The sequence below is a fragment of the Streptomyces sp. NPDC048182 genome (genome assembly GCF_043202555.1).
In the GTDB taxonomy this organism is placed as follows: Bacteria; Actinomycetota; Actinomycetes; order Streptomycetales; family Streptomycetaceae; genus Streptomyces.
The window spans coordinates 196,602-253,053 of record NZ_JBIDAQ010000004.1; the positions used below are offsets into that span (position 1 = coordinate 196,602).

The following is a 56,452-nucleotide window of genomic DNA, read 5'->3' on the forward strand; positions in this document are numbered from 1 at the left end:
GCGGTTCGGCGTCGACCTGCACGAGATCGAGATCGCCCCGGACGTGCTCGACCTGCTGCCCCGGATGACGCACCACCTGGACGAACCGATCGGCGACCCCGCCGCCATCAACACCTTCCTGATCTGCTCGGCCGCCCGCGAGGCCGGGGTCAAGGTGATGCTCTCGGGGATGGGCGCCGACGAGCTGTTCGCCGGTTACCGCAAGCACCTCGCCAACCTGATCGCGCTGCGCTACCAGCGCGTCCCGCGCCCCCTGCGGAGCGGCCTGTCCGCGGCCGTCGACCGGCTGCCGGTCGCCACCGCCCGCCGGGGCCTGCGCTCCGTGCGCTTCGCGAAACGGTTCCTCTCCTTCGCCGGCCTGCCCGAGGAGACCGCGTTCCGGCGCAGCTACACCATGTACGACCGGGCCGAACTGCTCGCCCTGGTCGACCCCGACCTCGCCGGGACGGTCGACGACGTGCTGACCGAGCACGCCGACGTCTACGGGGACAACGACCTGGACGACTTCGTCAACCGCATGTGCCTGGGCGACGCGCGGATGTTCCTGCCCGGCCTCAACCTCGCTTACACGGACCGCTCCAGCATGGCCGCCTCCACCGAGGTGCGGGTGCCCTACGTGGACGTCGAGGTGGTCAAGGCGGCGTTCACCGTGCCGGGCGACCGCAAGATCGTCGGACGGCAGGGCAAGGCCGTCCTCAAGGAGGCGGCCACCTCGATCCTGCCCCGGGAGATCGTCTACCGGCCCAAGGGCCTGTTCAGCGCCCCGCTGCGGGCCTGGATGAGCCGGGACCTCGCGCCGCTGGTGCGCGAGGTGGTGAACGACGGCGCGCTCGTCGGCTCCGGGCTGCTGCGCCGCGACGCGCTGGCCCGCATGGTCGCCGAGGACGCCGCCGGGCAGCGGGACTTCTCCAAGCATCTCTGGCATGTGCTGACCCTCGAGTACTGGTATCGCGGCGCGACCTCCGGCTCCGGCCGGGGCCGGGCGGCCTGACGGCGTGGAATCAAGAGGAGCACGGGTGAAGCAGGTAGTGCAGAACTACAAGAGCGGCGAGCTGGCGGTGCTCGACGTGCCGGCGCCGGGCTGCAGGCCCGGCGGCGTCCTGGTCCGCAGCTCCTACTCCCTGATCTCCACCGGGACCGAGCTGATGAAGGTCTCCGAGGCCGGCATGTCGATGCTGGGCAAGGCCCGCTCCCGGCCCGACCAGGTGGCCAAGGTCATGCAGAGCGTGGCCGTCAACGGGATGCCCGCCACCTACCGCAAGGTGATGGGCAAGCTGGACTCCTGGACACCGCTCGGCTACTCGCTGTGCGGCGTGGTCGAGCAGGTCGGCGCCGGCATCGACGACGTGAAGGCCGGCGACCTGGTGGCCTGCGCCGGCAACGAGCACGCCCTGCACGCCGAACTGAACTGGGTGCCCAAGAACCTCTACGCCCCCGTCCCGGACGGCCTCGCCCCCGCGCACGCGGCCTTCGGCACGGTCGGCTCCATCGCCCTGCAGGGCGTCCGCCGCGGCGAGCCGCAGCTCGGCGACACGGCGCTGGTCATCGGCCTCGGCCTGATCGGGCAGCTGGTCGCGCAGCTGCTCACCGCCTCGGGCGTCCGGGTCGTCGGCGCCGACCCCGACCCGGCGCGCTGCGCGCTGGCCGAGCGCCTGGGCGCCGCGGCCTGCGGCGACCCCGCCTCCACGGCCGTGGAGGCCGCCGTCGCCGAACTCACCGGCGGGCACGGCGTGGACCAGGTGTATCTGGCCGCCGGCGGCGGCAGCAACCAGCCCGTCGAGCTGGCCGCCCGGCTCAGCCGGGACCGCGGCCGGGTGGTCGACATCGGCAAGTGCCGCCTGGACCTGCCGTGGAACGCCTACTACGAGAAGGAGCTGGACGTCCGCTTCTCCCGCTCGTACGGCCCCGGGCGCTACGACCCGGAGTACGAACTGGACGGCCGGGACTACCCGATCGGCTACGTGCGCTGGACCGAGCGCCGCAACCTCGCCTGCTTCCTCGACCTCGCCGCCCGCGGCCGTGTCGACGTGGCGCCGCTGGTCTCCCACACCGCCGCCTTCGACGACGCGGTGGAGACGTACCGGCGCCTGGAGGACGGCGACCTGAAGGCGGTGGCCGTGCTGTTCCGCTACCCCGGGCAGTCGGCGGAGCCCGAGGCGGTCCCCGAAGTGACCGTGCCCGCGGTGCGCCGCAGTGCCGGAGCTCCGGCCCGCACCGCCACGAGGACGCCGGTGCGGCTGGCGTTCGTCGGCGCCGGGAACTACGCCACCTCGATGCTGCTGCCGCACCTGGCGCGGCGCGACGGCGTCACCCTGTCGACGGTCGTCACCACCACGGCGCTGTCCGCGGCCAACGCCCGGCGGAAGTTCGGCTTCGCCGAGGCCACCACCGACCTCGACGCCGTGCTCGGCGACCCTGCCGTCGACGCGGTGTTCGTGGTCACCCGGCACAGCTCGCACGCCGAGCTGACCCGCAAGGCGCTGCTCGCCGGCAAGGCCGTGTTCGTGGAGAAGCCGCTGGCGCTCACCGAGGACGAGCTGGCCGGCGTGCTCGCGGCCGTGGAGGAGTCCCGCAACGACCGGATCCAGGTCGGCTTCAACCGCCGGTTCGCGCCCCTGCTGCGGGAGGCGAGGCAGCGGTTCGGCACCCGGACCGGACCGGCGAGCGTCCGCTACCTGGTCAACGCGGGCCGACTGGGGCAGGGCAGCTGGTACGCCCGGCAGGGCACCGAGGGCTCGCGGTTCGCCGGTGAGGGCGGCCACTTCATCGACACCGTGAGCTGGCTCCTCGACGCCGACCCGGTCTCGGTGTACCCGGTCGCCACCCCGGGCGGCGAGGACCTCCAGGTCGTCCTGGGCTACCCGGACGGGTCCACCGCCACCATCAGCTACGTCACCACCGGCGCGCCCGGCTTCCCCAAGGAGACCCTGGACCTCGTCGCGGACGGCAAGGTGCTGCGCCTGGACGACTTCGTGCGCGCCTCGGTGCACGGCCCCCAGAAGTGGGTCAGCTCGCGCCTGCCGAAGGCCAGGGACAAGGGCCAGTCCGCCGAACTGGCCGCCTTCGTCCGGGCCGTGCGCACCGGCGGGCCGATGCCGGTGCCGCTGGAGTCGCTGGTCGCCACCACCTCCGCCACCCTCGCCGTGCGGGCGGGACTGGCCGCCGGCGCCCCGGTGAGACTGGCGAGCGCGCGATGACGATGAGCGCGGGCTGGTACCTGCGCCGGCTGTCCCGCATGGGGCCGCGGGAGATCGGCGGCCGGGCGGGCGACACCCTGCGCAGACGGCGCTGGCGGACGGTCCGCCCGCCGGACGCCCCGCAGGTCACCGGCGCCCGGTTCACCGCCGTACTGCCCGCCGGGACCGTCGCCGCGCTGCCGCCGGACGCGGTGAAGCGCCTGACCGCCGAGGCCGACCGGCTGCTGGCCGGGCGGGCCGAGTGGTTCGGGGTGGTCCGCGACGACATGGCCGACCCGGACTGGTGCCGCGACCCGAGAACCGGGCGCCGGGCGCCGTGGGGCTACGCCTTCGACGTGCCCTACCGGGACGAGGCGGCGGTCGGGGACATCAAGCAGATCTGGGAGCCGTCCCGGCACCAGTACCTCACCGTCCTCGCCGCCGCCTACGCCGCCACCGGCGACGTGCGGTACGCCGAGCGGGTGGCCGCGCACCTGCGCTCGTGGTGGGCGGCGAACACGCCGCTGCGCGGGGTGCACTGGACCAGCGGCATCGAGCTGGGCATCCGGCTGCTGTCCTGGGTGTGGATCCGCCGGCTGCTCGACGGCTGGCCCGGTGCGGCCGCCCTGTTCGAGGACAACCCGGTGGCGCGCGGCCAGATCTGGCACCACCAGCGCTGGCTGGCCGCCTTCCCCAGCAGGGGCTCCTCCGCCAACAACCACGCCGTCGCGGAGGCCGCCGGGCAGTTCGCCGCGGCCTGCGCCTTCGGCTGGTTCCCCGACTCGGCGCGCCTGCGGGCCGACGCGCTGCGCTCCCTCGACCGGCACCTGCGGGCCAACACCTTCCCCTCCGGGCTCAACCGCGAGCTGGCCACCGAGTACCACGGCCTGGTCCTGGAGCTGGGCCTCGCCGCGCTCGCCGAGGCGGACGCCGCCGGCGTGCCGGTCCCGGCCTCCCTCCCGAGGGTGCTGCTGCGGATGACCGACGCGCTCGCCGCCGTCGTGGACAACCGGCTGCGGCCCCCGCGCCAGGGCGACGCGGACGACGGGCACGGCCTGGTGGTGGACGGCGCCGGCACCGACCGCTGGGCCTCCCTGCTGGCCACCGGGGACGCCGTGTTCGGCCGGCTCGCCTGGTGGCCGACGGTGACCGGCACCGACCTGCGGACCCCACTGCTCGCCGCGCTCATCCGGCCCCGCCCGTCGGAGGGTGCCGCCCGGCCGGCGACCCGGCCGGGTCACTTCGCCGACGCCGGTCTGACCCTCCTGCGCGGGCCCGGCGAGATCTGGTGCCGCTGCGACGGCGGCCCGCACGGCTTCCTCTCCATCGCCGCCCACGCCCACGCCGACGCGCTCTCCGTGGAGGTCCGGCACGACGGGGTCGACGTACTCGCCGACCCGGGGACGTACTGCTACCACGGGCAGCCCGCGTGGCGGCGCTACTTCCGCTCCACCCTCGGCCACAACACCCTGTCCCTGGACGACGCCGACCAGTCCGCCTCCGGCGGCCCCTTCCTGTGGACCCGGCACGCCCGCAGCCGGGTCCTCGTCGCGGAGCCGGCCGGCGAGGGGGTGGCCGGCGAGGGGGTGGCCCGCTGGTGCGCCGAGCACGACGGCTACCCGGGCTCGGTGCACCGCCGCCGGGTCGAACTGACGGGCGTCACCAAAGAGGTGACGATCCACGACGAGGTGCGCGGCCCCCGTCGGACCGTGCGACTCGCCTTCCATCTCGGCCCGGCGATCACCGCGGATCTGGCGGGCGACCGGGCCGTGCTCACCTGGACCCTCGACGGCGAGGACCGCTCCGCGGTGCTCGACCTGCCCGCGGGGCTCGAGTGGCGGGCGCACCGCGGCGAGAGCGACCCGCCGCTGGGCTGGTACTCCGCCGGGTTCGGGCGCAAGGAACCCGCCACGACCCTGGTGGGCACGGGTGCCGGCGGGGGCCCGCGGGGTTTCACCACCGTGCTCACCTTCCGCGACCGGGGGGACGCGTGAGCAGCAGGAGGCGGCATCGGATCCGGGCGGCGGCGGCGACGCTGGTGCTCGCCCTGCCGGCACTGGCCGGCTGCGAGGGCACGCCCGGCGACTCGCCGAAGCCGGCCGCCGCCCCGGCCGCGCCCGTGGCCCGCGTGTGCGCCCACCCGGCGCCCGGCCCCGCGAAGGCACCGGCGGGCGCGGTGACCGTCGACCCCGCGGTGGTCGGCGACCTGGCGGCGAAGACGAAGAGCAGCCCCCCGCACACCACCTTCTGGCTCCGCCCCGGCACGCACCGGCTCGACCCGGACCGCTACGCCCAGGTCATCCCCAAGGAGGGCGACCGCTACCTCGGCGCGCCGGGCGCGGTGCTCGACGGTCGCAAGAAGAACCAGTACGCCTTCGGCGGCACCGCCCGCGACGTCACCGTCAGCCACCTGACCGTCCGGCACTTCGTGGCACCGCCCGACGAGGGCGTGGTCAACCACGACTCGGCCGACGGGTGGGTGATCGAGCACGCGGTGATCCGGGACAACTCCGGCGCCGGACTGATGGCCGGCGCCCGCCAGCAGGTCCGCGCCAGCTGCCTGCGAGACAACGGCCAGTACGGCATGAACGCGTACAAGGCCACCGGCCGCATCACCGGCCTGGTGGTCGAGGGCAACGAGATCACCGGCAACAACACCGACCACTGGGAGCGCCGCCGCAAGGGCTGCGGCTGCACCGGGGGCGTCAAGTTCTGGGCCGTCGACGGCGCCGACGTGCGCGGCAACTGGGTGCACGACAACCGCGGCACCGGGCTGTGGGCGGACACCAACAACAACGACTTCCGCATCGAGGACAACGTCCTGGAGGCCAACGACGGTGCCGCGCTGATCTACGAGACCAGCTACAACGCGGTCATCCGGGGCAACACGATCCGGCGGAACAACTGGGTCGAGGGCCGCCGCGAGGCCGACCGCGGCGACTCCTTCCCCTACGCGACGGTCTACCTGTCCGAGTCCGGCGGCGAACCGCGCGTCCCGGCCCGCACCGACAAGATCGAGATCTACCGGAACCTGCTCCAGGACAACTGGTCCGGCATCACCCTCTGGGAGAACGCCGACCGGTTCTGCAACAGCCCGGCCAACACCTCCTCCGGCGACTGCACCCTCCTGGTGCACGGCACCAGCCGCTGCGCGAGGCCGGCCATCGCCACCGCGCCGCTCTACGCCGACTGCCGGTGGAAGACCCAGCGGGTGGACATCCACGACAACCGCTTCGTACTCGACAAGGCGGTCCTGGAGTGCACGGTCAGGTGCGACCGGATGGCGGTGCTGGCCAACTACGGCACCTACCCGGACTGGTCGCCCTACCAGGGCAGGCGGGTGGCCGACGCGATCACCCAGAAGCAGCACAACCGCTGGCACGACAACGTCTACCAGGGCCCGTGGCGCTTCGTCACCCACGACCCCGACCACGTGGTCGACTTCACGCAGTGGCAGGGCGCGCCCTACCAGCAGGACACGGGCAGCACCCTCGACCCCGGGACCGGTGAGTGAGATGAGCGCGCCGAAGACGGTCGGGGTCGTCTGGGGCCTGCTGGTCCTCAACACCCTCGGCTCCGCCGGGGCGAGGACCATCGTCCCGCTGCCCCGCTCCCTCATCCAGATGGTCACCATGGGCGCCCTGGTCGCCGCCTTCGCGCTGGCGCTCGCGGTCAACCTCCGCCTGCGCGTCCGGCCCAGCGCCTACGTGCTGCTGCTCACCCTGCTCCTGGTGCCCAGCGTGATCTCCAGCGCCAACCTGGAATCCGGCTTCGGCGCGCTGTTCCGCTGCGCCCGCCTCGCCCTCTTCGTCGGCACGCTGTGGCTGCTCAGCCGCTGGTGGGACGGCGAGCTGACGTTCGTCCGGCACCACATCCGGATGTACTTCGCGGTGCTCGGCTCGGTGGCCGCCGGCGCCCTCGTCTCGCCGGGCGCCGCCCTGCCCGACCTGTACGGCGGCCGGCTGGTCGGCGCGCTCTGGCCGCTGACCCCGCCGCAGATCGGGCAGTACGCCGCGGTCATCATCGGGCTCACCGTGCTGCTCCTGGTCGGGCGCCGCACCGACCGGACCGGCGCCGCGGTGATCATCGTGCCCTCGCTCGTCCTGCTCGCGCTGACCCACACCCGGACGGCCACGCTCGGCCTGTTCGCCGGGCTGGCGCTGGCCATCTGCTCGCTCGTCCTGACCAGCGCCGCCGCCCGCCGCTTCTTCGTCGGAGCGGTGCTGGTCGCGGCGGTCGCCGCGGTCGCGTTCGGCTCCTGGCTGCAGGCGTGGTTCCTGCGCGGGCAGAGCCAGGAGAACTTCGCCAGCCTCACCGGCCGCGCCAAGGTCTGGGACGCCCTGCTGGCCGCGCCCCGCACGCCCCTGGAGCAGCTGTTCGGCACCGGCCTGGGCGACAAGTCGTTCGGCGGACTGCCCATCGACAACAGCTGGCTCGCCGTCTACCAGGAACAGGGCCTGACCGGCGTCGTCCTGGTGGCGGCGGTCGTCGTCGTGCTCGGCGGCGTCGCGCTGCTGCGGCCACCGTCGCTGCCCAGGGCCTGCGCCATCTTCCTCATCAGCTACTGCGCCATCGCCTCCTACACCGAGGCCGGCCTCGGCGACGCCTCGCCCTACCTGCTGCACCTGGCCGTGGCCGCCTCGCTGCTCGCGGTGCCCGCCGAGGCGGCCCCGCTCCCACCGCCCGCGCTGCCCCGACGGCGGGCCCCGCGCTGGGCCCGCCAGGCGGAGGTGGGCTGAGCATGCACGTCCTCGTCGTGCACAACCACTACGCCTCGGCGCAGCCGAGCGGCGAGAACAAGGTCGTGGACCAGGAGGTGGCGCTGCTGCGCGCGGCCGGCCACCGGGTCGGGGTGTTCGAGCGGCGCAGCGACGACATCGCCGCGCTCTCGCTGCTCGGCAAGGCCGCGGTGCCGTTGCGCGTGCCGTGGAACCCGGCCGTCCGCGCCGCCCTCGCCGCCCGGCTGCGCGCCGAGCGTCCGGACGTGGTGCACGTCCACAACGTCTTCCCGCTGCTCTCGCCCGCCGTCCTCGCCGCCTGCGCCGACGCCGGCGTGCCCGCCGTCGCCACCCTGCACAACTACGGCCAGGTCTGCCCGCCCGGCACGCTCCAGCGCGACGGGCGGCCGTGCGCCGAGTGCGTCGGTGGGTCGCCGCTGCCCGCCGTCCGGCACGGCTGCTACCGCGGCTCGCGCCTGGCGACGGTGCCGCTGGCGGTCGGCCTGTCGGTCAACCGGCGCCGGTGGTGGACCGGCGTGGAGCGCTTCTTCTGCATCTCCGCGGCGCAGCGCGACGTCCTGGTGCGCTCCGGCATGCCCGCCGAACGGCTGGCGGTCAAGCACAACTTCGTGCCCGACCCGGCCGCCCGCCGCGACGGCCCCGGTGAGCACCTGCTCTACCTCGGCCGGCTGGCCGAGGCCAAGGGCGTGCGGCTGCTCATGGCCGCGTGGGACGAACTGGCAGCCGGGGGCGGCGTCGGCGTTCCGCTGGTGATCGCCGGCGCCGGGCCGCTCGAACCCGAGGTGACCGCCTGGGCGGCGGGCCGGGACGACGTCGACCACGTCGGCCTGTACGACGCCGACCGGAGCCGGGAGGCCGTCGCCCGCGCGGTCGCCGTGGTGGCGCCCTCGACGTGGCAGGAGGCGTTCGGCCTGGTGGTCGTGGAGGCGATGGCGGCGGGCGTCCCGGCCGTCGCCGCCGGCCACGGTGCCTTCGTGGAACTCGTCGAGGACGGGGTGACCGGCCTGCTGCACCGGCCGGGGGAGTCCGCCTCGCTCGCGTCCCGCATCCGGGAGATCACGGCCGGCCGGGACCGCAACGAGGAGATGGGCCGGGCGGCCCGGCGCCGCTACGAGCAGGGGTTCAGCCCCGCCGTCGGCCTGGAGCGCCTGGTGGAGGGGTACCGCACCGCGATCGCGGGACGGTCGGCACTGGCTCGCGGCGGGGACACCCGCACGGGCAGGGGGGAACAGGGGCAGTAGATGACACGATGCCGACTCTGCGGCTCGGCGGCGCTCACGAGCGTCGTCGACCTGGGGGCGACCCCGCCGTGCGAGAGCTTCCTCGCGGCGGACCAGCTGGACGATCCGGAGCCCGCCTACCCGCTGCACCTGCGGGTCTGCACCGACTGCTGGCTGGCGCAGCTCCCGCCGCTGATCACACCGGAGGAGACGTTCACGCAGTACGCGTACTTCTCCTCCTACTCGACCTCCTGGGTGGAGCACGCGCGCACCTTCGTCGCCGACGCCGTGCACCGCCTGGACCTGGGCCCCGACGCCTTCGTGACGGAGGTGGCGAGCAACGACGGGTACCTGCTGCGGCACCTGGTGGACCGGGGGATCCGCTGCCTGGGCATCGAGCCGTCGGTCAACGTCGGCGCCGCCGCCCGGGAGGCGGGCGTGCCCACGCTCACCGCCTTCCTCGACCCGGCCACCGGCGCGGCCGTCCGCGCCGAACACGGACCGGCGGACCTGGTCGTGGCCAACAACGTGTACGCGCACATCCCCGACGTGACCGGCTTCACCGAGGGCCTGCGCGCCCTGGTCGCCGACGACGGCTGGGTCTCCGTCGAGGTGCAGCACCTCCTCACCCTGATCGAGGAGAACCAGTACGACACGATCTACCACGAGCACTTCCAGTACTACACGGTCGCCTCCGCCGCCCGGGCGCTGGCGAGCGGCGGCCTCACCCTCGTCGACGTCGAGCTGCTGCCCACGCACGGTGGCTCCATCCGGCTGTGGGCCCGGCCCGCCGAGGCGGCCGGCGAGCCGTCCGGCCGCGTGGCGGAGGTCCTCGACCGGGAGAAGGCCGCCGGGCTCCAGGAGCTGTCCGGGTACACCCAGTTCTCCGCCCGGGTCGCCAAGGTGCGCCGGGACCTCCTGCGCTTCCTGATCGAGGCGGCCGAGCGCGGCGAGACGGTCGTCGGCTACGGCGCCCCCGGCAAGGGCAACACCCTGCTCAACCACTGCGGCATCCGGCCCGACCTGCTCCCGTACACCGTGGACCGCAACCCCTACAAGCACGGCAGGTACACCCCCGGCACCCGCATCCCGATCCTCTCGCCGGACCGCATCGCCGCCGACCGGCCGGACTACGTCCTCGTACTGCCCTGGAACCTGCGCACCGAGCTGGCCGAGCAGCTGTCCTTCGTGCACGAGTGGGGCGGCCGGCTGGTCTTCCCCATCCCCGAACTGAGCATTGTCGAGGTCAAGTCATGAAGGTCGTCCTGTTCTGCGGCGGTTACGGGCTGCGCATGCGCAACAGCTCCACCGACGACGTGCCGAAGCCGATGGCGATGGTCGGCCCGCGACCCCTGATCTGGCACGTCATGCGCTACTACGCCTACTACGGGCACACGGAGTTCATCCTGTGCCTCGGCTACGGGGCCCACCACATCAAGGACTTCTTCCTCAGCTACGAGGAGACGACCTCCAACGACTTCGTGCTGCGCGGCGGCCGGACCGAGCTGCTGTCCACCGACATCGCCTCCTGGACGATCACCTTCGTGCAGACCGGCATCGAGTCCCCGATCGGGGAGCGGCTGCGCCGGGTGCGCCACCACCTGGACGGCGACGAGATGTTCCTCGCCAACTACGCCGACGTGCTCACCGACGCCCCGCTGCCGGAGATGATCGACAACTTCGCCCGGCGCGACGCGGGCGCCTCGATGATGGTGGTGCCGCCGCAGTCCTCCTTCCACTGCGTGGACCTGGGCGAGGACGGCCTGGTGGGCGGCATCACCGCGGTGAGCGAACTGCCGCTGTGGGAGAACGGCGGCTACTTCGTGCTCCGCCAGGAGGTCTTCGACCACATACCGGAGAACGGCGACCTGGTCGCCGACGGCTGCGCCCAACTCGCCAAGCGGGGCCGCCTGGTGGCCCACCGGCACCGCGGCTTCTGGAAGCCGACCGACACCGTGAAGGAACGGGCCGCGCTGGACGAGGCGTACGCCCGGGGCGAGCGCCCGTGGGCGGTGTGGGAACAGGACGGCGTGCCGACCGGCCTCACGGGCGTCGGAGCGAGGGCGTGATCCGGCTCGGCGCCGGCCGCCTGGACCGGATCGCCGCGGTCGGCGCGCACTGCGACGACATCGCCATCGGCGCCGGCGGCACCCTGCTGACCCTGTGCCGGGCAAGGCCCGGCCTCCGTGTCGACGCGCTGGTCCTCACCGGCGGGGGAGGGGAGCGGGAGCAGGAGGAGACGACCGCACTCGCCGCCTTCTGCCCCGGCGCCGACCTCCGCCTGACCGTCCTCAAGCTGCCCGACGGCCGGATACCGGCCCGCTGGGAGGAGGCCAAGGCCGCCGTCGAGGAGCTGCGCCTGGCGACCGACCCGGACCTGCTGCTCGCCCCGCGCACCGACGACGCCCACCAGGACCACCGCGGCCTCGCCCAGTTGATCACCACCGCCTTCCGCGACCACCTCGTCCTCGGCTACGAGATCGCCAAGTGGGACGGCGACCTCGGCCGCCCGAACGCCTACCAGCCGCTCACGCCGGAGACCGCCGAGGACAAGGTGCGGCTGCTCCAGGAGCACTACCCGTCCCAGCGGCACCGCCCCTGGTACGACCGCGAGACCTTCCTCGGCCTCGCCCGCATCCGCGGCATCGAATGCCACGCCCGCTACGCCGAGGCGTTCGCCGCCACCAAACTCACGCTCGACCTGGGGAGATGAACGTGCGCGTACTGCTGACCGGACACCAGGGATACCTGGGCACCGTGATGGCCCCGGTCCTCAGGGCCGCCGGGCACGAGGTCGTCGGTCTCGACGCGGGCCTGTTCGCCGACTGCGTGCTCGGCCCGGCACCCGCCGACCCCCCGGGGTACCGGGTCGACCTGCGCGACGTCACGGCCGAGCACCTGGCCGGGGTGGACGCCGTGATCCACCTGGCCGCGCTCTCCAACGACCCGCTGGGCTCGCTGGCGCCGGAACTGACCTACGACATCAACCACCACGCCTCCGTGCGCCTGGCCCGGCTGGCCCGCGACGCCGGGGTGCGGCGCTTCCTGTACGCCTCGACCTGCTCCGTCTACGGCGCCGCCGGCGGCGACGACCTGGTGGCCGAGGACGCCCCGCTGCGCCCGGTGACGCCGTACGCGGAGTCCAAGGTGCGGGTCGAGGACGACCTGCACGCCCTGGCCGACGGCGACTTCACTCCCGTGTACATGCGCAACGCCACCGCCTTCGGCTTCTCGCCCCGGCTGCGCGCCGACATCGTGCTGAACAACCTGGTGGGCCACGCGCTGCTCTCCGGCGAGGTGCTGGTGCTCTCCGACGGCACGCCCTGGCGCCCGCTGGTGCACGCCGCCGACATCGCCCGCGCCTTCACGGCCGCGCTGACCGCGCCGCGCGAGGCGGTGCACGACCGGGCGTTCAACATCGGCAGCGAGGTCAACAACGTGACGGTCGCCGAGATCGCCGCGCAGGTCGCCGAGGCGGTGGCCGGCTCCGAGGTGCGGATCACCGGGGAGAACGGCGCCGACCCGCGCTCCTACCGGGTGGACTTCTCCCGGTTCCGCGCCGCCGCGGCCGGCTTCGACTGCGAGTGGACGGTGAAGCAGGGCGCCCTCGAACTCGCCGACGCCTACCGCGAACACGCGCTGTCCCGGGCGGACTTCGAGCAGCGCTTCACCCGGCTCGCCGTGCTGCGCGCCGCCACCGAAGCCGGCACGGTCGACGACACCCTGCGGCGGCGCCCGTGAGCGCCGGCGAGGAGATGCACGCGCTGGTGGAGCGGCTGTACCCGCTGTGCCGGAGCATCACCGGCGACGGGGTGCGCGCCACCTTGGACATCGTCGGCGAGTACCTCCCCCTGACGGTGCACGAGGTGCCGACCGGGACGCAGGTGCTCGACTGGACGGTGCCGCAGGAGTGGAACATCCGGGACGCCTACGTCGCCGACGCCACCGGCCGGCGGGTCGTCGACTTCGCCGCGTCCAGCCTGCACGTGCTCGGCTACAGCGTGCCGGTGTCGGCGACCATGCCGCTCGCCGAACTCCGCCCCCACCTGCACACCCTGCCCGACCATCCGTCCTGGGTGCCGTACCGCACCAGCTACTACACGCCGGAGTGGGGCTTCTGCCTCGCCCAGGAGACCCTGGACGCGCTGCCCGACGGCGACTACGAGGTGCGCGTCGACTCCACGCTCGCCGACGGCCACCTCACCTACGCCGAGCACGTCGTCCCCGGCCGGGTCCCCGACGAGGTGCTCGTCTCCTGCCACGTCTGCCACCCGTCGCTGGCCAACGACAACCTGGCCGGCATCGCGGTGGCGACCTTCCTGGCCCGGGAGCTGGCCGAGCGAACCCCCTACTACACCTACCGGTTCCTCTACGCGCCCGGCACCATCGGGGCGATCACCTGGCTGGCCCGCAACGCGGAGCGGATCGACCGGGTCAAGCACGGCCTGGTGCTGGCCTGCGCCGGCGACCCCGGCCGGCTGACCTACAAGCAGTCCCGGCGCGGCGACGCGGAGATCGACCGGGTGCTGCGGCACGTGCTGACCGCCTCGGAACGGCCGCACGAGATCAAGGAGTTCACTCCCTACGGCTACGACGAGCGGCAGTTCTGCTCGCCCGGGTTCGACCTCGGCGTGGGCTCGCTCAGCCGGACCCCGTACGCCGGCTACCCCGAGTACCACACCTCGGCGGACAACCCGCACTTCGTGACGCCCGCGGCGATGGCGGACACGCTCGCCGTCTGCCGCGAGGCGTTCGCCGTCCTCGACCGCGACCGGCACTACGTCAACCTCAGCCCCCACGGCGAGCCGCAGCTCGGCCGGCGCGGCCTCTACGACTCGCTCGGCGGACGCAGCGACGCCAAGCAGGCCCAGCTGGCGATGTTGTGGGTGCTCAGCCTCTCCGACGGCGAGCACTCCCTGCTGGACGTCGCCGAGCGCTCCGGGCTGCCGTTCGACACCGTCGCCGACGCGGCCGACGCGCTGCACGGCGCCGGGCTGATCAAGGCGTGAGGCCGATGACCACCGAGGGGGCCCCGGCCGAGGGGGCGGTGACCGGCAAGCGGGCCGTCCTGGCCCGGTTGTCCTGGGGCCTTGCCGACCAGGCGGTCTCCAGCATGACCAACTTCGCGGTGGGCATCTACGTGGCCCACTCCCTGGGCCTGACCGCGTTCGGCGTGTTCAGCCTGGCCTGGCTGACCTACGGCGTGGTGCTCAACGTCGCCCGCGGGCTGGCCACCGACCCGCTGGTGGTGCGCTTCAGCGGCGTGCCGGAGGCGTCCTGGCGGGCGGCGGCCGCCCGTTCCTCGGGTGCCGCGCTCGGCGTCGGGGTGGCCCTCGGCGCGGTGTGCCTGCTGGTCGGGCTCGGCCTCGGCGGCCGGGTGGGGCCCGCCTTCGCCTGCCTCGGCGTCGTGCTGCCGGCGCTGCTGCTCCAGGACGCCTGGCGGTTCGTGTTCTTCGCCGGCGGGGCCGGGCGCAAGGCGTTCGTCAACGACCTCGTGTGGGGCGTCGCGCTGGTCCCGGCCATGGTCGTGGCGGCCCGGGTGGGCAGCGTGGCCGCCTTCGTGCTCGCCTGGGGCGCCTCGGCCGCGGTCGCCGCCGGGTACGGTTGCCTCCAGTCCGGCCTGCGGCCCCGGACCACCCGGGCCCGCGGGTGGCTGCGCGAGCAGCGCGACCTCGGCTACCGGTACCTGGTCGAGAACGTCAGCCTCAGCGGCGCCAGCCAGCTGCGGGCGTACGGGCTCGGCGCCCTCGCCGGGGTCGGCGCCGTGGGGGCGGTCCGGGGCGCGGAACTGCTGCTCGGGCCGTTCCTCGCCCTGCTGATGGGCCTCTCGCTGGTCACCGTCGCCGAGGCGGCCCGAGTACTCCGGCGGGCCCCGGACCGCCTCGCCCGGTTCTGCCTCCTGCTCGGCGGCGGGCAGGCCGCCGCCGCGCTGCTCTGGGGCGCGGCGCTGCTGCTGATGCCGGCCCGGGCCGGCGAGCTGGTCCTCGGCGACGTCTGGCACTCAGCCGCCCGGCTCATCGTGCCGGCCACCCTCGGCGTCGCCGGCGCCGGCCTCGGCAGCGGAGCGGCGGCCGGGCTGCGCGCCCTCGCCGCCGCCCGGCGCAGCCTGCGCTGCCAGCTCTTCACCTCCGCCTGCTACGTCGGCGGCGGGCTCGGCGGCGCAGTCGCGGCCGGCACGGTCGGCTCGGCGTGGGGCGTGGCCGCCGCGACCCTCTGCGGCTCGGGCGTGTGGTGGCTCCAGCTGCGGGCCGCGCTGCGCGAGCGCCGCCGCACTCCCGTCCCAGAAGCTCCCGAAGTCCCCGAAGCACCCGAAGTTCCCGAAGCGAGGACCGCATGACCGCCCACCCCCGGCTGAGTATCGGCCTGCCCGTCTACAACGGCGAGGAGTACCTCGCCGAGGCATTCGACGCCCTGCTCGGCCAGACCTACGAGGACTTCGAACTGGTCGTCTCCGACAACGCCTCCACCGACGGCACCCAGGACATCTGCCGCCGCTACGCCGCGCGCGACTCGCGCGTCCGGTACCTCAGGCTGCCCCGGAACATCGGCGCCGCGCCCAACCACAACCACGTCTTCACCGAGTGCCGCGGCGAACTGTTCAAATGGGCCTCGCACGACGACCTGTACGCCCGCGACCTGCTGCGCCGCTGCGTGGAGGCGCTGGACGAGCACCCGGACGTGATCCTCGCCCACAGCGACCAGGCCGTCATCGACGGCACCGGCCGGGTGACCGTCCCCTACGCCTACACCCTCGCCACCGGCTCGCCCAGCGCACCCGAACGCTTCCGCAGCCTCCTCTTCGAACCCGGCGGCGACGACTTCTACGGCGTGATGCGGGCCGACGTGCTGCGCCGGGTCAAGCCGCACGACAGCTACCACCACGCCGACCGCACCTTCGTCGCCGAGATCACCCTGCACGGCCGCTTCCACCAGGTGCCGGAGCTGCTGTACTTCCGCCGCGACCACCCCACCCGCGCCGAGCGGGCCAACCCCTCCAAGCGCTCCCGGTGCGTCAACCTCGACCCGCGCCGGGCCGGCCCGCTGCACCCGACGCCCCGGCTGCTCGCCGAGTACGTCTGGGGCTTCGCCTCGGCGATCCGGCGGGCGCCGCTGTCCCCGGCCGACCGGCGTGCCTGCTACCGCCACCTCGCCACCTGGCTGACCAGCCGGGCCAGGCCCGGCGGCGCCGGCGAGCGGGTCGAGGACCGCGCCCCGGTCGACCCGGCCCTGCTCACGGTCTCCGTCGACGCCCTCGTGGCCGGCCGCGGCGCGAGGCCGGCATGACCCCGCCGCGGGTAGGGGTGTTCGGCCTCCTCGGGTCCGGCAACCTGGGCAACGACGGGTCCCTGGAGGCCCTCCTCGGCCACCTCCGCGCCGAGCACCCCGACGCGGTGGTCGACGCGCTGTGCGGCGGGCCCGAGACCGTCGCCGCCCGGTACGGCATCGCGGCGACGCGGCTGCACTGGTACCGAGGGGAGTACCGGACCGCCTCCCGGGCGGGCGCGATGGCCGGGAAGGGCCTGGGCAAACTGGTCGACGTCTTCCGCACCGCCGCCTGGGTGCGCCGGCACGACGTGGTGATCGTGCCCGGCATGGGCGTCCTGGAGGCCACGCTGCCGCTGCGCCCGTGGGGCTTCCCGTACGCGCTGTTCCTGCTCTGCGCGTCCGGCCGGCTGCTCGGCACCCCGGTCGCGCTGGTCGGCGTCGGCGCCGCCCCGATCGGGCGGCGCTCCACCCGGGCCCTGGTGCGCTGGTCGGCCCGGCTCGCCGCGTACCGGTCGTACCGGGACGAGCTGTCCCGTGACGCGCTGCGGGAGATGGGCGTGGACACCGCGCGCGACCAGGTGCACCCGGACCTCGCCTTCGCCCTTCCGGCGCCTGCCGGGAGCACCGCGCCCGGGTCGGTCTGCGTCGGCGTCATGGCCTTCCACGGCGGCGACGACGACCGGGCCAGGGCCGACGAGATATACCGGCGCTACCTCGACGGGACGACCCGCTTCGTCCGCGCGCTGGCCGAGGAGGGCCGGCCCGTCCGGCTGCTCACCGGCGACGCGTGCGACCGGCCGGTGGTCGCCGAGATCCTCGCCGCGGTGGACTCGCCGCTGGTCACCGCCGCCGAGGCGGCCTCGCTCGCCGACCTGATGAAGGAGACGGCAGCCGCCGAAACGGTGGTGGCGACCCGCTACCACAACCTGGTCTGCGCCCTGAGGACCGGCACGCCCACGCTCGCGCTGAGCTACGCGGCCAAGAGCGACGCGCTCATGGCCCGGATGGGCCTCGGCGCCCACTGCCACCCGGCGCGCGAGGTCGACGCCGACCGGCTCCTGGAGCAGTTCCGGGAGGTGGAGCGGCGGGCGGCGGAGCTGCGGCGGACGCTCGCCGCGCAGAACCTGACAGCGACCCGCCAACTCGAGTCTCGTTTGGCGGCGTTGACCTCGGCCCTGCTCCCGACGGCCGACCGCACCCTGGAGGAGGCCCCATGAAGGCGACCGAAGTCCCGGCCGTCGCCGGCGCGTACCTGTTCGAGCCGACGCCGTACGCCGACGAGCGCGGCTTCTTCTGCCGCACCTTCGACGCGGAGGTGGTCCGCTCGGTGGGCCTCGACCCGGGCGCCTTCGTCCAGGACAGCCTGTCCCGCTCGGCCCGGGGCGTGCTGCGCGGCCTGCACCTGCGCTCCGGCGCCGGCGAGGCCAAGCTGGTGCGGTGCTCGTACGGCAGGGTCTTCGACGTCGTCGTGGATCTGCGCCCCGACTCGCCGACCTACCTGGGCCGGGCCTTCTTCGAGCTGTCCGGCGAGACCCAGGCGACCCTGTACATCCCGGCGGGCTGCGCGCACGGCTTCCAGGCGCTGACGGACACCGCGGACACCTCGTACCGGATCGACCGCCCGCACGACCCGGCCGAGGACGTGACCATCGCCCACGACGACCCGGAACTCGCCATCCCCTGGCCGCTGCCGGTGACGTCGATGTCGGAGCGGGACCGCAAGGCGCCCGGACTCGCCGAGGCCCTGAAGCAGGGGGAGCCGAGGTCGGCATGAACACGGACGAGTTCCCGCTGCCCAGGTCGAGGGCGGCGAACGAGCGGCTGCACGCCATGATCCCCGGCGGCGCGCACACCTACGCCAAGGGCGACGACCAGTACCCCGCGGACCTGGCCCCGGTCATCAGCCACGGCCGGGGCGCCCACGTGTGGGACGTCGACGGCAACCGGTACATCGAGTACGGCTCCGGCCTGCGCTCGGTCAGCCTCGGCCACGCCCACCCGCGGGTGCTGGAGGCGGTGCGCCGGGAACTGGACCGGGGCAGCAACTTCGTCCGCCCCTCCGTCATGGAGGCCGACGCCGCCGAGCGCTTCCTGGCCACGGTGCCCACGGCGGAGATGGTCAAGTTCGCGAAGAACGGCTCCGACGTCACCACGGCCGCGGTGCGCCTCGCCCGCGCCGCCACCGGCCGCGCCCGGGTGGCGATCTGCGCCGACCACCCCTTCTTCTCCACCGACGACTGGTTCATCGGCACCACCCCGATGTCCGCCGGCATCCCGGCGTCGACCACCGAACTGACCCTGGCCTTCCCCTACGGCGACCTGGCCGCCACGGAGGAGCTGCTCGCCCGGTACCCCGACGAGGTCGCCTGCCTCGTCCTCGAACCCGCCGGCCACACCGAGCCCCCGCCTGGCTACCTCGCAGGCCTGCGCGCACTGGCCGACCGGCACGGCTGCGTCCTGGTCTTCGACGAGATGATCACCGGCTTCCGGTGGTCCGAGGCGGGCGCCCAGGGCCTGTACGGCGTCGTGCCCGACCTCTCCGCCTTCGGCAAGGCGCTGGGCAACGGCTTCGCCGTCTCGGCGCTGGCCGGGCGCCGCGAACTGATGGAGCGGGGCGGGCTGCGAGGCTCCCACGACCGGGTCTTCCTCCTCTCCACCACCCACGGCGCGGAGACGCACTCCCTCGCGGCGGCGATGGCCGTGCAGACGACCTACACCGAGGAGGGCGTCACCGCCCGCCTGCACGCCCTCGGCGAGCGGCTGGCCGCGGGGGTCCGCGACGCGGCGACCGGCATGGGCGTCGCCGACCACGTCCTCGTCCGGGGCCGGGCCAGCAACCTGGTCTTCGCCACCCTCGACGCCGACCGCCGGCCCTCACAGCCGTACCGCACCCTGTTCCTGCGCCGCCTCCTCGCGGGCGGCGTCCTCGCCCCCTCCTTCGTGGTGAGCAGCGCGCTCACCGACGCCGACATCGAGCAGACGGTGGAGGTGGTGGCCGAGGCGTGCGCGGTGTACCGCAAGGCGCTGGACGCCGGCGACCCCACCCCTTGGCTGGGCGGACGCCCGGTGAAGCCGGTGTTCCGCCGCCGGGCGTGACGGAAGATCAACGGCCGCCGGCGACCCGGTCCACCACCCACCCGGTCGCCGGCACCACCGCCAACGCGGTGCACCAGCCCCCGAGGACGTCGGTCGGATAGTGCGCCCCGAGGGCGACCTCGGCCCACCCCATCACGGCCCCCGCCACCAGCGCGGCTCCCAGCACGACCGCCGTACCGGCCGCCCCGCCCAGGCGGAGCCGGCCGGCCACGAGCAGCGCCACCGTCAGCGCGAAGGCGGTGGCGAAGGCGGTGTGCCCGCTCGGGTAGGACAGGTTGTCGTCGCCGTGGATGGTGCGCCCCACCAGGTACTTCAGCACCGTCGTGGTCACCACGGCCGCCGCGGTGCCGCCGACGACGAACACCGCCCAGCGGTGACGCCGGAACACCAGGCAGCAGACCGACACGGCGGCCAGCAAGGAGAGCGCCGCCCCGACGGGCTCCCCCCAGAAGTCCGTGGCCAGGGCGACGGTCCGCCACGGCCCCCGCACCCCTTCGACACCCGGCTGCACCCACCCGTCCACGCGACCGGGCCGGCTGTCGCCGGCGTACAGGAATCCGAGTACGACGACCACGAGCGCGGCGGGCACCGCGACCAGCCGACCCGACGCACGGTCATGACCGGTCAGCCGATCCACGCGCCGCCCCCTCGTCGTCCACCCCGCCCTCGTGCCTCTCTTCGCTCACCCTAGCCAACAAGCCGGAGGCGATGGCCTTGTGCGCGGGATCGGCGTCTTCGCGGGCGACCTCGGCGAAGAGCCGGGCCAGCTCCTGCCGGTCCTCGTCGGGCGCTCGGTCGAGCCGTCCCAGCAGGGTCCCCACCCGCGCTTCGGCGATCTGGACGGCGTCCTCGGCATCTTCGACGCCGGCGAGCAGCGCCACGTAGGCGGCGGCCAGCAGTCCAGGCCCCGTCATCGGGGTCCGAGCGGTGCCCGGCGGTGACGTAGATTCCCGGGGCGAGATCGTTGACTTCGGCCGCGTCACGGACGTGGAACCCGGCCAGTGTGAGCACCCTCCTGATCGTGTCATGCATGACCGAACCCACTCGTGCGTGATGCGCCATCACGGGGTTCGGCAGATCGAGCGGTTCACCGTCCATGCCCATGCACACGAAGACGGTCCTGATGAAGGAGTCACTGGTGTGCCAGCCGACGTGGACACCGCCTGACGGCCCATCGACCGTGTCGACGTGCACAGACGCGCCGACCTGCCGGTCCTCCATGGCCCCCGGACGCGTCACATGGGCGGGCAGACCGGCGTACCGCAGTTCCCGGCCCACCTCTTCCGCCAGCGCGTGCCACTCGGCGATGACCTCCTCGGCGGCGTGCGGACAGCCGCTCTCCTCCGCGTACTCGCGCTTCCGGGGATCGATGTACGTCACGTCTGCCTCATGAGAGCAGTGTCAGGGGCAGGCTCACCGCCGGCTGGCCGGCGGATCGCCCGACTCGTCGAAAATCGCCTCACTGACCCCAGCCGCCGCCGGACGGGCGCAGGAGGTTGATCGAGGTCTGCAGGGCGAGCCGCAGCCCGGGGAACGCGGTGTCGAACCGCTCCTCGAACGCCTTGATCGTCTTCTTGTGCGCGCGGCGCTCGTCCCGGCCGAAGAGATGGTGGAGGTCCTGCTCCGCCGCGATCACCGTGAGCGCCAGGCCCTGCGGCGACAGGACAGCCGGGTCCGTGTCCCGCAGGACGGGCTCCCGGGCCTCGTCGCGGACGGCCGTGACATCGGCGGAGCGGAGGACGGTGACCTCGTGCTGCGCGAGCGGTGACAGCCTCTTCAACCCCTTGACCTCCGGAAGCTCGATCTCCCCGCTCTCCGCGAGCTGGGCGCGGACGGAGGACTCCGCGCTGTGCGCCGTCGCGTGCACCAGGTCCAGCCAGCTCTTGGGCTTCTCCGGCGACGTCTGTCCCCACACCTCGGCGAGGAACGCGTCCCCGGGGGGTGCGTCACCGCGCCGGACGGCCTTCGGGTTCTTGCCCGGCTCGACGGCGAGGGCCCCGTCCGCCACCAGCTCCGCGAGCGCCGCGACGCGCAGCCGCTGCCCCCGGAACTGGAGGTTGTGGACCTCGAACTTCTCCTTCTCGACGGTGTAGGCGAGCAGATACAGCTTCTGCGGGAGCGAGGTGGGCACGGTGGCTCTCCAGGGTGGTCGGTTCTCCGGGGGCGGTCGGACCTGGGGGCGCGGTCCGCGCCGTGGGGCTCAGGCGTGGTGCGCCGGGGCCTCGGCGGCCGGACGGCCGGAGCGCGCCCCGGACTCCTCCAGCGCCTCCAGGCGCTTGGCCGAGCGCCGAGCCGCCCATGCCACGACGAGCAGGGCCAGCGCGAGCAGCGGATAACCCATGGCGATCTTCGCGAAGCCGAGCCAGCCGGTCTCGTCCGAGTCGTAGAGCCACTGCTGGACGACGAACCGGGCGCCGAAGACCGCGGCGAGCGCGAGGGTGGCGATGTCGTAGTAGCGCCGGGACGTCGGGTCCTCGCGCCAGGCGCCGCCCTTGCCGGTGATGGAGGTCCACAGGAGCCCGGCCAGCGGGCGGCGGACGAGGACGGAGGCGAGAAGGACGACGGCGCCGGCCAGACTCAGCCAGATTTCCAGCAGGAAGTAGTTCTTGGCATCGCCGGTCCACAGGGAGACGCCCGCGGCGACGGCGACGCCCAGCAGGCCGTTGACGGCGGGCGAGATCGACTCCTTGCGGGCGATCCGCACCGCCGTGACGGCGAGGGCGACCACCACGGCCGCGATGATCGCGGCATAGAGCCCGCCCGCGGAGTTGCCGATGACGAAGGCGACCACCGGGAGGGTCATGTAGATCATTCCCGAGGTGCCGCCCCACTGCTCCAGGACGGTCGGCCGTCCGGAGGGTCCGGCGGCCCGGTCCCGGGTCGAGGAGGAACGAACGGCTTCATTCACGACGGCCATCAACTCATCTCGCTCGGTGTGAAGGTCTCGGTGAAGGTGCGGTGTGGACACCGGCTTCCCCCCACGCCTAGGGCCAATCCTTGTCCCAAGTGACTGGGCCAAAGAGATCGACTCCCTGAACTACCGCCGCGAGCAGTGCAGTTGTCAGACCGCCGGTCCCAGCCGTTTGGCCGTCTGCATGTCGGCGATGACCTCGGTCACCATCCGGACGGACGCGTCGTCGAGGACATTGCCGAACTCGATCACCTTGATCCGGCCCGCCGGACGCCCCTCCAGTCGCGCTTCCAGACGTGCCCTCAACTGCGGCATCTCGCTGGGGATGATGACGAGATCGATGTCCGCGACGTCCGCGTCCGTGAGCTCGGCGGTCTCCGCGTCGCCGAGCACCTTGATGTTGTCGATGCCCGACTGGGCGAGCGAGTCCCGGATGCTGACCGCCTGGTCGTCGGTGGAGTACCAGATGCCCACCGTCCGGTCCTTCGGCACGGACGCGATCTCCACCAGGGTCCGGACATGCGGGGCGACGACGATCGCGACCACCTCCGTGGTCCGCCGGTCCCACATCCCGCGGACGGCGGCCAGATGGAAGAACGTGGTCAGAATGAGGTCGGCCTGCTCCTCGTCCGCCGTGAACTCTCCGAGCACCAGCGGTCTGACCCGCAGTCCGACGCGGTCTTCCAGCTCGTTCGCGAAGTACGTGGCCCGGTCGGCGTTGCACTCGACGAACGAGACCTTGAGGAGCTGATCCTCCGCGCGCATGGCGAGCGCACCGGCGATCGTCTGGATCTCGGCGGCCGACAGCCCGAGCTCCATGCACTCCCGCACCGCCGCGCCCAGGATGTCCCGTGCCCGGTCCCGCGCCGGGGAGCCGTGCGGGTCGTGCCCGGTGTCGGCCACCACCGTGCCGCTGCGGCCCCGGCTCTCCACCAGACCGAGGCGCCGCAGTTCGCCGTAGGCGCGGGCCACCGTGTTGCGGTTGATGTGCAGGTTGTCGGCGAGCAGCCGGGCACTGGGCAGAGTCGCTCCGGCCGCCAGATCCCCGGTCTCGATCATGAAGGTCAGCTGGGTGACGATCTGGCGGTAGAACGGCATGTCGGAATGCGCACTGAGCTGAATGCCGCTGCTCGCCACCATCGGCGGACCTCCCCTTCGCGCGGAGGCCCGACGTCCGCCCCCGTACCGGCGGCCTCGCCCACCGCCGCCGACCCTTGCCTGTGCGCGTCAACCCTAGAGCCTGCCGTGTGGTGCCCTCGGGGGGAGCCCGTCCTCCTTGATCAGAAGCTGGTCAGGAGAAGTTGACGAGCCTGATGTAGCGGGTCCAGTCCCACAGCGGACCGGGGTCCGTGTGGTCGCTGCCCGGCACCTCGTAGTGGCCGATGATGTGCGCGCGGTCCTTCGGGATGCCGTATCTCGTGCAGACCGACGCCGTGAGCCGTGCCGACTGCTCGTAGAGGGCGTTCGTGAAGTACTCCGGGCGGTCCACCCACCCCTCGTGCTCGATGCCGACGCTGCGGGTGTTGTAGTCCCAGTTCCCCGCGTGCCAGGCGATGTCGGCCTCGCGGACGCACTGGGCGACGTGTCCGTCGGCGGACCGCACGACGTAGTGCGCGGAGACCGCCCGCTGCGGGTCGCGGAAGATGGCCAGGGCGTCGGGGTAGGTCTCCTGCGTCACGTGGATGATCACGTGGTCGAGCGGATAGCTCGTGGGGCGGCTGGAGCGGGTGTAGTTCGAGGTGCTCGCCGGCTGCGACTCGGCGGCGGGGTAGTCGACGGCGCTCGGCGCGGCGGCTGCGCGGGTGCCGCCGAGCAGGGCGCCGGGCACCGCGGCGAGGGCGGCGCCTTGCAGGAGTCGGCGCCGGGAGGGGGCGGGTGCCGGGCGTTCCGTGCGGCTGGGGGTTTCCATGGGGGGACGTCCTTTCGTCGATGAGTGCCGGTGCGCGGCGCCGGCAAGGGTGGGGGGCCTCGCGACGTGCCTGCGGTGGAGAGCAGGCGGAGACGTGGGTGGGTGGGGGTGTGGGGCGCGGAGTGCTTGGTGCGCGTGGGACCGTCGACCGTCCGCCGTCGGTGGGGCGCGGCGAGTGGCTGTGCGAATCACCGTACGGCGGGCTCGGGTTGGGCAGAAGAGCGCCACGCGGATCGGTGGACGGGTGGCGGAATGTGGACAACCTCGCCACCCGATGGGGTGAACCGTCTGCGGCGAGCGGACGTACGGCCCCGGTCCGTCAGCGGGCGCCGGCCAACTCCCGGCCCGGGTCGATCCGTCAGCCCGCCCCGCCCTCAGCCCTGCCGGGCCACCGCCCCCGCCACGGCGGCCGGGTCGTCCAGAACGCCCCGCACCACGAAGTGCGCCGCGCCCAGCAGCGGGCCCTGCGGTCCCAGGTCCGACACGGCGACCGGGCAGGCCGGACCGGCCGAGCGCCGGGCCAGCTCGCTCCGCAGCGACGGCAGCAGCCAGGGGGCGAGGGCGGCCAGCGCCCCGCCGAGTACCACGCCCCGCGGGTCGAGCAGGTTGACCGCGCCGGTGAGGGCGATGCCGAGCGCCGTGCCCGCCTCGCTCAACGCCCGCCGCACATCCTCGTCGCCGTCCGCGGCCCGCCGGGCGAGCAGCCCGACGCGGTCCTCACCGGGCTCCACGCCCGCCGCGCGCAGCACCGCCTCCTCGCCGGCGTACTGCTCAAGACACCCGCGCCCCCCGCACGCGCACGCCGGCCCGTCGGGGTGCACCGGCACGTGTCCCAGCTCGCCCGCGAAGCCCCGGGTCCCGCGCAGCAGCCGGCCGTCGACGACCACGGCCGCGCCGATGCCGATCTCCGCCGAGACGTGCAGGAAGTCCCGCGGCGTGCCGTCGCCGAGCCACAGCTCGGCCAGCGCGCCGAAGTTGGCCTCGTTGCCCACGGTGAGCGGGGGGTCGGCCGGCAGCAGCGCGCCCAGGTCGGTGTCGAGCCACCCGAGGTTGGGGGCGCGCACCACGGTCCGGGCGTCGCGCGCCACGAGTCCCGGCACGGCTACGGCGAGCCCGGCCGGCCACAGCCCCTCCGCCGCCGCCTCGGCGACGACCCGGTGCACCAGGTCCGTCAGCCGCTCGGTCACCGGCCCCGGGGCGCGCCCCCGGTTGCTGCCGTGCCGCACGGCACGCGCGCGTACCTGACCGCGCAGGTCGACCGCGCAGACCGCGAGATGGTCGACGCCGATCTCCGCGCCGATGCCCGCGGGGCCCGCCGCGCTGACGGCGAGCGCCGAGCCCGGCCGCCCCACCCGTCCGGGCCGCTCCGGGCCCAGCTCCTCCAGGAGGCCGCCCCGGACGAGTTCGTCCACGAGGGTGGAGACCGCCGCCCGGGTCAGTCCGATGTGCGAGGCGACGGCGGCCCGGGACAACGGCCCCTCGTCGCGCACGGCGTGCATCACGCGCGCGAGATTGCGCCGGCGCATGCCTTGCTGGGTGTCCGGCAGCGCCCGCCCGGCGCGGGCCGGCCGCGCCTGCGGCGGTGTCGGGGCCATGCCTGTGTCCGTCCTCGGTCCGTCAGGTCCCGGTCGGCCGGGCGCCGGTGGGGCGGATCTCCCATCGGCCCCGGCGGTACGGGCGCACACGTGCCGTCAGTCGCTGTCCGCGCCCCGCTCCAGCAGGGGCGCCGCGTCGGAGAGTACCCCGGCGATCCTGGTCAGCGTCGTCTCGTCCCGTTCCACGGCGTCCAGCACGGGCCCCTCGGCCGTGTTCCAGCGCCGGGCGACGGCCGCCGGGTCCTCGCCGGTCAGCAGGCCGGCCGCCTGCGCCGCCGCGCCGAGCGCCACCAGCTCCTTCGCCTCGGGGATCCGCACCGGCCGCCCCGACAGCCGCCGTACCGTCTCCTGCCAGGCACGCCCCCGCGCGCCGCCGCCGATCAGCAGCAGCGGCGCGGCGGGGTCCGCGTCGGCGTCGAGGACCAGGTCCAGGGCGCCGAGCAGGGAGTGCACGGCGCCGTCGTAGGCCGCCTGGAGCAACTGGCCGGCGCTCGTGTCGTGGCGCAGCCCGGTCAGCAGACCGGAGGCGTGCGGCAGGTTCGGGGTGCGCTCGCCGTCCAGGTACGGCAGGAGGGTGACGCCGGTGCCGGGCTCCACGGCCTCCCGGTCCAGGCCGAGCAGGGCCGCGACGCGGTCGACGGCGAGCGTGCAGTTCAGGGTGCAGGCCAGCGGCAGCCAGTCGCCGCGCGCGTCGGCGAAGCCCGCCACGGTGCCGGTCGGGTCGGCGGGGCGGCGCTCGGACACCGCGTACACCGTCCCGGAGGTTCCCAGGCTCAGCACCGGCACGCCGGGGCGCAGGCCGAGGCCGAGCGCGGCGGCCGCGTTGTCGCCGGTACCGGCGGCGACCAGGGTGCCCTTGGCGAACGGCAGGTCATGGCCGTCGCGCACGGTGCCGGCCACCTCGCCGGGTCGGACCACGCGGGGGAGCAGCGCCGGATCGAGCCCCACGCGCGCGAGGACGTCCTCGTCGTAGGACTCCGTGCCGGAGGCCCACCAGCCGGTGCCGGAGGCGTCGCCCCGGTCGGTGGTGCCCTCACCGGTGAGCCGCTCGGTGAGGTAGTCGTGCGGCAGGCGGACCGCCGCGGTCGCCCGGGCCGCGTCCGCCTCGTGCTCCGTCAGCCAGGCCCACTTGGTCACCGTGAACGACGCGCCGGGCACGCTGCCCGTGCGCTCCGCCCAGGCTTTCGCGCCGCCCAGCTCCTCGACCAGGCGGCGGGCCTGCGGCGCGGAGCGCACGTCGTTCCACAGCAGCGCCGGGCGCACCGGCTCGCCCCGCGCGTCCAGCGTGACCAGGCCGTGCTGCTGCCCGCCGACGGACACCGCGGCGGCCTCGCGCGCCGCCTCGCCGCACCCGTCCAGGGCCTGCCGCAGGGCGTCCCACCACTGGCGCGGGTCGCTCTCGCGGCCCGCGCCGGACGAGACCGTGTGCGGTGCCTGACCGCTCGCCACGACCCGGCCGGTGGCCACGTCGACGACCAGTACCTTCGTGGACTGGGTGGACGTGTCCACACCCACGACCAGCGGACCCTCGGCTGCTGACATCGCGCTGCTCCCTCTTCTCGGGCTTCCTCGGGACGTGCGGCTTGCTTCGGGGACACCCGGTCTCTTCCCAGAACCGCGAGTGCATACTAATTTGTAAAGCGCGATGACGAAATACCCGCTCGTCGGTGAGGAGCCGCGAACATGAACTACCAGCCCACCCCTGAGGACAAGTTCACCTTCGGCCTGTGGACGGTCGGCTGGCAGGGCCGCGACCCGTTCGGTGACGCGACCCGCCGCGCCCTGGACCCCGTGGAGACGGTCGAGCGCCTGGCCGAGCTCGGCGCCTACGGCGTCACCTTCCACGACGACGACCTGATCCCGTTCGGGACGGCCGACGGCGAGCGCCAGGAGCAGATCAAGCGGTTCCGCCAGGCGCTGGACACCACCGGCCTGAAGGTGCCGATGGCGACCACCAACCTGTTCACCCACCCGGTGTTCAAGGACGGCGCCTTCACCGCCAACGACCGTGACGTGCGCCGCTACGCCCTGCGCAAGACGATCCGGAACATCGACCTGGCGGCCGAGCTGGGCGCGTCGGTCTACGTGGCCTGGGGCGGCCGCGAGGGCGCCGAGTCCGGTGCCGCCAAGGACGTCCGTGACGCCCTGGACCGGATGAAGGAGGCGTTCGACCTGCTCGGCGAGTACGTCGTCGAGCAGGGCTACGACCTGAGGTTCGCCATCGAGCCCAAGCCGAACGAGCCGCGCGGCGACATCCTGCTGCCCACGGTCGGCCACGCCCTGGCCTTCATCGAGCGCCTGGAGCGGCCCGAGCTGTTCGGCGTCAACCCGGAGGTCGGCCACGAGCAGATGGCCGGGCTCAACTTCTCGCACGGCATCGCGCAGGCGCTGTGGGCGGGCAAGCTGTTCCACATCGACCTCAACGGCCAGACCGGCATCAAGTACGACCAGGACCTGCGCTTCGGCGCCGGCGACCTGCGGGCCGCCTTCTGGCTGGTCGACCTGCTGGAGCGGGCCGGGTACACCGGTCCGCGGCACTTCGACTTCAAGCCGCCGCGGACCGAGGACCTGGACGGCGTCTGGGCGTCGGCCGAGGGCTGCATGCGCAACTACCTGATCCTCAAGGAGCGCGCCGCCGCCTTCCGTGCCGACCCCGAGGTCCAGGAGGCGCTCGCCGCGTCCCGCCTGGACGAGCTGGCCCAGCCCACGGCTGCCGACGGCCTGCGGGGCCTGCTGGACGACCCGGCCGCCTTCGACACCTTCGACGTCGACGCGGCGGCCGCCCGGGGCATGGCCTTCGAGCGGCTCGACCAGCTCGCCATGGACCACCTCCTCGGCGCGCGTTGACCGACCCGGGCGGGGACGGGCCGGTCACGTCACGGCTCGTCCCCGCCCGCGCGTCACGGCTCGTCCCCGCCCGCGAGCGCGGCCGAGGCAAGCGCCGCCGCGGGGTCGCGGTCGCCGCCGCCCGCAGGGAGCCAACGGCCGCCCTCCCGCCGGTAGGGCCACCAGCGTCCCTGCCGGTCCAGGCGGAGCTGATGCGGGGCGCCCTCGACGGTCCACCGGTTGGCCCGCTGCCGCAGCACCGGGCGCCCGTCGCCGTCGTCCTCCCAGGCGGCTTCCAGTGCCGCACGCGCGCGTACCAGCGCCTCGCCGCGCACCTCCCACTCCTCCTCCAGCACCGCGGGCGCCGCCGCGCCCCCGAGCCGCCAGGCGCGCACGGCGTCGGCCAGCGCCGCCCGGTCACGCCCGGACCCCTCACCCAGGCGGTCCAGCACCTCCGGCTCCGGGCCGCCGGCGGCCAGCCGTACGGCGTCCAGGGCCACGGTGGGCTCGGCGTCCACCGGCCGCCCGGCGTGCCCGGGCCGCAGCGCCTCGGCGAGCAGCCGGTGCGCCTCGGCAGCGGCCCCCGACGCCAGGAAGGCCAGGGCGGCCGGGTCGACGCCGGGCGGGGGAGCCGTGCCGGTATCCAGGGACGGCGGCGGGCCCGGCTCGGTCGGCAGCGCGGGCGGTGCCGGCAGGGCGGGCAGGATCAGTCCCGTCGCGTACGCCTCAGCGGCGTCCACCCACTCCGGAGGACCGGTCACCCGGGCCGGCGCGGCGTCGTGCGCCTGGAGGGCCGCCAGCACGGCGGCCCCGTCCCGGCCCCGCATCAGCAGCAGCAGCGACGGGTCCCGGTCGAGCAGCACCGCCACCTGGTAGCAGAGGGCGGTGGTGTGCCCGCAGTGGTCCCAGGTCCCGCAGCCGCACTCCGCCTCCAGGTCGCCCGGACCCGGCAGCAGGTCGGCGCCCGCCGAGGCCGCGTCCTCCACGAGATGCGGCGGCAGTTCGGAGTCCAGCAGGGCGGCGACGTGTCCCGACCGTTCGACCGCCACGTCCAGGAAGCGGTCCCACTGGTCGTCGGAGAGCGGGGCGAGGAGCACGTCGGCCCGGTGTGCCGTGCCGTCCCGGCCCTGGACGACCGCCGTGACGCGTCCCGGCCGCACGGTGACCGCCCCGACCGCGCCCGCGCGGGCCAGCCGGCGCCCCGCCTTCACTGCCGCCGAGTCCAGCGCGGACTCCTCCAGGGCCCGCACCCAGGCCGCACCCCACCAGGTCACCGCGAACGCCCGCCCGCGCGGGGGCGGCGGCGCGGTGAACGTCCGCTCCGGGCCCGCCCCGGCGGCGGGCATCGCGTCGTGACGGCTCATCAGAGGTCTCCTCGCAGCTCGACGAGGTCGGCCAGTTCCGCGTCCGTCAGCTCGGTCAGCCCCGGCTCGCCGGCGCCCAGCACCGCGTCGGCCAGCTCCCGCTTGCGGCCCAGCAGCGCGGCGATGCGGTCCTCGACCGTCCCCTCGGCGATCAGCCGGTGCACCTGCACCGGTCGTGTCTGCCCGATGCGGTGGGCGCGGTCGGTGGCCTGCGCCTCCACGGCCGGGTTCCACCAGCGGTCGTAGTGCACGACGTGCTCCGCGCGCGTGAGGTTCAGTCCCGTGCCGGCCGCCTTGAGCGACAGCAGGAACACCGGGACCTCACCGTCCTGGAAGCGGCGCACCATGGTCTCCCGCGCGGCCACGGACGTCCCGCCGTGCAGCAGCAGACTGGGCACGCCCCGTGCGGCGAGGTGCCGTTCGAGCAGCCGCGCCATCCGCACGTACTGGGTGAAGACCAGCACGGCGGCGCGTTCGGCGAGGAGGGTGTCGAGGAGTTCGTCCAGCAGTTCCAGCTTCCCCGAGCGGCCCGCCGTCCGCGGGCGGTCCTCCTTGAGGAACTGCGCCGGGTGGTTGCAGATCTGCTTGAGGCCGGTCAGCAGCTTCACGATCAGCCCGCGCCGGTCCGCGCCGGCACTGCCGGCGATCTCCGCGAGCGCCTCGCGCACCACGGCCTCGTAGAGACCCGCCTGCTCCGTGGTCAGGGTCACCGGGCGATCGGTCTCGGTCTTCGCGGGCAGCTCGGGCGCGATGCCCGGGTCGGTCTTGCGGCGGCGCAGCAGGAAGGGGCGCACGAGCCGCGCCAGCTGCTCCGCGGCCAAGGGATCCCCGCCGTCCTCCACCGGCTGCGCGTAGCGCCTGCGGAAGGTGCCGAGCCGGCCCAGCAGCCCCGGCGTGGTCCAGTCCAGGATCGCCCACAGTTCGGACAGATTGTTCTCCACCGGCGTGCCGGTGAGCGCCACACGCGCGCGTGCGCCGACGGAGCGCAACTGCCTCGCGGTCCGGGCGTAGGGGTTCTTCACGTGCTGCGCCTCGTCCGCCACCACCAGGCCCCACGGCACGGCGGCGAGCCGCGCGGCGTCCAGCCGCATGGTCCCGTACGTGGTGAGCACGAACGCGCCGTCCTCGATGTCCGCGAGACTGCGGCGGCCGCCGTGGAAGCGCCGCACAGGGGTGCCGGGCGCGAACCGCTCGATCTCCCGCTGCCAGTTGCCCATCAGCGAGGTCGGGCAGACCACCAGGGTGGGCCCGGCGGCCGACACATCGGTCTGCCGGTGCAGATGCAGCGCGATCAGGGTGACGGTCTTGCCGAGTCCCATGTCGTCGGCGAGGCAGCAGCCCAGGCCGAGCGACGTCATCCGGACCAGCCAGTCCAGGCCCCGACGCTGGTAGTCGCGCAGGGTGGCGTCGAGCCCGGCCGGCTGCGCCACGATGTCCCGCGTTCCGTCCGCCTGCTCGGCGAGCCGCTCCCGCAGCGCCGCCAGCCACCCCGTGGGCCGCACTTCGACCTGGCTCCCATCGGCCTCCACCGCACCGGTCAGGGCCGCGGCGAGCGCTTCTACCGGCCTGACCCGATGGTCCTCCCGCGCGCGGGCGCGTCGGGCCTCCTCGGGGTCCACGAGCACCCACCGGTCGCGCAGCCGCACCAGGGGTCGCCGGGCCTCGGCGAGCCGGTCCAGTTCCCCTTCCGTCAGGGCCTCGCCGCCCACTGCGAACGACCACTTGAAGTCGAGCAGGGCGTCGGCCGACAGCAGGGACGTCCCGCCGGCCGCGACGTCACGGACCGCGTCGTCGTCCGGCGGGCCGACCTCCGCGAGGGCGGTCAGGCCGCGGGCCGCCTCCCTGGGCCAGTGCACGTCCACACCGGTGCCCGCGAGGGCCCGCGAACCCGCCCCGAGCAGCTCGGTGACCTCCTCGTCCAGCAGGTCGACGGCGTCCGGTACGGCGGCCGACAGCAGGGGCGTCAGCGCCGGCCAGGCCCCGGCCGCGCGGCGGAGCGCGAGCAGGACGTCCCTGCGCGCGTGCACGCCGAAGGCGTCGCCCGTCGTCCCCGCCCAGACCTCGGCGGCGTCCGCCACGAGCGCCGGTTCGCCGACGCCGTGCACCTGGAGGACGGCGCGGAACGCCGGTCCCCGGTCGTCCCCCGTGGCCTCCTCGGCCGGCGTGTCGCCGCCCGCCCCCGGGTCGTGGGCCGCCGGGCCGGTCAGCTCGACGCGCAGCGACAGCCGTACGCCCGAGTCGTGGCCCGCGGCGACGGCGGCGGCCCACGGGCCCAGTTCGGGGGCCTGTCGCGGCTCCCTCGCGGCGTACAGCGGTCCGCCGGTCACCAGCGGGGCGGAGGGGGAGCGGGGGAGCGTGTCGGCGACGGCGTCCAGGAAGGCCCGCACCAGGCCCTCGGGGGCGGGCAGCCGAAGGGGCGCGGTGTTCCCCGACGCGACGGCGTGCGCCTCCGGGGGCATGGCGGCGGCGAGGTGACGGACGCGTGCCAAATCCTCCGCGTCCAGCGGACCCGCACGCCAGGCGTCGTGGCCGGCCGCCGACAGGCCGGGCAGCAGCCGGCCGCGGGCCAGGAGGTGCAGCGCCTCCACGGCGACCGCGCCCCAGAACACGGCCGACGGGTGACTGCCGGCCCGCGCACGCGCGCGTGTGAGCACCGGCAGGGCCTCGCGCACCGGCAGCATCACGGCGGGGACGGTGACCTGCTCGACGCCCGCACCGCCCGGGACCACGACCACCAGTTCTTCGGTTGTCCGCTCTTCGGTTGTCCGTGCGGGGACGTCCGGAGGTGCCTCGCCGTCCGGACGCCAGAAGGCGATGCTTCCGGTGCGGGCGGGGTCGGCAGGGAGGAAGAGGGTCCGGCACTGGGCGAGTCGTGCGGTGATGACAGCTCCTCAAATTTGACTAGCCGGGCAACGGCCGCCGACTGTACCGGAACGCCGACGGCTCGGGGCGTGGCGGAGGTGTGGCGTGGGTCACTGGGCGAGGTCACCATGCGAGGGAGGGCGAAGACGGACGTAAGGGTCCGGCCTCAGGGATGTCTCAGGGTCGCGGGGCGGAACCGCCCGGCGAGCGGGGCCGTTCTTCAGGACAGAGAGCGGCAGTGGCCGCGGAGGAGGCGCCATCATGTCGAAGAACGCCAAGGTCGCAGTGGGCGGAGTCGCGGTCGGGCTCATCCTGCTCATCTGGCTGCCCTGGTGGGCGGCCCTGCTGATCGTGCTGGGAGTCCCGACCGCCGCCTATCTCACCCTCGACCCGGCGCAGCGGCGCAGGCTCCGGCGCGTCACCCGCAAGGAGCTGGGCCGCTGACCCTGACGAAAGGCGGGCCTCTGAAGGAGACGGGCCCGGCCAAGGAGGCGGATCAGCTCGGCCGTACGGCCACCCTGTCGAGCGCCGCCAGCAGCCCGGGCAGTTCCGGCCCCCGGCCCACCGGCAGCACCTCGCCGGGCGCCTCGTCGAGCAGGACGAACGCGATGTCGTCGGTCCGGGCGACGAGCGACCAGCCGGGTCCGTCGGCGCGCAGCGTCCGCGCGTCACCCGAGGCGAAGGCCGACCGCACCCGGCCGAGCGGCGGCGGGGTGTCCAGGTAGCCGCGCGCCTCCGTCAGCACCCGTCGGACCCCCTGGTGTCCGGGCGCCGCCCGAGGTGCGCTCTCCTCGTCGGCCCGTTCGTCCTCCCCGCCGTCCGGCCGCGCACCGGAGTCGCCGTCCGGAGCCGGGAAATCGGCGTCGTCCACCTGGCTGCGCCACCGCGCCCACTGCTGGGCGATCTCGTCGGCACCCAGCCGGCGCTGCGCCGGTCCCCACACACCGGTGTCGGGCGGCGAGAGGACCGGCTCGTCGGTGGCGTCCTGGGCGGGGTCGTGCGGCGCGGGTACGCCGGGAGCCGCCACCGCGACCGCGAGGGGCCAGCCCGGCAGCGCGGCGACGATCGACCGCTCGTCCGGCGACAGGTCGTACTCCATGCCGCAGTCCCAGGACGCCACGGCGACGGCCACCAGGGAGACGTCGTCCACGACGACGGTCCACCGGGCGCCGACGTCGTCCTGGCCGAGGACCAGTCCGTAGCCGTCTGCCAGCGGCGGCAGCCCGAGTGCAGCGCAGGCCTCGGGGTAGTCGTCGCCCAGCACGCTCGGGTACTTCGCCGGTGTCAGCAGCACCGCCGTGAGCACGTACAGCGCGTCGTCGGTGGTGGCGACGGTGTCCTCGTCCGTCTCTGCCATCCCGGCCTCCCCATTCGTTCGTCCGTCGGCGCACCCTAGTGCGAGTGGCGGCGCCTTGTCACGACTCCCCGAGGCGGCTAGCTGCGGGTTTCCGGCTGGGCGGGGGGAAATCAGATGGGGAGAAGTCAGCGAAAACCGGCTGAAGAACGAGCCGAGTCCGTGCTTGCATGAGGCCCATGGTGTCCACCGACCGCCTGGTCGCCTTCGCGGCCATGTCGTTCCTGCTGATCGTGGTTCCCGGGCCCAGCGTGCTGTTCGTGGTCGGCCGGGCGCTCGCCCAGGGGCGCCGCGCCGCGCTGACCACCGTGCTGGGAAACACGCTCGGTGCCTATGTGCTGGTCGCGGCCGTGGCGCTCGGGGTCGGGTCCGTGGTGGCGCGCTCGGCCGTCGTCTTCACCTGCCTCAAGCTGGCCGGCGCCGCCTACCTGGTCCGGCTCGGCCTCAAGGCGTGGCGGGAGCGCCGCTCGCCGCTGGGCGTGCTCGCCGGGGACGGGGAGGCGCGCGGCGCCCTGCGCACCCTCGGGGAGGGATTCGTGGTCGGGGTGTCGAACCCCAAGACCATCGTCTTCTTCGCGGCCGTGCTCCCGCAGTTCACCGACCGGGGACGGGGTCACCTCACCCTGCAGATGCTCCTGCTCGGTCTGGTCTTCAACGCCATCGCCATCGCCTCGGACTCCGTGTGGGGCCTGGCCGCGGCCTCGGCGCGGGACTGGTTCGCCCGCTCGCCGGGGCGGCTCTCCCTGATCGGCGGGATCGGCGGGCTGACGATGATCGGCCTCGGCGTCACCGTCGCCGCTACCGGCCGCAAGGACTGACCGCCGGGAGCGGCGCCCACCCGGTCCCCGGCCGGGCCTCACCCGCCCAGCGCGGCGATCGTCTCCCGTAGCCAGCCGAGTTCGGCCCGGGACGTGGCCCGGGCGATGGTGAGCACCCCGCGCCGGAAGGGGTCGTCCAGCTCCTCCGCGCGCAGCGGCCGCTCCCCGTCGTAGAAGAAGCTCGCCGGCTCCTCCAAGAACGTCAGCCGACGCTCCAGCACGGCCCGTTGGGCGCCCACGTCCTCCAGGTGCCGCAGGAACGCGAGCAGCGTGAACCAGCGGTTCTCGTCGGTGATGTCCAGCCGCGCGGGCTCGGCGAGCCGTCGGCGCAGCTCCTGTCGGCCCTCGTCGGTGAGCGTCAGGACGTGACGGGGTGCGGCAGCGGAGCCGGGCTGCGTGGTGCGGGCGAGGAGGCCCGCCTTCTCCAGGCGTTTGATCGCCGGGTAGAGCGTCCCCTCGGCCACGGGCCGCACGTGCCCGGTCAGTGCGGTGATGCGTTTGCGCAGTTCGTAGCCGTGCAGCGGTGTGTCGTACAGGAAACCGAGGATGGCGAGTTCGAGCATGCCCGCATTCTCCCGCACGCTCGTTCGTCCAGCGTGGTACATCGGTTGGTTCCTACCTCGACCTTGTTATACATAGATGCCGAGGTATAGTGAGCGAACGGAGTGGCGGCAGGAGCGTGCCGCACGAGGCGAGGGAGGACGGACGTGAAGGAAGCCGTGTTCGACCAGGCGGGCAGCCGGATCCGCTGGACGGAGACGCCGGGGGAGGAGCCCGCGCGGGTGTACGTCCACGGGCTCGGGTCGGTCTCGACCGTCTACCACGCGCACATCGCCGCCCGCCCGGAACTGGCGGGTCGCCGCAGCCTCTTCGTCGACCTGCCCGGACATGGCATCAGCGACCGGCCCCAGAGCTTCGGCTACACCCTCGACGACCATGCGGGCGCGCTCGCCGTGGTGCTCGACGCCGAGCGCCTGGCCGGTGCCGAGCTGGTCGCGCACAGCCTGGGCGGGGCGGTCGCCATAGTTCTCGCCCACCGGCGTCCCGACCTCGTCTCGCGCCTGGTCCTGGCCGAGGCCAACCTCGACGCCCACCCACCGGAGGGAGCGGGCAGCAGCCGTATCGCCGCCCATGACGAGGCCGCATTCCTTGACGGTGGCTACGCGCGCGTGCTGGAGAACGTCGGCCCGCTGTGGGCGGCGACCATGCGGCTCGCCGATCCGCTCGCGCTGCACCGCACCGCCGTCGGCCTGCGCCGGGGCTCGGAGCCGGTGATGCGCGAGCTGCTCGAAGGGCTGCCCGTCGACCGGACGTACCTCCAGGGCGGACTCAGCGGGGAGCTGGCAGGCCGGGCGGCCCTGGTGGCCTCGGGCGTGCGCGTGGTGACCGTGTCCGGGGCCGGACACAACCTCATGTTCGACAACCCCGAGGCGTTCGCGGCGGCGGTCGCGGGAAACGGGTGAGACTCCGGGGGAGACGCCCCGGGCTCTTGTCCGACGGGTGGTCAGCCCTCGCGCTCGGCCAGTGCCAGGAAGCGGGCGGCCTCGTCCGTGTACGAGGTCATGCGCCACCCCGAACCGGCCAGCAGTGGCCTCAGGTTCGGCTCGGCACGCAGGTCCTCCGGCGTGAGCGGGCGGCCGTGGCGGGCGGAGAGGGCCGCGCGCCCGAGGGGGTGGAAGAGCGCCAGTCGGCCGCCGGGACGCACCACTCGCGCCAGCTCCCGCAGATTTCCCGCCGGATCGGGCAGGTGGGCGATGAGCCCCGCGCCGAACACGGCGTCGAGCGACTCGGAGCGCAGCGGCAGTGCGGCGACGTCCGTCAGCAGCAGCCGTCCCGAGCGGCCTCTTCCGGCCCGCGCGGCCTCCTGGAGCATGGCAGGCGTCAGGTCGGCCCCGATCACCAGGCCCGTCGGCCCCACGGCCGCCCGCAGCGGCGGGAGCGCGCGCCCGGTGCCGCAACCCGCGTCCAGCACGCGGTCGCCTTCCCGCAGATCGAGGTCGGCGACCGCGGCCGCGTAGGCCGGGCCGTCGCCGGAGAACTTGCTGTCCCAGCCGGCGGCCCGGGCGGTGAAGAACTCCTGCACGTGGGCGCGGTCGTCACTCATGGGGCCCATGATCCCGCAGCCCTGCCCTGCCCTGCCCTGCCCTGCCCTGCCCCGGCCGCCCCGCCCCGGCCCGATGCGGTGCGGTGCCGAGGCGGGCCGTGTTCCTCAGGCCGCCAGCGCCTTCGTCGCCACCACCTTCTCCACGGCGACCCGCACCAGCAGCTCGCCCGGCACGCCGTTGCGGGCGCCGAACTCCTCGGCCTGGTCCTCGCCCATGTACCGCGCGGCGATACGGGTGGCCCAGTGCCGCATCTCCTCCAGATCCTCCGACAGCCGGGCCCGTCCCTGGAGCACCACGAAGTCGAAGGGCGGCCGGTCGTCGTCCACACACAGGGCCACCCGGCCGTCGCGCGCCAGATTGCGACCCTTCACCGTCTCCTTGCCGGTGTTGAACACCAGATCGTCCCCGTCCAGCAGGAACCAGATCGGCGCCACATGCGGACTGCCGTCCGCGCGCACGGTCGACAACTTGCCCGTCCGGGTGCCCGCCGAGACGAACGCCCGCCATTCCTCATCGGTCATCTTCTCTGCCATGCCCCCATCCTCCTTGCCCGCAGCACGGACGTGGGGAAGGCTGGCGGGCAGATCCCCCGGCCAGGGGGGAGCCACCGCAGACGGGGACGATCAGGGGGAGAGCGGACCATGGGGCAGAACCAGGGACTCGGCTGGCTGCTGGACGACCTGACCGGACGCGTCGAACACGTACGGCATGCGCTCGTCCTGTCCAACGACGGGCTGGTGACCGGGGCGAGTACCGGACTGCGACGCGAGGACGCCGAACACCTCGCCGCCGTCTCCTCCGGACTGCACAGCCTGGCCAAGGGCTCGGGCCGCCACTTCGGCGCCGGTCAGGTGCGGCAGACGATGGTCGAGTTCGACGACGCGGTGCTGTTCGTCACGGCGGCCGGCACGGGCAGCTGCCTCTGTGTCCTCAGCGGCGCGGACGCCGACATCGGACAGATCGCCTACGAGATGACGCTGCTCGTGAACCGCGTCGGCGAGCACCTCGACGTCGATGCCCGGCAGCCACCGACACAGCTGTGACCAGGCACTTCTGAGCCCATGGCAGGGTTTTCCACAGGCTCACCGCGGAACCCCCGCCGCGGCTACCGTGATCTGTGCGAGGTCGGCGCGCACGGCGCCGGCCGGCACACTCCACGGGGGAGAAGCCCATGTCCGGCACCACAGTCATCCACCAGTCCGCGCACGAACCGGCCCTGACACCCGGCCGCGCGGCCCGCGAGATCGGCCTGCGGCGCGCCGAGTTCGACCTCGCCGTCCACCTCGGCCGGATCCGCACCGTCCCCGACGAAGGGGGAGGCGGCCGTCGCCGGGTCGCCCGCGCCGAGATCGAGCGGATCCGGGCGCAGGAAGGCTTCCCCGAGGCGCTGCGGGACAGCGTCCGCACCGTCGGCACCAGCGAGGCCGCCGCCCTGATGGAGGTGACGGCGGCGCGCTTCACCCGCCTGGCCCGGCTGGGGCTGCTGACGCCGGTCACCTTCTACCTCAACCGCTACCGGGCCGTCGTCTGGCTCTATCTGGCCGAGGAGGCACGCCGGTTCGCGGCCGACGAGCGCAACACCGCGCTGCTGACGGGCCGTACACCCGAGAATCTCCGTCGGCAGCTGGCCGACGGACTGGACCTGCGGCCCCGCAACTGGCGGAGCCGGCGGCTCGGCCTCCTGCTCCACCGCGTGGACGACCCGTGGGCCCGCGCCGCGGCCGTGGCGGCCCTGCTCGACCCGGACGAGGTCGCGGACGTCGTCCGGGATCCCGGCGAGCGCGCCCGACTGGACCGGTTCCGGCCCCTGCCGCGGTCGCACGGGGCGCCGGGGTCCCCGGCCGCACTGCTCGCCGCGGGCATCGAGACGGCGTCCGACACGGACGAGATCGACCTGCTCCGCGCGGATCTGGCCCACGCGATGGACACCGCCCGCGGCCGGCTCCCGGAGCCTCCGACGCCACCGTCACCGCCGGCACCCCGAGCGGTCTGCGCGCAGGCCCCCGCCCCCGTAGCGCGTGACCACCCGCGGCGGCTCCAGGCCCTCGTCGGTCGACTCCGGCGCAGAGGACGGCGCGCGGGCGGCTGAGCCGCCTACAGGGCCCGGAACAGTCCCTCCTGGACGACCGACACCAGCAGGCGCCCCTCCGTGTCGTAGATCCGCCCGCGGGCCAGCCCGCGGCCACCGGTGGCGATCGGCGACTCCTGGTCGTACAGGAACCACTCGTCCGCGCGGAACGGCCGGTGGAACCACATGGCGTGGTCCAGGGAGGCCATGTCGAAGCCCCGCGGACCCCAGAGAGGTTCCACCGGCAGGCGGACGGCGTCCAGGAGGGTCATGTCGCTCGCGTAGGTGAGCGCGCAGGTGTGGACGAGGGGGTCGTCGCCGAGCGGTCCGACGGCCCGCATCCAGACGGCGCTGCGCGGCTCGGCTCCGTGGACCTCCTCGGCGCTCCAGCGCAGCCGGTCGACGTAGCGGATGTCGAAGGGCTGGCGGCGCGCCATCCGCTCCAACTGCTCCGGCATCACGCCCAGATGCTCCTTGACCTCGTCGGCGACCGTGGGCAGCGACTCGGGGTCCGGGACCTTGCGGGCCGGCGGCAGCTGATGTTCGAACGTGCCCTGCTCGGGCTTGTGGAAGGAGGCGGTGAGATTGAAGATCGTGCGGCCCTGCTGCACCGCGGTGACCCGGCGGGTGGTGAAGGAGCGCCCGTCGCGCACCCGCTCGACCTGGTACACGATCGGCACGCCCGGGCGGCCCGGGCGCAGGAAGTACGCGTGCAGCGAGTGCACCGGGCGGTCGCCCTCGGTGGTGCGGCCCGCCGCCACCAGCGCCTGGCCGGCCACCTGCCCGCCGAAGACCCGCTGCAGCGACTCCTCGGGGCTGCGTCCGCGGAAGATGTCGACCTCGATCTGCTCGAGGTCGAGCAGCGCCACGAGGCTCTCGGCGGGATTCGTCATCGGCGGTTCTCTCCCCTGCTCACAGCTGGCCGACGTGGGTCACACGAACGACCGCCCGGCCCTCCGCGTCGGAGGCCGTCAGGTCGACCTCCGCGCTGATGCCCCAGTCGTGGTCGTCGTTCGGGTCGTCGAAGATCTGCCGCACCCGCCACAGGGCGTTCTTCGGCTCCTCCTCGATCACCAGCAGCTTGGGGCCGCGGGCGTCGGGCCCGGTGCCCAGGTCGTCGTACTCGTCCCAGTAGGCGTCCATGGCCTCGCCCCAGGCGTCGGCGTCCCAGCCGGCCTCGGCGTCCAGCTCGCCCAGCTCCTCCACCTGGTCGAGGGCGGCCAGCTCGACCCGGCGGAAGAGGGCGTTGCGGACCAGCACCCGGAAGGCGCGCGCGTTGGCGGTGACCGGCCGCACCTGGTCGGCCTTCTCCTGCGCTTCCTCCGCGGTCATCTCCTCCGGGTTCGCGAGCTGCTCCCATTCGTCCAGCAGGCTGGAGTCGACCTGGCGCACCATCTCGCCCAGCCACTCGATGAGGTCCTGGAGGTCGTCGGACTTCAGGTCGTCGGGGACGGTGTGGTCCAGCGTCTTGTAGGCGCCGGCCAGGTAGCGCAGCACGATTCCCTCGGTGCGGGCCAGTTCGTAGTGCGAGACCAGCTCCGTGAAGGTCAGCGCGCGTTCGTACATGTCGCGGATGACGGACTTCGGGGAGAGCGGGTGGTCGCCGACCCAGGGGTGGCTCCTGCGGTAGGTGTCGTAGGCGTGGAAGAGCAGCTCCTCCAGCGGCTTCGGGTAGGTGACGTCCTGGAGGCGCTCCATGCGCTCCTCGTACTCGACGCCGTCCGCCTTCATCGCGGCCACGGCCTCGCCGCGCGCCTTGTTCTGCTGGGCGGCGAGGATCTGCCGCGGGTCGTCCAGTGTGGACTCCACGACGGACACCATGTCCAGCGCGTAGGAGGGCGATTCGGGGTCCAGCAGCTCGAACGCGGCCAGGGCGAAGGTGGACAGCGGTTGGTTCAGCGCGAAGTCGTGCTGGAGGTCCACGGTGAGGCGGACGATGCGCCCCTGCGCGTCCGGCTGGTCGAGCTTCTCCACGATGCCGCCGTCAAGGAGCGAGCGGTAGATCGCGATCGCCCGCCGGATGTGCCGGAGCTGCTGGCGGCGCGGCTCGTGGTTGTCCTCCAGAAGGCGCCGCATCGCCTCGAAGGCGTTGCCGGGCCGGGCGATGACCGAGAGCAGCATCGTGTGCGTCACCCGGAAGCGGGACGTCAGCGGCTCCGGCTCGGAGGCGATGAGCTTGTCGAAGGTGCTCTCCGACCAGGCGACGAAGCCCTCCGGTGCCTTCTTGCGGACCACCTTGCGCCGCTTCTTGGGGTCGTCGCCCGCCTTGGCGAGCGCCTTCTCGTTCTCGACGACGTGCTCCGGGGCCTGGGCGACGACGAAGCCCTCGGTGTCGAAGCCCGCCCGGCCGGCACGCCCGGCGATCTGGTGGAACTCGCGGGCCCGCAGGGTGCGCACCCGGGTGCCGTCGTACTTGGTCAGCGCGGTGAACAGCACGGTGCGGATGGGGACGTTGACCCCCACGCCGAGCGTGTCGGTGCCGCAGATCACCTTCAGCAGTCCGGCCTGGGCGAGCTTCTCCACCAGCCGCCGGTACTTGGGCAGCATGCCGGCGTGGTGCACCCCGATGCCGTGCCGGACGTAGCGGGAGAGGTTGCGGCCGAACTTCGTGGTGAAGCGGAAGTTGCCGATGAGGTCGGAGATCCGCTCCTTCTCCTCGCGCGTGCACATGTTGATGCTCATCAGCGCCTGTGCCCGCTCCACGGCCTGCGCCTGCGTGAAGTGCACGATGTAGACGGGCGCCTGCCGGACGTCGAGCAGGTCGGTGAGCGTCTCGGTCAGCGGTGTGTAGCGGTACTCGTAGGACAACGGCACCGGGCGGGTGGCCGAGCGGACCACCGAGGTGGGGCGGCCGGTGCGGCGTGTGAGGTCCTTCTCGAAGAACGCGACGTCACCGAGGGTGGCCGACATCAGGACGAACTGCGCCTGCTCCAGTTCGAGCAGCGGAATCTGCCAGGCCCAGCCCCGGTCGCCCTCCGCGTAGAAGTGGAACTCGTCCATGACGACCTGGCCCACGTCCGCCTGCGCACCGTCCCGCAGCGCGATCGACGCCAGCACCTCGGCGGTGCAGCAGATGACCGGCGCGTCGGAGTTCACGGACGCGTCGCCGGTCAGCATGCCGACGTTCTCGGTGCCGAAGATCTTGCACAGCTCGAAGAACTTCTCCGACACCAGGGCCTTGATCGGCGCGGTGTAGAAGGTGACCTCGTCCCGGGCCAGGGCGGCGAAGTGCGCGGCTGCCGCGATCATGCTCTTGCCGGAGCCGGTCGGCGTCGAGACGATCACGTTGGCGCCGGAGACCACCTCGATCAGCGCCTCCTCCTGGTGGGGGTAGAGCGTGAGACCGCGCTCCACCGCCCAGGACTCGAAGGCTTCGTACAGGGCGTCGGGGTCGGCCGTCGGCGGCAGCTGGTCGATGAGGGTCACGCCCCCATCTTGCCTGGCCCGGACCGCCAGGGGGGAATCGGATGCCCGTCCGAAGATCACGAACGTTACGCTGGGCCGCCGGCGCCGCACCCGCGGACCGGGACGACGACCGGAACAACTGGACAGCGGCACACGAGGAATGGGGCGGGCAACGGCGATGATGGGACCAGCGCACTCACTGTCGGGCGCCGCGGCCTGGCTCGGCGTCGGGGCGGCGGCTGCCGCCGCGGGGTACCCGATGCCCTGGCCGGTGGTGCTCGTCGGAGCCCTGATCTGCGCCGGCGCCGCGCTCGCCCCGGACCTGGACCACAAGGCGGCCACCATCTCCCGGGCCTTCGGACCGCTCTCTCGCGGCGTGTGCGAGATCGTCGACAAGCTGTCGTACGCGGTCTACAAGGCCACGAAGAAGCAGGGCGACCCGCGTCGTTCCGGCGGCCACCGCACACTGACCCACACCTGGCTGTGGGCGGTCCTGATCGGCTCCGGCAGCTCCGCGCTGGCCGTCTTCGGAGGTCGCTGGGCGGTCCTGTCGATCCTCTTCATACACATGGTGCTGGCCATCGAGGGCCTGCTGTGGCGGGCGGCCCGCGGATCGAGCAGCGACGTGCTGGTCTGGCTGCTGGCCGCGACCAGCTCGTGGATCGTCGGCGGCATGCTGGACGAGCCGGGGGGCGGCGCGCACTGGCTGTTCACCGAGCCGGGCCAGGGCTATCTGTGGCTGGGGCTGCCGATCGTGCTCGGCGCCCTGGTGCACGACATCGGGGACGCGCTGACCGTCTCGGGCTGCCCGATACTCTGGCCGATACCGCTGGGCCGCAAGCGCTGGTACCCCGTCGGCCCGCCGAAGGCCATGCGCTTCCGGGCGGGCAGCTGGGTGGAGCTGAAGCTGCTGATGCCGGCCTTCATGCTGGCCGGCGGGGTCGGCTGCGCGGCGGCCCTCGGGTTCATCTAGGAAGCCCCCTCAGCCTCCTCAGCGCCCTTGGCCCATTCAGCCTCGCACCTTCCTCAGGCCGTGCCGCCGGCACCCCCGCCCTCGCCGCCGTAGCGCCGCTCGAAGCGGGCGACGCGGCCCTCGGAATCGACCGTCCGGGCCTTGCCGGTGTAGAAGGGGTGGCTCTCCGAGGAGATCTCCACGTCCACCACCGGGTAGCTCTCGCCGTCGTCCCAGGCGATCGTCTCGTCGCTGGTCGCGGTGGACCGGGTGAGGAAGGCGTACCCCGCGGCGCGGTCGCGGAAGACGACGGGGCGGTAGTCGGGGTGCTTGTCCTGCTGCATGGCTGCTCCTCGTGGGGGGCGGTTCGAAACGGCAGGGCCCGGCCGCGGGCGGCGGGTTCAGCGGAGCGGGGAGTCGTCGTCGACGACGTGCATCGCGGCCTCCTCCGCGGAGGCGGCGGCGCCGTCGATGCCCACGTCCGTGGCGACCAGCGCGGCCTCGTCGTCCTCGTGCGCCCCCTCGTCGGGGGCCACAAGGCGGCCGGAGCGGTCGCCGCCGACCTCCTCGTCCAGCAGCTCTCCGTCGGTGCCCTCGGCGTCGCCGAGGCCGTCACCGTCGGGGGCGATCAGGTCGGGGCGCTCCTCGGCGAGCCGCTGCTCCAGCGTCTCGCCCCGGTGCCGCTCCTCGGCCGTCACCCCGTCGTGCTCGACCGCCCAGGGGCGTTCCGGAGGGGACCAGCCCCGGTCGAGCGGGTCGTCGACACCGTCGTACTCGAGGGTGTCCTCCCCGTCGAGCAGGCCGGTGTCCTCCCTCTGCTCCGAACCGTCGGGCTGGTAGACGTCGTCTCCCCAACCGTCGGCGCTGTTCACGGATACCTCCAGGGGGTGGGGACGGGCCCTGCCTCGCCGAGGGCCACGGCGGGCCGCCGCCGCGCGGGGCACCGGCCGCACCCCGCGCCGTACCGCACGGATCCCGGGCCTTCCCCGAGCCGGTGCCTCCTCCAGCCTTCCACCCCGCTTCGGGACCGCGCAACGGCACGCACCCGCCCCGGTGACCCACCGGCTCCGTCAGCCGTGCCAGGACCGCCACAGCGCCGCGTACGCGCCGTCCGCCGCGACCAGCGCGTCGTGACCGCCCAGCTCGCTGATCCGGCCGTTCTCCACCACGGCGATGACGTCGGCGTCGTGGGCGGTGTGCAGCCGGTGCGCGATGGCGATCACCGTGCGGCCGTCCAGGACCCGGGCCAGGGAGCGCTCGAGGTGCCGGGCGGCCCGCGGGTCGAGCAGGGAGGTCGCCTCGTCCAGGACCAGCGTGTGCGGGTCCGCGAGGACCAGCCGGGCCAGCGCGATCTGCTGGGCCTGCGCGGGGGTGAGCGCGGTGCCGCCCGAGCCCACCTCGGTGTCCAGGCCGTCGTCGAGCGCGCGGGCCCAGCCGTCCGCGTCGACCGCCGCGAGCGCCGCCCACAGCTCGGGGTCGTCGGCGCCGGAGCGGGCGAGGCGGAGGTTGTCGCGCAGGGAGCCCACGAAGACGTGGTGCTCCTGGTTGACGAGGGCCACGTGGGAGCGGACCCGTTCGGCGGGCATCCGGGACAGTTCCGCGCCGCCCAGCGTGATCCGGCCGTCCCGGGGCCCGTAGATGCCGGCCAGCAGCCGGCCGAGCGTGGACTTGCCCGCGCCCGAGGGACCGACCAGGGCGAGCCGGGTCCCGGGTGGGACCTCCAGCGACACCTTGCGCAGGACGTCCACGCCCTCCAGGTAGCCGAAGTGCACCCGGTCGGCGTGCACGTGCCGGCCCTCGGGCACGACCGACGCGTCACCGGCGTCCGGCTCGATGTCCCGCACCCCCACCAGACGGGCCAGCGACACCTGCGCCACCTGGAGCTCGTCGTACCAGCGCAGGATCAGGCCGACCGGGTCGACGAGCATCTGCGCGATCAGCGCGGCGGTGGTCAGCCGGCCGACCGAGATCCAGCCGTGCAGCACGAACACCCCGCCGATGACGAGGATGGAGGCGAGCACCGTCACATGGGTGATGTTGATGACCGGGAAGAGCACCGAGCGCAGCCACAGGGTGTACCGCTCCCACGCCGTCCACTCCCGCACCCGGCGCTCCGACAGCTCGATGCGGCGGTCCGCCAGGCGGTGCGCCTCGACGGTGCGCCCGGCGTCCACGGTCTCGGCGAGCGCGGCGGCCACGGCCGCGTACCCGGCGGCCTCCGAGCGGTAGGCGGCGGGCGCCCGCCGGAAGTACCAGCGGCAGCCGACCACGAGCAGCGGCACCGCGAGCAGCACCGCGGGCGCGAGCGGCGGCGCCGTGACGACGAGACCGCCGAGCAGCAGCACCACCCACACCACGCCGATGGACAGCTGGGGCACGGCCTCGCGCATGGCGTTGCCGAGCCGGTCGATGTCCGTGGTGATGCGGGAGAGCAGGTCGCCGGTGCCGGCCCGCTCGAGGACGCCGGGCGGCAGGGCGACCGACCGCACGAGGAAGTCCTCGCGCAGGTCGGCCAGCATCCGCTCGCCGAGCACGGCGCCGCGCAGCCGTACCTGGAGCACAAACGCGGCCTGGACGAGGAGGGCGATCAGGAAGAGCGTCACCGTGAGCCCCAGGTGCAGCTCACCGGCGTCGTCCGAGACCCGTTCCACGAGTCCGCCCAGCAGGTAGGGGCCGGCCATGGAGGCGAGGACCGCGACGGTGTTCACGGCGACGAGCAGCAGGAACGCCCGCCGGTGCCGGCGCAGCAGCTCGACCGCGTATCCGCGCACGGTCGCCGGGGCGCCGACGGGCAGCGTGCTCGCGGTGGTCGGGGCCGCCGGGTCGTACGAGGGCGGGGCCACGCCGATCATGCGGTCTCCTCGATCTCTTCCCGTCGGTGCGGCAGGCCGTCACCGGGTGTCAGGGCGGCTTCGGGAACCGGTGCCCGGCCGAGAGCCGGGTCCTGGCCGGGAACCGGCGCCTCGTCGGGCTCGCGGGTCACCACGGCCCGGTATCGCGGCTCCTCCCGCAGCAGCCGGCGGTGGGGCCCGGCCGCCGTGACCGTGCCCCCGTGCAGGAACACCACCCGGTCCGCGCGGTCGAGCAGCAGCGGGGAGGAGGTGAACACCACCGTCGTCCGGCCCGACCGCAGGTCCCGCACGCCCTGCGCGATCCGGGCCTCGGTGTGCGAGTCCACGGCCGAGGTCGGTTCGTCCAGGACGAGCACCTCCGGGTCCGTGACCAGGGAGCGGGCCAGCGCGAGCCGCTGGCGCTGGCCGCCCGAGAGCGAGCGGCCCCGTTCGGTGACGCGGGCGTCCATCGGGTCGCCGGCGCCCGCCGACCCCTGCGAGAGCGCGGCCAGCACGTCCGCGCACTGGGCCGCGGCGAGCGCCTCGTCGGCGCCGACCCGCCCGGAGGCCGGCACGTCGAGCAGCTCCCGCAGGGTGCCGGACAGCAGCACCGGGTCCTTGTCCTGCACCAGCACGGAGGAGCGGGCGGAGGCGAGCGGCAGCTCGTCCAGCGGGACGCCGCCCAGCAGGACCGAGTCGTCGGCCTCCGCGGGGTGCCCGCCTAGCCGCTCCGCCAGCCGGCCCGCCGCGTCGGGGTCGCCGCACACCACGGCGGTGAGCAGCCCGGCGGGGGCCAGCAGGCCGGTCGCCGGATCGCGCACGTCCCCGGTGGGGGCGGCGGCCGGGCGCGACCCACCGGTTTCCGTGCCCCGCTCGAGCGCCAGCACACCGGCGGCCCGCCTGGCGGAGGGCCGGGAGAAGGAGTACGCCATGGCGATCTCCTCGAAGTGCCGCAACGGGTAGGTCAGGATCATCACGGAGCTGTAGACGGTGACGAGTTCGCCGACGCCGATCCGGCCCTCGCGGGCCAGCCCGATGCCGTGCCAGACCACCGCGACGAGCAGCAGCCCGGGCAGCAGCACCTGGACCGCGGAGATCACCGACCACATCCGGGCGCTGCGCACGGCGGCGTGGCGCACCGCCTGGGAGGCGTCGCGGTACCGGTCGAGGAAGAGGTCCTCGCCGCCGATCCCGCGCAGCACGCGCAGCCCGGCCACGGTGTCCGAGGCCAGCTCGGTGGCCCGGCCGGCCTTCGCCCGCTGCACGTCCGCCCGCCGGGTGGCCCGCGGGAGCAGCGGCAGCACCGCCAGGGCCAGCACCGGCAGGCCCACCGCCACGAGCAGGCCCAGCGCGGGCTGGTAGACGACCAGGCCCACGCAGACCAGCACGACGGTGACCGCGGCGGCGGTGAAGCGGGAGAGCGCCTCCACGAACCAGCCGATCTTCTCCACGTCGCCGGTGGAGACCGCCACGACCTCGCCGGCCGCCACCCGGCGGGTCAGCGCCGCGCCGAGCAGCGCGGTGCGGCGGGCCAGCAGTTGCTGGACGCGGGCCGCGGCGGTGATCCAGTTGGTGACGGCCGCGCGGTGCAGGAAGGTGTCGCCGAGCGCGATGCCGACGCCGGCCGCCACCAGCAGGCCGCCCGCGAGGGCGAGGCGGGCGCCGGAGCGGTCGACGACGGCCTGCACGGCGGTCCCGACGCAGAAGGGCAGCGCGCAGACGGCGGCGAAGTGCAGCAGGCCCCAGGCCAGCGCCTTGAGCTGGCCACCCAGCTGGTTCCGGAACAGCCACCACAGGAAGCGGGGGCCCGAGCGCGCGTCCGGCACGCCCGGGTCGGGATACGGAAGGTCTTGGATCTGCATGACGTCCCAGTGGCTCGGGGTGGCTCGTGTCAGGAGGGGCCGCAGGAGGCGGCGTCGAGAAAGCGGGAAGCCGTGCAAGGTTCCCGTCGGGGCCGCCCGCGATCAAACGGTTTTCCCCGCAGTCGCACACAACAGGCCGCCGCGGCGTCCCGCGACGCGGATGCGAGTATGGACGGATGCGCAGTGACATCGGACGGCGCACGGCCCTCACGGCCGTGGCAATCGGGACGCTGTCGGCGGTGCTGGCCGGCTGCGGCGGCTCGGCGGATCAGCGGACGGACGACAACGCGGCCCGGAAACAGGCGGGTTCGACGGTGGCGAGCACGCCACCGGCCGACTCGCGGCAGATCCCGGGCGTCGGCGACCGGCTCCGGGGCCGGATCCCCGCCGAGTCCCGTCAGGTCGTCGCGGTCTACGGGAAGGGCAAGGACTCCGCCGACTCCACGGTGGTGCTCTACACGAAGCGGGGCTCCGTCTGGCACCGGGAGCGCGAGTGGGCCGCGCACAACGGCAAGAAGGGGTGGACGACCGACCACCACGAGAACGACCGGCGCAGCCCCGTCGGCGTCTTCACGCTCAGCGACGCGGGCGGTGCCCTCCCCGACCCGGCCCCGGCGTCGGCCTCCGGCGCCCGGCTGCCGTACACCCGGTCCGCGTCCATCGCGGCCCCGCGCTGGTGGGCGAAGCCGTACTGGCACGACTTCGACTACGTCATCGCCATCGACTACAACCGGGTCAAGGGCACCCCGCCCAACGATCCCACCCGGCCCGAGGGCTCGTCCAAGGGCGGCAGCATCTGGCTGCACATGGACCACGGCAGCGGCACCTCGGCCTGCGTCAGCCTGCCCAAGGCGGGGATGGAGCACCTGCTGCGCACGCTGGAGCCGAAGCAGCACCCCGTGGTGGTCATGGGCGACCAGGCGGACCTCAGGGCCTGACGGGCTTGACGGGCTTGACGGGTCTGCCGCCCTCGTCGCCCTCCCGTTCGGAGCCCGGTCCGTCGAGCAGCGCGTCGAGCAGCCCGCCCAGCGCGGCGCGCTGCTCGTCCGTCAGCGGGGCGAGGATCTCCGCGGCGGCGGCCCGGCGGGCGCCGTGCAGTTCGCGCAGGGCCGCGCGCCCGTCCTCGGTCAGCTCGACCCGGATGACCCGGCGATTGGCCGGATCCGGGGCGCGGCGCGCCATCCCGGCCGCCTCGAGACCGTCGACCAGGGTGGTCACCGCCCGCGGTACGACCTCCAGGCGTTCGGCCAGATCGGCCATCCGGGGCGGCTCGCCGTAGTGCGCCAGCGTGCGCAGCAGCCGCGACTGCGCCGGGGTGATGCCGAGGTCGCTGTGCTGGAGGTGGCGTTTCTGGATCCGGAAGACCCGGCGGGTCAGCCGCAGCAACTGCTCGGCGAGCAGGCCGTCGGGATCGGGGGCGGTCATGCGGGAACAATATCAGCGCGGCGTTCATTGTGAGCATAGGTAACAATGAGCTAGGGTCCGCAAGGCCGCGTGCATCCCACGGCGGCCCCCGGAGCGAACCCCGAGTCCCCGAACCCCCGTAGGAGCCCATGCATCCCGAACGAGAACCCGTCTGGACCCCCACTGCAACCGCCGGAGGGCAGTCCGCAGGCACCGAGGAACATGCCCACCAGGCAGGCACCGAGGAACAGCCCCACCAGGTGCGCCGCATCCTGCGGCTGTTCCGCCCCTACCGAGGCCGCCTCCTCGTCGTCGGCCTGCTCGTCGGCGCCGCGTCGCTGGTCACCGTCGTCACCCCCTTCCTGCTGCGCGAGATCCTCGACACGGCGATCCCCGAGGGCCGGACCGGCCTGCTGAGCCTGCTCGCGCTCGGCATGATCGCCGGGGCCGTCCTCACCAGCGTCTTCGGCGTGCTCCAGACGCTGATCTCCACGACCGTCGGCCAGCGCGTCATGCACGACCTGCGCACCGCCGTCTACGGCCGCCTCCAGCGCATGTCGCTGGCCTTCTTCACCCGCACCCGCACCGGCGAGGTGCAGTCCCGCATCGCCAACGACATCGGCGGCATGCAGGCCACCGTCACCTCCACCGCCACCTCCCTGGTCTCCAACCTGACCAGCGTCGTCGCCACGGTGGCCGCGATGGTGGTCCTGGACTGGCGGCTGACGGTCGTCTCCCTCCTGCTGCTGCCGGTCTTCGTATGGATCAGCCGCCGCGTCGGCCAGGAGCGCCGGAAGATCACCACGCAGCGCCAGAAGCAGATGGCCGCGATGGCGGCCACGGTCACCGAGTCGCTCTCGGTCAGCGGCATCCTGCTCGGCCGCACCATGGGCCGCTCCGACTCCCTCACCAGCACCTTCGCCGACGAGTCCGACCGGCTTGTGGACCTGGAGGTCCGCTCCAACATGGCGGGCCGCTGGCGGATGGCGGTCATCACCATCGTCATGGCGGCCATGCCGGCCGTCATCTACTGGACCGCCGGCATCGCCCTCGACCTCGGCGGCCCGGACGTCTCCCTGGGCACGATCGTCGCCTTCGTCTCCCTCCAGCAGGGCCTGTTCCGGCCGAGCGTGAGCCTGCTGTCGACCGGCGTCCAGATCCAGTCCTCGCTCGCGCTCTTCCAGCGCATCTTCGAGTACCTGGACCTGCCGATCGACATCACCGAGCGCGCCGAACCGGTCCACCTCGACCAGGTCAAGGGGGAGGTCCGCTTCGAGGACGTGGAGTTCCGCTACGACGCCGCGAGCGGTCCGATCCTCGACGGCGTCGACCTCACCGTCCCGGCCGGCAGCAGCCTGGCCGTGGTCGGTCCGACCGGCGCGGGCAAGTCCACGCTCGGCTACCTGGTGCCGCGGCTGTACGACGTGACCGGCGGCCGGGTCACCCTCGACGGCTTCGACGTGCGCGACCTCGACTTCGACACGCTGGCCCGCGCGGTCGGCGTCGTCTCGCAGGAGACGTACCTCTTCCACGCCTCCGTCGCGGAGAACCTGCGCTTCGCCAAGCCGGACGCCACTGACGCCGAGCTGGTCGCGGCGGCGCGGGCGGCGCAGATCCACGAGCACATCGCCGGCCTGCCCGACGGCTACGACACCGTCGTCGGCGAGCGCGGACACCGCTTCTCCGGCGGTGAGAAGCAGCGCCTGGCCATCGCGCGCACCATCCTGCGCGACCCGCCGGTCCTCGTCCTGGACGAGGCGACCAGCGCCCTGGACACCCGTACCGAGGCCGCCGTGCAGGACGCCCTCGACGCCCTCTCCGCCGACCGCACCACGATCACCATCGCGCACCGCCTGTCGACCGTCCGGGACGCCGACCAGATCGTCGTCCTCGACGCCGGCCGCCCGGCCGAACGCGGCACGCACGAGGAACTGCTGGCGCTCGACGGGCGCTACGCCGCCCTGGTGCGCCGGGACGGCCGACTGGAGCCGACAAGCTGACGATATGCCGGGTTTGCGGCCTTTCGGGGGTTACCGTGCCCGCATGCAGATGAACACTCCGCGACGGAGCCCGAGGAGCAGCCGGACAGCGCGGGACGGCCGGCCCGCGAGGAGCGGCCGGACCGCCGGGAACACCGGCGCCACCCCGGCTCGCACGGGCGCCACCCCGATCCGCAAGGGCACCACCGGGAACGGCGGCGCGCCGGGCCCCGCGGCCACCGTCCGCCTGACCCGCCGGGGGCGCGTCGCCCTGATCGTGGCCGGGGCCGTGGTGGCCGGGACGGCCGTGGCGGTGCCGCTGCTGACGATGGGCGACGACGAGCCGTCCCGCCCCACCTCCCTGGTGATCCCGGAGGGGCGACGCGCGGTCCAGGTGTACGAGGCCGTCGACAAGGCGCTCGCCCTGCCGCCTGGCACCACGAAGAAGTCCCTGGCCAGGGCCGACCTGAAGCTGCCGAACGACGCCGAGGGCAACCCGGAGGGCTACCTCTTCCCGGCGACCTACCCGCTCGGCGACAAGCCGACCCCGGAGGGCCTGCTGGCGGCGATGGTCGACACGGCGAACCGCCGCTTCAACGGCGCGCCGACGGCGGCCGGTGCCCAGCGCAACGCGCTCAACGTCTACCAGGCCGTCACCATCGCGAGCATCGTCCAGGCGGAGGCCGCCGGCCAGGAGGACATGGGCAAGGTGGCCCGGGTGGTCTTCAACCGCCTGGAGCGGGGCATGCCGCTCCAGATGGACTCCACCATCAACTACGCGCTGAACCGCTCCACGCTCGCGACCACCGCCAAGGACACCCGCATCGACAGCCCCTACAACTCCTACCAGCGCATGGGGCTGCCGCCGACCCCCATCGACAACCCGGGCGAGCAGGCGATGCGCGCGGCGATCGACCCGACCCCCGGCGACTGGCTGTACTTCGTCACGGTCAAGCCCGGCGACACCCGCTTCACCGCCGACTACGCCGAACACCAGCGCAACGTGGCCGAGTTCACCCGCAACCAGCGGGCCGCCGCCGGCGCCCCGGGGGCGCGGGAGGACTGACCCGGTGCCGCGCGGGCGGGCCTCAGGCGGCGACGGGCTCCCCGCCCGCCAGCAGCCGCCGGATGTCCCGCACGGCCGCACGGCCCGCCCGGTTGGCCCCGATGGTGCTGGCCGAGGGGCCGTAGCCGACGAGATGGACGCGCGGATCGGCCACCGCCCGCGTGCCGTCGAGCCGGATCCCGCCGCCGGGCTCCCGCAGCCGCAGCGGCCGCAGATGGTCGACGGCGGGCCGGAAGCCGGTCGCCCAGAGGATGGTGTCGGCGGCCACCCGCCGGCCGTCCCGCCACGCCACGCCGTCCGGCTCGATCCGGTCGAACACCGGCAGCCGGTCCAGGACCCCGGAGGCCAGCCCCGCCCGGATCGCGTCGTTCAGCGGCAGCCCGGTCACCGACACCACGCTGCGCGGCGGCAGCCCCTGCCGCACCCGCTCCTCCACCAGCGCCACCGCGGCCCGCCCCGCGTCCTCGTCGAAGGGCCCCTCCCGGAAGACGGGTGGCCGCCTGGTCACCCAGGTGGTCTCCGCCGCGTACGGGGCGATCTCCAGCAGATGCTGCGTCCCCGAGGCGCCCCCGCCCACCACGACGACCCGCCGCCCGGCGAACGCCTCGGGCCCCGGATACCGCGCGGTGTGCAACTGCCACCCCTCGAACGTCTCCTGCCCCGGGTAGCGCGGCCAGAAGGGCCGGTCCCAGGTGCCGGTGGCGTTGATCACCGCGCGCGCCGACCAGATGCCGGCCGACGTCTCCAGCAGCAGCCGCCCGCCGTCCCCCTCGCGCACCGCGCGCACGTCCACGGGCCGGCGCACCCGCAGGTCGAAGGCCCGCTCGTACGCCGCGAAGTACCCGGCGACCACCTCCGCGGACGGCCGCGCCGGATCCGTGCCGGTCAGCTCCATGCCCGGCAGCGCGTGCATCCCGTGCACCTTGCCGTACGTCAGGGACGGCCAGCGGAACTGCCAGGCGCCGCCCGGACCGGGGGAGTGGTCGAGGACGACGAAGTCCCGGCCGGGCTCGAACCCGGCGCGCCGCAGGTGGTAGGCGCCGGCCAGACCCGCCTGACCGGCCCCGATGACGACGACCTCGACCTCGCGTACTTCGCGTGCAGTGCTCACGCACCCACCAACCGCGCCGCCGCCCGCCCTCTTCCCGGTTCGGGCGCCCCGAGTGGGTGAGGATGAGGGCATGCCCGATGCCTTCACCACCCGAGTCCTGAACCTCGCCACCGGCTCCTCCGAGCGGGTGGCCGACATCACCGGCGACTGCGAGTCGTTCCTGCGTGAGGTCGCGCCCGGCCGCGACGGCCTGCTGAACGTCTTCGTGCCGCACGCCACCGCCGGAATCGCGGTCATCGAGACCGGCGCCGGCAGCGACGACGACCTGCTGGCCACCCTGCACACCCTGCTCCCCGCCGACGACCGCTGGCAGCACCGTCACGGCACCCCCGGCCACGGCCGCGACCACGTCCTCCCGGCCCTCGTCCCCCCGCACGCCACGCTGCCGGTGGTGGCCGGCCGACTGGAACTGGGGACCTGGCAGTCGGTGTGCCTGGTGGACACCAACAAGGACAACCCGGAGCGGACGGTGCGGCTGAGCTTCCTGGGGTGAGCCCGGGGTGGCCGCGGCCGTCGTGAGTGTGTCCGGCGAGGCCGGGCCGTCGTTCAGACCGTCTCCCGCGGCTTCGGGTCGGGGATCTCCCGGGGGTCGAACGCGGGAAGGTTGCGGACCGGGACGATGGCCAGCGCGCTGACCGCGGCGAAGGCGAGGAGGCCGATCTTCAGGGCGCGCAGGCGGGCGTCGGAGTTGATGCGGACGGCGTCGTCGATCTGCTCGGGGGTCGCGCTGGTCGACCGGAGGGCCGCGCGCAGGTCGTCGTTGCTGACGAAGTTGACGTTGTCCAGGCCCGAGTCCCTGCGCAGGGACTCGGGCAGGGACGAGGAGGCCATGTTGGCCGCGAAGACCAGGCCCAGGACGCCGACCAGCATCGCCCCGGCCAGGGCCGTCCCCACCGCGGAGGCGAGGTTCTGCGTCGTGCCGCGCAGGGAGCCGACGTCGCCGGCCAGGTGCTTGGGCGAACTGGTGACGAGCACGTTGAACAGCAGGGTCACCAACGCGCCCTGCCCCGCCCCGAAGACGATCAGGCCCACGATCGTGGCGACGGTCTCCCAGTTGTTGGTCACGACGAACGCCAGCCAGACGAGGGCCGCCGTGGTGAGGAGGAAGGAGGTGAGGGCGATGGTCCGCGGAGAGAAGCGCTTGTAGAAGCGGACCACCACCATCGCGGCGACGAAGACCGTCAGGTTGAACGGGATCATCGCCACCGACGTGGCCAGCGGGGTGTTCCCCTGCACGACCTGGATGTAGAGGGGGACGGTGAAGTTCAGCGCGGCCTCCAGCGCGACCACGACGAACAGGGCGTACACGGCGGAGCGTTCGCTCTTCGAGCCGACGACGTCGAGGCTGATCAGCGGGGTCCGGCCCAGCCGGACCCGGTGGCGGGTCCAGACGAAGAACAGCTGGCCCAGGACGACTCCGACCAGCAGGAGCAGCAGGGCCGGCGAGACGCTCAGAACGGAGAACGGCGCGTCGTCGGAGGCCAGGAACGCGCCCCAGTCGTTGAGGTTGTTGAAGCCCAGGGTCAGGGACACGACCGACACGCCGATCAGCAGCGCTCCGACGACGTCGATCACGACGGACCGGTCCGCGGTGTCGGAGCGGAGCTTGAAGCTGAGCGCGAAGACGACGACGGCCAGGGCGGTGAGGATCATCCATACCGGACGCCAGCCGGCATAGGTGCCCAGGATGCCGCCGAGGAGGAAGGCGGTGACACCGGAGCCGGCCCGGGCGGAGCCGAGCGAGCCCACCGCCGTGGCCTGCTGCTCACCGCGGTAGTTCTCCGCGATCAGGGCGACCAGGGCCGGGACGATGATGGCGGCCGAGGCTCCCGCCAGTGCCTGTGCGGTGATCATCACCCATACGGCCGGGGCGAGGAACATCAGCACCATCGCCGCGGCGAAGACGACGATCACGACGCGGAACACCACCACCCAGCCGAACTTCTGGCCCAGCTTGGCCCCCGTCATCACCAGCGCCGCGACCACCAACCCGTAGGTCACGATGCCGGTGCTCACCTCGGTCGGGGTGGCGTCGAAGGACTCGATCATGCCGCTCAGCGAGATCGGCAGGGCCGTGACGTTGATCGACATCAGGACCTGGGCGAAGAAGATGGCCAGCAGGGGGGTCCACGAGGCTCTGGACTCCTCCCCGGCGGAATCGGTGACGTGCGCCGAGGCCATGGTCAGCCCTCCTTGTCGGCGTGCGGGGCGGAGGCGAAGAGGTTGAGGCCCAGCGCTCCGGAGAGGTAGTGGGTGGCCCGCTGCCCCCGGACGCTGTTCCCGGTCGGGTCGAGGCGCGGGGAGAAGACGGCCAGGCCGGCCTTGCCCGGGGCCACGGTGAGGACCGCGCCCGACACGCCGCTCTTGCCGGGCACCCCGACCTCGTACAGCCAGTCGCCGCTGCGTTCGTACATGCCGGAGGACGCCAGCGCGGCCAGGGTGTCCCGGCAGACGGCCGCGTCCACCACCCGCTGCCCGGTCAGCGGGTTGACGCCCCCGGCGGCCAGGGTGGCTCCCATGACGGCGAGGTCGC

51 protein-coding genes (2 of these 51 only partly in view) are annotated in these 56,452 nt (G+C 73.9%); 27 read left to right on the forward strand and 24 right to left on the reverse strand.

Annotated features, from left to right (window positions below; genetic code table 11):
• The 16 genes in view from asnB to ACGFZL_RS09780 are tightly spaced (at most 25 nt apart) and all read left to right on the forward strand, a layout consistent with a single transcriptional unit that may run on beyond the window.
• A protein-coding gene (gene asnB / locus ACGFZL_RS09705) for an asparagine synthase (glutamine-hydrolyzing) (protein ID WP_393690341.1) crosses the window boundary here: on the forward strand, positions 1-991 show its 3' portion. Its footprint begins 938 nt before the window's first position; the window shows 991 of its 1,929 coding nt (coding positions 939-1,929); its start codon lies beyond the left edge, outside the window; the stop codon is at positions 989-991.
• A 25-nt stretch (positions 992-1,016) separates the two neighbouring features.
• Positions 1,017-3,197, forward strand: a complete 2,181-nt coding sequence (locus ACGFZL_RS09710) for a bi-domain-containing oxidoreductase (protein WP_393690342.1) — start codon at positions 1,017-1,019, stop codon at positions 3,195-3,197.
• Positions 3,194-5,170: an alginate lyase family protein gene (locus ACGFZL_RS09715; RefSeq protein ID WP_393690343.1), complete on the forward strand. Its 1,977-nt coding sequence runs from the start codon at positions 3,194-3,196 to the stop codon at positions 5,168-5,170. Before ACGFZL_RS09710 ends, ACGFZL_RS09715 begins: the two co-directional genes overlap by 4 nt.
• Positions 5,167-6,690, forward strand: a complete 1,524-nt coding sequence (locus ACGFZL_RS09720) for a right-handed parallel beta-helix repeat-containing protein (RefSeq protein ID WP_393690344.1) — start codon at positions 5,167-5,169, stop codon at positions 6,688-6,690. The genes ACGFZL_RS09715 and ACGFZL_RS09720 overlap by 4 nt, the downstream gene beginning before the upstream one ends.
• Position 6,691: 1 nt before the next feature.
• Positions 6,692-7,915: an O-antigen ligase domain-containing protein gene (locus ACGFZL_RS09725; RefSeq protein WP_393690345.1), complete on the forward strand. Its 1,224-nt coding sequence runs from the start codon at positions 6,692-6,694 to the stop codon at positions 7,913-7,915.
• Between the two features lie 2 nt (positions 7,916-7,917).
• A complete protein-coding gene (locus ACGFZL_RS09730; RefSeq protein WP_393690346.1) occupies positions 7,918-9,156 on the forward strand; it encodes a glycosyltransferase in 1,239 nt (412 codons plus the stop codon).
• Positions 9,157-10,392: a class I SAM-dependent methyltransferase gene (locus ACGFZL_RS09735; RefSeq protein WP_393690347.1), complete on the forward strand. Its 1,236-nt coding sequence runs from the start codon at positions 9,157-9,159 to the stop codon at positions 10,390-10,392. It begins immediately after the preceding gene.
• Positions 10,389-11,204, forward strand: coding sequence for a glucose-1-phosphate cytidylyltransferase (locus tag ACGFZL_RS09740; protein WP_393690348.1), 816 nt, complete (start codon positions 10,389-10,391; stop codon positions 11,202-11,204). The genes ACGFZL_RS09735 and ACGFZL_RS09740 overlap by 4 nt, the downstream gene beginning before the upstream one ends.
• Positions 11,201-11,848 (forward strand): PIG-L deacetylase family protein, encoded by a 648-nt coding sequence (locus ACGFZL_RS09745; protein ID WP_393690349.1) that lies wholly within the window; start codon positions 11,201-11,203, stop codon positions 11,846-11,848. The genes ACGFZL_RS09740 and ACGFZL_RS09745 overlap by 4 nt, the downstream gene beginning before the upstream one ends.
• Positions 11,849-11,850: 2 nt before the next feature.
• Entirely contained in the window at positions 11,851-12,876 is a 1,026-nt protein-coding gene (locus ACGFZL_RS09750; protein ID WP_393690350.1) for an NAD-dependent epimerase/dehydratase family protein, read from the forward strand.
• Between the two features lie 14 nt (positions 12,877-12,890).
• Positions 12,891-14,144: a DUF4910 domain-containing protein gene (locus tag ACGFZL_RS09755; RefSeq protein WP_393690605.1), complete on the forward strand. Its 1,254-nt coding sequence runs from the start codon at positions 12,891-12,893 to the stop codon at positions 14,142-14,144.
• A gap of 5 nt (positions 14,145-14,149) precedes the next feature.
• Positions 14,150-15,472: a hypothetical protein gene (locus ACGFZL_RS09760; RefSeq protein ID WP_393690351.1), complete on the forward strand. Its 1,323-nt coding sequence runs from the start codon at positions 14,150-14,152 to the stop codon at positions 15,470-15,472.
• On the forward strand, positions 15,469-16,419 hold the full coding sequence (locus ACGFZL_RS09765; protein ID WP_355169271.1) for a glycosyltransferase family 2 protein: 951 nt from the start codon (positions 15,469-15,471) through the stop codon (positions 16,417-16,419). Before ACGFZL_RS09760 ends, ACGFZL_RS09765 begins: the two co-directional genes overlap by 4 nt.
• Positions 16,416-17,618, forward strand: coding sequence for a polysaccharide pyruvyl transferase family protein (locus ACGFZL_RS09770; protein ID WP_393690352.1), 1,203 nt, complete (start codon positions 16,416-16,418; stop codon positions 17,616-17,618). Before ACGFZL_RS09765 ends, ACGFZL_RS09770 begins: the two co-directional genes overlap by 4 nt.
• Complete coding sequence (locus tag ACGFZL_RS09775) at positions 17,615-18,175, forward strand: dTDP-4-dehydrorhamnose 3,5-epimerase family protein (protein WP_393690353.1); 561 nt, start codon at positions 17,615-17,617, stop codon at positions 18,173-18,175. Before ACGFZL_RS09770 ends, ACGFZL_RS09775 begins: the two co-directional genes overlap by 4 nt.
• Positions 18,172-19,497: a glutamate-1-semialdehyde 2,1-aminomutase gene (locus tag ACGFZL_RS09780; protein ID WP_393690354.1), complete on the forward strand. Its 1,326-nt coding sequence runs from the start codon at positions 18,172-18,174 to the stop codon at positions 19,495-19,497. The genes ACGFZL_RS09775 and ACGFZL_RS09780 overlap by 4 nt, the downstream gene beginning before the upstream one ends.
• A 7-nt stretch (positions 19,498-19,504) precedes the next feature.
• On the opposite strand, the gene ACGFZL_RS09785 is transcribed toward ACGFZL_RS09780, so the two are convergent.
• From ACGFZL_RS09785 to xylB, 8 genes are all read right to left on the reverse strand, one after another.
• On the reverse strand, positions 19,505-20,134 hold the full coding sequence (locus ACGFZL_RS09785) for a phosphatase PAP2 family protein (protein WP_355169263.1): 630 nt from the start codon (positions 20,132-20,134) through the stop codon (positions 19,505-19,507).
• Positions 20,112-20,411 (reverse strand): hypothetical protein, encoded by a 300-nt coding sequence (locus ACGFZL_RS09790; protein ID WP_355169261.1) that lies wholly within the window; start codon positions 20,409-20,411, stop codon positions 20,112-20,114. Before ACGFZL_RS09790 ends, ACGFZL_RS09785 begins: the two co-directional genes overlap by 23 nt.
• A gap of 545 nt (positions 20,412-20,956) precedes the next feature.
• Positions 20,957-21,628: a GPP34 family phosphoprotein gene (locus tag ACGFZL_RS09795; RefSeq protein WP_355169259.1), complete on the reverse strand. Its 672-nt coding sequence runs from the start codon at positions 21,626-21,628 to the stop codon at positions 20,957-20,959.
• Positions 21,629-21,697: 69 nt separating this feature from the next.
• Positions 21,698-22,414, reverse strand: a complete 717-nt coding sequence (locus ACGFZL_RS09800; protein WP_393690355.1) for a DUF3159 domain-containing protein — start codon at positions 22,412-22,414, stop codon at positions 21,698-21,700.
• A gap of 144 nt (positions 22,415-22,558) precedes the next feature.
• Positions 22,559-23,506 (reverse strand): GntR family transcriptional regulator, encoded by a 948-nt coding sequence (locus ACGFZL_RS09805; RefSeq protein WP_393690356.1) that lies wholly within the window; start codon positions 23,504-23,506, stop codon positions 22,559-22,561.
• 193 nt (positions 23,507-23,699) lie between these two features.
• Entirely contained in the window at positions 23,700-24,317 is a 618-nt protein-coding gene (locus tag ACGFZL_RS09810) for an N-acetylmuramoyl-L-alanine amidase (RefSeq protein WP_393690357.1), read from the reverse strand.
• A gap of 374 nt (positions 24,318-24,691) precedes the next feature.
• Positions 24,692-25,912, reverse strand: a complete 1,221-nt coding sequence (locus ACGFZL_RS09815; RefSeq protein WP_393690358.1) for an ROK family protein — start codon at positions 25,910-25,912, stop codon at positions 24,692-24,694.
• 96 nt (positions 25,913-26,008) lie between these two features.
• Complete coding sequence (xylB, locus tag ACGFZL_RS09820; protein WP_393690359.1) at positions 26,009-27,454, reverse strand: xylulokinase; 1,446 nt, start codon at positions 27,452-27,454, stop codon at positions 26,009-26,011.
• 141 nt (positions 27,455-27,595) lie between these two features.
• On the opposite strand from xylB, the gene xylA reads away from it, so the two are divergent.
• The gene (xylA, locus tag ACGFZL_RS09825) at positions 27,596-28,759 is read left to right on the forward strand and encodes a xylose isomerase (RefSeq protein ID WP_355169247.1); all 1,164 of its coding nucleotides are present in this window, start codon (positions 27,596-27,598) and stop codon (positions 28,757-28,759) included.
• Between the two features lie 53 nt (positions 28,760-28,812).
• Here xylA and ACGFZL_RS09830 read toward each other — a convergent pair whose 3' ends face one another.
• Entirely contained in the window at positions 28,813-30,102 is a 1,290-nt protein-coding gene (locus ACGFZL_RS09830; protein ID WP_393690360.1) for an SWF or SNF family helicase, read from the reverse strand.
• Positions 30,102-32,831, reverse strand: coding sequence for an SNF2-related protein (locus ACGFZL_RS09835; RefSeq protein ID WP_393690606.1), 2,730 nt, complete (start codon positions 32,829-32,831; stop codon positions 30,102-30,104). The genes ACGFZL_RS09830 and ACGFZL_RS09835 overlap by 1 nt, the downstream gene beginning before the upstream one ends.
• Before the next feature lie 394 nt (positions 32,832-33,225).
• Between ACGFZL_RS09835 and ACGFZL_RS09840 the strand changes: the two genes are divergently transcribed.
• Entirely contained in the window at positions 33,226-33,408 is a 183-nt protein-coding gene (locus tag ACGFZL_RS09840; protein ID WP_355169243.1) for a hypothetical protein, read from the forward strand.
• Between the two features lie 52 nt (positions 33,409-33,460).
• Here ACGFZL_RS09840 and ACGFZL_RS09845 read toward each other — a convergent pair whose 3' ends face one another.
• Complete coding sequence (locus ACGFZL_RS09845; RefSeq protein WP_393690361.1) at positions 33,461-34,321, reverse strand: hypothetical protein; 861 nt, start codon at positions 34,319-34,321, stop codon at positions 33,461-33,463.
• Between the two features lie 176 nt (positions 34,322-34,497).
• Here ACGFZL_RS09845 and ACGFZL_RS09850 point away from each other — a divergent pair, with 176 nt between their 5' ends.
• Entirely contained in the window at positions 34,498-35,136 is a 639-nt protein-coding gene (locus tag ACGFZL_RS09850; protein ID WP_393690362.1) for a LysE family translocator, read from the forward strand.
• A 38-nt stretch (positions 35,137-35,174) separates the two neighbouring features.
• On the opposite strand, the gene ACGFZL_RS09855 is transcribed toward ACGFZL_RS09850, so the two are convergent.
• Positions 35,175-35,699, reverse strand: a complete 525-nt coding sequence (locus ACGFZL_RS09855; RefSeq protein WP_355169237.1) for a PadR family transcriptional regulator — start codon at positions 35,697-35,699, stop codon at positions 35,175-35,177.
• 144 nt (positions 35,700-35,843) lie between these two features.
• Between ACGFZL_RS09855 and ACGFZL_RS09860 the strand changes: the two genes are divergently transcribed.
• The gene (locus tag ACGFZL_RS09860) at positions 35,844-36,599 is read left to right on the forward strand and encodes an alpha/beta fold hydrolase (RefSeq protein WP_393690363.1); all 756 of its coding nucleotides are present in this window, start codon (positions 35,844-35,846) and stop codon (positions 36,597-36,599) included.
• Positions 36,600-36,640: 41 nt separating this feature from the next.
• Here the strand turns inward: ACGFZL_RS09860 and ACGFZL_RS09865 are convergent, their stop codons facing one another.
• Together ACGFZL_RS09865 and ACGFZL_RS09870 are read right to left on the reverse strand one after the other, a co-directional pair.
• Complete coding sequence (locus ACGFZL_RS09865) at positions 36,641-37,240, reverse strand: class I SAM-dependent methyltransferase (RefSeq protein ID WP_393690364.1); 600 nt, start codon at positions 37,238-37,240, stop codon at positions 36,641-36,643.
• Between the two features lie 105 nt (positions 37,241-37,345).
• Positions 37,346-37,774: a PPOX class F420-dependent oxidoreductase gene (locus ACGFZL_RS09870; RefSeq protein WP_355169231.1), complete on the reverse strand. Its 429-nt coding sequence runs from the start codon at positions 37,772-37,774 to the stop codon at positions 37,346-37,348.
• Positions 37,775-37,882: 108 nt separating this feature from the next.
• Between ACGFZL_RS09870 and ACGFZL_RS09875 the strand changes: the two genes are divergently transcribed.
• Positions 37,883-38,284, forward strand: coding sequence for a roadblock/LC7 domain-containing protein (locus tag ACGFZL_RS09875; protein ID WP_355169229.1), 402 nt, complete (start codon positions 37,883-37,885; stop codon positions 38,282-38,284).
• 128 nt (positions 38,285-38,412) lie between these two features.
• The gene (locus ACGFZL_RS09880) at positions 38,413-39,330 is read left to right on the forward strand and encodes a DUF6397 family protein (protein ID WP_393690365.1); all 918 of its coding nucleotides are present in this window, start codon (positions 38,413-38,415) and stop codon (positions 39,328-39,330) included.
• Positions 39,331-39,335: 5 nt separating this feature from the next.
• On the opposite strand, the gene ACGFZL_RS09885 is transcribed toward ACGFZL_RS09880, so the two are convergent.
• Entirely contained in the window at positions 39,336-40,202 is an 867-nt protein-coding gene (locus ACGFZL_RS09885; protein WP_355169225.1) for an acyl-CoA thioesterase II, read from the reverse strand.
• A 19-nt stretch (positions 40,203-40,221) separates the two neighbouring features.
• A complete protein-coding gene (locus ACGFZL_RS09890) occupies positions 40,222-42,735 on the reverse strand; it encodes a DEAD/DEAH box helicase (protein ID WP_393690366.1) in 2,514 nt (837 codons plus the stop codon).
• Between the two features lie 157 nt (positions 42,736-42,892).
• Here ACGFZL_RS09890 and ACGFZL_RS09895 point away from each other — a divergent pair, with 157 nt between their 5' ends.
• Positions 42,893-43,687 carry a metal-dependent hydrolase gene (locus ACGFZL_RS09895; RefSeq protein WP_393690367.1) on the forward strand — a complete coding sequence of 265 codons (795 nt, stop codon included), beginning with the start codon at positions 42,893-42,895 and terminating at the stop codon, positions 43,685-43,687.
• Positions 43,688-43,740: 53 nt separating this feature from the next.
• Here ACGFZL_RS09895 and ACGFZL_RS09900 read toward each other — a convergent pair whose 3' ends face one another.
• The 4 genes from ACGFZL_RS09900 to ACGFZL_RS09915 all read right to left on the reverse strand — a co-directional run bounded on the left by ACGFZL_RS09900 (position 43,741) and on the right by ACGFZL_RS09915 (position 48,359).
• On the reverse strand, positions 43,741-44,010 hold the full coding sequence (locus ACGFZL_RS09900) for a type B 50S ribosomal protein L31 (protein WP_355169219.1): 270 nt from the start codon (positions 44,008-44,010) through the stop codon (positions 43,741-43,743).
• A gap of 57 nt (positions 44,011-44,067) precedes the next feature.
• Positions 44,068-44,538, reverse strand: coding sequence for a DUF5709 domain-containing protein (locus ACGFZL_RS09905; protein WP_393690368.1), 471 nt, complete (start codon positions 44,536-44,538; stop codon positions 44,068-44,070).
• A gap of 198 nt (positions 44,539-44,736) precedes the next feature.
• Complete coding sequence (locus tag ACGFZL_RS09910; RefSeq protein ID WP_393690369.1) at positions 44,737-46,518, reverse strand: ABC transporter ATP-binding protein; 1,782 nt, start codon at positions 46,516-46,518, stop codon at positions 44,737-44,739.
• Entirely contained in the window at positions 46,515-48,359 is a 1,845-nt protein-coding gene (locus ACGFZL_RS09915) for an ABC transporter transmembrane domain-containing protein (RefSeq protein WP_393690370.1), read from the reverse strand. The genes ACGFZL_RS09910 and ACGFZL_RS09915 overlap by 4 nt, the downstream gene beginning before the upstream one ends.
• 176 nt (positions 48,360-48,535) lie before the next feature.
• Here ACGFZL_RS09915 and ACGFZL_RS09920 point away from each other — a divergent pair, with 176 nt between their 5' ends.
• On the forward strand, positions 48,536-49,297 hold the full coding sequence (locus ACGFZL_RS09920; RefSeq protein ID WP_393690371.1) for a hypothetical protein: 762 nt from the start codon (positions 48,536-48,538) through the stop codon (positions 49,295-49,297).
• Here the strand turns inward: ACGFZL_RS09920 and ACGFZL_RS09925 are convergent.
• The gene (locus ACGFZL_RS09925) at positions 49,287-49,784 is read right to left on the reverse strand and encodes a MarR family winged helix-turn-helix transcriptional regulator (RefSeq protein ID WP_393690372.1); all 498 of its coding nucleotides are present in this window, start codon (positions 49,782-49,784) and stop codon (positions 49,287-49,289) included. The two genes, ACGFZL_RS09920 and ACGFZL_RS09925, sit on opposite strands and share 11 nt — an antisense overlap.
• 128 nt (positions 49,785-49,912) lie before the next feature.
• Between ACGFZL_RS09925 and ACGFZL_RS09930 the strand changes: the two genes are divergently transcribed.
• Both ACGFZL_RS09930 and mltG read left to right on the forward strand, forming a co-directional pair.
• Entirely contained in the window at positions 49,913-51,763 is a 1,851-nt protein-coding gene (locus ACGFZL_RS09930; RefSeq protein WP_393690373.1) for an ABC transporter ATP-binding protein, read from the forward strand.
• A gap of 43 nt (positions 51,764-51,806) precedes the next feature.
• The gene (gene mltG / locus ACGFZL_RS09935) at positions 51,807-52,808 is read left to right on the forward strand and encodes an endolytic transglycosylase MltG (RefSeq protein WP_393690374.1); all 1,002 of its coding nucleotides are present in this window, start codon (positions 51,807-51,809) and stop codon (positions 52,806-52,808) included.
• Between the two features lie 22 nt (positions 52,809-52,830).
• On the opposite strand, the gene ACGFZL_RS09940 is transcribed toward mltG, so the two are convergent.
• Complete coding sequence (locus tag ACGFZL_RS09940) at positions 52,831-53,919, reverse strand: NAD(P)-binding domain-containing protein (RefSeq protein ID WP_393690375.1); 1,089 nt, start codon at positions 53,917-53,919, stop codon at positions 52,831-52,833.
• A gap of 70 nt (positions 53,920-53,989) precedes the next feature.
• Between ACGFZL_RS09940 and ACGFZL_RS09945 the strand changes: the two genes are divergently transcribed.
• Positions 53,990-54,412 carry a secondary thiamine-phosphate synthase enzyme YjbQ gene (locus tag ACGFZL_RS09945; RefSeq protein ID WP_393690376.1) on the forward strand — a complete coding sequence of 141 codons (423 nt, stop codon included), beginning with the start codon at positions 53,990-53,992 and terminating at the stop codon, positions 54,410-54,412.
• Between the two features lie 53 nt (positions 54,413-54,465).
• Here ACGFZL_RS09945 and ACGFZL_RS09950 read toward each other — a convergent pair whose 3' ends face one another.
• Together ACGFZL_RS09950 and glsA are read right to left on the reverse strand one after the other, a co-directional pair.
• Positions 54,466-56,100: an MFS transporter gene (locus tag ACGFZL_RS09950; protein ID WP_393690377.1), complete on the reverse strand. Its 1,635-nt coding sequence runs from the start codon at positions 56,098-56,100 to the stop codon at positions 54,466-54,468.
• A 2-nt stretch (positions 56,101-56,102) separates the two neighbouring features.
• A protein-coding gene (gene glsA, locus ACGFZL_RS09955; protein WP_393690378.1) for a glutaminase A crosses the window boundary here: on the reverse strand, positions 56,103-56,452 show its final stretch. It continues 688 nt past the right edge of the window; the window shows 350 of its 1,038 coding nt (coding positions 689-1,038); the start codon falls outside the window, past its right edge; the stop codon is at positions 56,103-56,105.

Coding starts and splice junctions, on each gene's coding strand:
- ACGFZL_RS09870 (WP_355169231.1), bottom strand. CDS start 37,774: ATGGCAGAGAAGATGACCGATGAGGAATGGCGGGCGTTCGTCTCGGCG.
- ACGFZL_RS09895 (WP_393690367.1), top strand. CDS start 42,893: ATGATGGGACCAGCGCACTCACTGTCGGGCGCCGCGGCCTGGCTCGGC.
- ACGFZL_RS09740 (WP_393690348.1), top strand. CDS start 10,389: ATGAAGGTCGTCCTGTTCTGCGGCGGTTACGGGCTGCGCATGCGCAAC.
- ACGFZL_RS09840 (WP_355169243.1), top strand. CDS start 33,226: ATGTCGAAGAACGCCAAGGTCGCAGTGGGCGGAGTCGCGGTCGGGCTC.
- ACGFZL_RS09775 (WP_393690353.1), top strand. CDS start 17,615: ATGAAGGCGACCGAAGTCCCGGCCGTCGCCGGCGCGTACCTGTTCGAG.
- ACGFZL_RS09850 (WP_393690362.1), top strand. CDS start 34,498: ATGGTGTCCACCGACCGCCTGGTCGCCTTCGCGGCCATGTCGTTCCTG.
- xylA (WP_355169247.1), top strand. CDS start 27,596: ATGAACTACCAGCCCACCCCTGAGGACAAGTTCACCTTCGGCCTGTGG.
- ACGFZL_RS09765 (WP_355169271.1), top strand. CDS start 15,469: ATGACCGCCCACCCCCGGCTGAGTATCGGCCTGCCCGTCTACAACGGC.
- ACGFZL_RS09830 (WP_393690360.1), bottom strand. CDS start 30,102: ATGAGCCGTCACGACGCGATGCCCGCCGCCGGGGCGGGCCCGGAGCGG.
- ACGFZL_RS09950 (WP_393690377.1), bottom strand. CDS start 56,100: ATGGCCTCGGCGCACGTCACCGATTCCGCCGGGGAGGAGTCCAGAGCC.
- ACGFZL_RS09800 (WP_393690355.1), bottom strand. CDS start 22,414: ATGGCCGTCGTGAATGAAGCCGTTCGTTCCTCCTCGACCCGGGACCGG.
- ACGFZL_RS09845 (WP_393690361.1), bottom strand. CDS start 34,321: ATGGCAGAGACGGACGAGGACACCGTCGCCACCACCGACGACGCGCTG.
- ACGFZL_RS09815 (WP_393690358.1), bottom strand. CDS start 25,912: ATGGCCCCGACACCGCCGCAGGCGCGGCCGGCCCGCGCCGGGCGGGCG.
- ACGFZL_RS09925 (WP_393690372.1), bottom strand. CDS start 49,784: ATGACCGCCCCCGATCCCGACGGCCTGCTCGCCGAGCAGTTGCTGCGG.
- ACGFZL_RS09805 (WP_393690356.1), bottom strand. CDS start 23,506: ATGCCGTTCTACCGCCAGATCGTCACCCAGCTGACCTTCATGATCGAG.
- mltG (WP_393690374.1), top strand. CDS start 51,807: ATGCAGATGAACACTCCGCGACGGAGCCCGAGGAGCAGCCGGACAGCG.
- ACGFZL_RS09730 (WP_393690346.1), top strand. CDS start 7,918: ATGCACGTCCTCGTCGTGCACAACCACTACGCCTCGGCGCAGCCGAGC.
- ACGFZL_RS09880 (WP_393690365.1), top strand. CDS start 38,413: ATGTCCGGCACCACAGTCATCCACCAGTCCGCGCACGAACCGGCCCTG.
- ACGFZL_RS09715 (WP_393690343.1), top strand. CDS start 3,194: ATGACGATGAGCGCGGGCTGGTACCTGCGCCGGCTGTCCCGCATGGGG.
- ACGFZL_RS09930 (WP_393690373.1), top strand. CDS start 49,913: ATGCATCCCGAACGAGAACCCGTCTGGACCCCCACTGCAACCGCCGGA.
- ACGFZL_RS09780 (WP_393690354.1), top strand. CDS start 18,172: ATGAACACGGACGAGTTCCCGCTGCCCAGGTCGAGGGCGGCGAACGAG.
- ACGFZL_RS09865 (WP_393690364.1), bottom strand. CDS start 37,240: ATGAGTGACGACCGCGCCCACGTGCAGGAGTTCTTCACCGCCCGGGCC.
- ACGFZL_RS09810 (WP_393690357.1), bottom strand. CDS start 24,317: ATGGAAACCCCCAGCCGCACGGAACGCCCGGCACCCGCCCCCTCCCGG.
- ACGFZL_RS09875 (WP_355169229.1), top strand. CDS start 37,883: ATGGGGCAGAACCAGGGACTCGGCTGGCTGCTGGACGACCTGACCGGA.
- ACGFZL_RS09735 (WP_393690347.1), top strand. CDS start 9,157: ATGACACGATGCCGACTCTGCGGCTCGGCGGCGCTCACGAGCGTCGTC.
- ACGFZL_RS09725 (WP_393690345.1), top strand. CDS start 6,692: ATGAGCGCGCCGAAGACGGTCGGGGTCGTCTGGGGCCTGCTGGTCCTC.
- xylB (WP_393690359.1), bottom strand. CDS start 27,454: ATGTCAGCAGCCGAGGGTCCGCTGGTCGTGGGTGTGGACACGTCCACC.
- ACGFZL_RS09900 (WP_355169219.1), bottom strand. CDS start 44,010: ATGCAGCAGGACAAGCACCCCGACTACCGCCCCGTCGTCTTCCGCGAC.
- ACGFZL_RS09945 (WP_393690376.1), top strand. CDS start 53,990: ATGCCCGATGCCTTCACCACCCGAGTCCTGAACCTCGCCACCGGCTCC.
- ACGFZL_RS09760 (WP_393690351.1), top strand. CDS start 14,150: ATGACCACCGAGGGGGCCCCGGCCGAGGGGGCGGTGACCGGCAAGCGG.
- ACGFZL_RS09855 (WP_355169237.1), bottom strand. CDS start 35,699: ATGCTCGAACTCGCCATCCTCGGTTTCCTGTACGACACACCGCTGCAC.
- ACGFZL_RS09910 (WP_393690369.1), bottom strand. CDS start 46,518: ATGATCGGCGTGGCCCCGCCCTCGTACGACCCGGCGGCCCCGACCACC.
- ACGFZL_RS09885 (WP_355169225.1), bottom strand. CDS start 40,202: ATGACGAATCCCGCCGAGAGCCTCGTGGCGCTGCTCGACCTCGAGCAG.
- ACGFZL_RS09790 (WP_355169261.1), bottom strand. CDS start 20,411: ATGACGGGGCCTGGACTGCTGGCCGCCGCCTACGTGGCGCTGCTCGCC.
- ACGFZL_RS09920 (WP_393690371.1), top strand. CDS start 48,536: ATGCGCAGTGACATCGGACGGCGCACGGCCCTCACGGCCGTGGCAATC.
- ACGFZL_RS09770 (WP_393690352.1), top strand. CDS start 16,416: ATGACCCCGCCGCGGGTAGGGGTGTTCGGCCTCCTCGGGTCCGGCAAC.
- ACGFZL_RS09915 (WP_393690370.1), bottom strand. CDS start 48,359: ATGCAGATCCAAGACCTTCCGTATCCCGACCCGGGCGTGCCGGACGCG.
- ACGFZL_RS09755 (WP_393690605.1), top strand. CDS start 12,891: ATGCACGCGCTGGTGGAGCGGCTGTACCCGCTGTGCCGGAGCATCACC.